Origin of the sequence: Pseudomonas sp. Irchel 3E20 (assembly GCF_900187645.1) — a bacterium.
Classification (GTDB): domain Bacteria; phylum Pseudomonadota; class Gammaproteobacteria; order Pseudomonadales; family Pseudomonadaceae; genus Aquipseudomonas.
Genome location: NZ_FYEE01000006.1, coordinates 112,362 through 168,462, shown reverse-complemented (window position 1 = coordinate 168,462; position 56,101 = coordinate 112,362). Strand labels below are relative to the sequence as shown.

Annotated in this window: 52 protein-coding genes (2 of these 52 only partly in view); 29 read left to right on the top strand and 23 right to left on the bottom strand. The window is 63.9% G+C overall.

Annotation, left to right across the window (positions count from 1 at the left end):
* Positions 1–259: the 5' portion of an autotransporter domain-containing protein gene (locus CKW13_RS13660; protein ID WP_095109153.1), read on the bottom strand. The gene continues 1,694 nt to the left of window position 1, outside the view; the window shows 259 of its 1,953 coding nt (coding positions 1–259); its start codon is at positions 257–259; the stop codon falls past the left edge of the window.
* Positions 260–634: 375 nt separating this feature from the next.
* Complete coding sequence (rpiA, locus tag CKW13_RS13655; RefSeq protein ID WP_095109152.1) at positions 635–1,306, bottom strand: ribose-5-phosphate isomerase RpiA; 672 nt, start codon at positions 1,304–1,306, stop codon at positions 635–637.
* A gap of 183 nt (positions 1,307–1,489) precedes the next feature.
* On the opposite strand from rpiA, the gene ilvA reads away from it, so the two are divergent.
* Together ilvA and CKW13_RS13645 are read left to right on the top strand one after the other, a co-directional pair.
* Positions 1,490–3,004, top strand: a complete 1,515-nt coding sequence (ilvA, locus tag CKW13_RS13650) for a threonine ammonia-lyase, biosynthetic (RefSeq protein WP_095109151.1) — start codon at positions 1,490–1,492, stop codon at positions 3,002–3,004.
* Between the two features lie 40 nt (positions 3,005–3,044).
* Complete coding sequence (locus CKW13_RS13645; protein WP_095109150.1) at positions 3,045–3,473, top strand: DUF2269 family protein; 429 nt, start codon at positions 3,045–3,047, stop codon at positions 3,471–3,473.
* Between the two features lie 110 nt (positions 3,474–3,583).
* Here CKW13_RS13645 and CKW13_RS13640 read toward each other — a convergent pair whose 3' ends face one another.
* Positions 3,584–4,240 carry an HAD family phosphatase gene (locus CKW13_RS13640; RefSeq protein WP_095109149.1) on the bottom strand — a complete coding sequence of 219 codons (657 nt, stop codon included), beginning with the start codon at positions 4,238–4,240 and terminating at the stop codon, positions 3,584–3,586.
* 143 nt (positions 4,241–4,383) lie between these two features.
* Between CKW13_RS13640 and CKW13_RS13635 the strand changes: the two genes are divergently transcribed.
* Together CKW13_RS13635 and ptsP are read left to right on the top strand one after the other, a co-directional pair.
* Complete coding sequence (locus CKW13_RS13635) at positions 4,384–4,863, top strand: RNA pyrophosphohydrolase (RefSeq protein WP_095109148.1); 480 nt, start codon at positions 4,384–4,386, stop codon at positions 4,861–4,863.
* Between the two features lie 22 nt (positions 4,864–4,885).
* A complete protein-coding gene (ptsP, locus tag CKW13_RS13630; protein WP_095109147.1) occupies positions 4,886–7,165 on the top strand; it encodes a phosphoenolpyruvate--protein phosphotransferase in 2,280 nt (759 codons plus the stop codon).
* Between the two features lie 114 nt (positions 7,166–7,279).
* Here the strand turns inward: ptsP and CKW13_RS13625 are convergent, their stop codons facing one another.
* Positions 7,280–8,026 carry an NRDE family protein gene (locus tag CKW13_RS13625; protein ID WP_095109146.1) on the bottom strand — a complete coding sequence of 249 codons (747 nt, stop codon included), beginning with the start codon at positions 8,024–8,026 and terminating at the stop codon, positions 7,280–7,282.
* A 111-nt stretch (positions 8,027–8,137) separates the two neighbouring features.
* Here CKW13_RS13625 and CKW13_RS13620 point away from each other — a divergent pair, with 111 nt between their 5' ends.
* The 3 genes from CKW13_RS13620 (at position 8,138) to CKW13_RS13610 (ending at position 10,828) form a co-directional block, all read left to right on the top strand.
* Complete coding sequence (locus CKW13_RS13620) at positions 8,138–8,920, top strand: sulfite exporter TauE/SafE family protein (protein ID WP_095109145.1); 783 nt, start codon at positions 8,138–8,140, stop codon at positions 8,918–8,920.
* Positions 8,921–8,995: 75 nt separating this feature from the next.
* Positions 8,996–9,808, top strand: coding sequence for a prolipoprotein diacylglyceryl transferase (gene lgt, locus CKW13_RS13615; protein WP_095109144.1), 813 nt, complete (start codon positions 8,996–8,998; stop codon positions 9,806–9,808).
* Positions 9,809–9,856: 48 nt separating this feature from the next.
* Positions 9,857–10,828, top strand: coding sequence for a thymidylate synthase (locus tag CKW13_RS13610; protein WP_095109143.1), 972 nt, complete (start codon positions 9,857–9,859; stop codon positions 10,826–10,828).
* Positions 10,829–10,858: 30 nt separating this feature from the next.
* Here CKW13_RS13610 and cadR read toward each other — a convergent pair whose 3' ends face one another.
* Positions 10,859–11,308 carry a Cd(II)/Pb(II)-responsive transcriptional regulator gene (cadR, locus tag CKW13_RS13605; RefSeq protein ID WP_095109142.1) on the bottom strand — a complete coding sequence of 150 codons (450 nt, stop codon included), beginning with the start codon at positions 11,306–11,308 and terminating at the stop codon, positions 10,859–10,861.
* Positions 11,309–11,393: 85 nt separating this feature from the next.
* Between cadR and CKW13_RS13600 the strand changes: the two genes are divergently transcribed.
* From CKW13_RS13600 to CKW13_RS13580, 5 genes are all read left to right on the top strand, one after another.
* Positions 11,394–13,619 carry a heavy metal translocating P-type ATPase gene (locus CKW13_RS13600; protein ID WP_095109141.1) on the top strand — a complete coding sequence of 742 codons (2,226 nt, stop codon included), beginning with the start codon at positions 11,394–11,396 and terminating at the stop codon, positions 13,617–13,619.
* Positions 13,620–13,634: 15 nt separating this feature from the next.
* Positions 13,635–14,504 (top strand): LysR family transcriptional regulator, encoded by an 870-nt coding sequence (locus CKW13_RS13595; protein ID WP_095109140.1) that lies wholly within the window; start codon positions 13,635–13,637, stop codon positions 14,502–14,504.
* Positions 14,505–14,618: 114 nt separating this feature from the next.
* Positions 14,619–15,695 (top strand): putative 2-aminoethylphosphonate ABC transporter ATP-binding protein, encoded by a 1,077-nt coding sequence (locus CKW13_RS13590; RefSeq protein WP_095109139.1) that lies wholly within the window; start codon positions 14,619–14,621, stop codon positions 15,693–15,695.
* Positions 15,695–17,419, top strand: a complete 1,725-nt coding sequence (locus tag CKW13_RS13585) for a putative 2-aminoethylphosphonate ABC transporter permease subunit (protein ID WP_095109138.1) — start codon at positions 15,695–15,697, stop codon at positions 17,417–17,419. The genes CKW13_RS13590 and CKW13_RS13585 overlap by 1 nt, the downstream gene beginning before the upstream one ends.
* Before the next feature lie 32 nt (positions 17,420–17,451).
* The gene (locus tag CKW13_RS13580; protein ID WP_095109137.1) at positions 17,452–18,477 is read left to right on the top strand and encodes a putative 2-aminoethylphosphonate ABC transporter substrate-binding protein; all 1,026 of its coding nucleotides are present in this window, start codon (positions 17,452–17,454) and stop codon (positions 18,475–18,477) included.
* A gap of 69 nt (positions 18,478–18,546) precedes the next feature.
* On the opposite strand, the gene CKW13_RS13575 is transcribed toward CKW13_RS13580, so the two are convergent.
* Both CKW13_RS13575 and CKW13_RS13570 read right to left on the bottom strand, forming a co-directional pair.
* On the bottom strand, positions 18,547–19,929 hold the full coding sequence (locus CKW13_RS13575) for a GTPase/DUF3482 domain-containing protein (RefSeq protein WP_095109136.1): 1,383 nt from the start codon (positions 19,927–19,929) through the stop codon (positions 18,547–18,549).
* A complete protein-coding gene (locus CKW13_RS13570) occupies positions 19,922–21,301 on the bottom strand; it encodes a DUF2868 domain-containing protein (protein ID WP_095109135.1) in 1,380 nt (459 codons plus the stop codon). The genes CKW13_RS13575 and CKW13_RS13570 overlap by 8 nt, the downstream gene beginning before the upstream one ends.
* Positions 21,302–21,385: 84 nt before the next feature.
* On the opposite strand from CKW13_RS13570, the gene CKW13_RS13565 reads away from it, so the two are divergent.
* Positions 21,386–21,898 carry a dihydrofolate reductase gene (locus CKW13_RS13565; protein ID WP_095109134.1) on the top strand — a complete coding sequence of 171 codons (513 nt, stop codon included), beginning with the start codon at positions 21,386–21,388 and terminating at the stop codon, positions 21,896–21,898.
* A 101-nt stretch (positions 21,899–21,999) separates the two neighbouring features.
* On the opposite strand, the gene CKW13_RS13560 is transcribed toward CKW13_RS13565, so the two are convergent.
* Positions 22,000–23,391: an L-cystine transporter gene (locus CKW13_RS13560; protein ID WP_095109133.1), complete on the bottom strand. Its 1,392-nt coding sequence runs from the start codon at positions 23,389–23,391 to the stop codon at positions 22,000–22,002.
* A gap of 242 nt (positions 23,392–23,633) precedes the next feature.
* Between CKW13_RS13560 and CKW13_RS13555 the strand changes: the two genes are divergently transcribed.
* The 4 genes from CKW13_RS13555 (at position 23,634) to CKW13_RS13540 (ending at position 28,738) form a co-directional block, all read left to right on the top strand.
* Complete coding sequence (locus CKW13_RS13555) at positions 23,634–24,689, top strand: phosphorylcholine phosphatase (protein ID WP_095109132.1); 1,056 nt, start codon at positions 23,634–23,636, stop codon at positions 24,687–24,689.
* 326 nt (positions 24,690–25,015) lie between these two features.
* The gene (locus tag CKW13_RS13550) at positions 25,016–26,401 is read left to right on the top strand and encodes an MBOAT family protein (protein ID WP_095109131.1); all 1,386 of its coding nucleotides are present in this window, start codon (positions 25,016–25,018) and stop codon (positions 26,399–26,401) included.
* Entirely contained in the window at positions 26,388–27,527 is a 1,140-nt protein-coding gene (locus tag CKW13_RS13545) for an SGNH family hydrolase (RefSeq protein ID WP_095109130.1), read from the top strand. Before CKW13_RS13550 ends, CKW13_RS13545 begins: the two co-directional genes overlap by 14 nt.
* Before the next feature lie 2 nt (positions 27,528–27,529).
* Positions 27,530–28,738 carry an SGNH/GDSL hydrolase family protein gene (locus tag CKW13_RS13540; protein WP_095109129.1) on the top strand — a complete coding sequence of 403 codons (1,209 nt, stop codon included), beginning with the start codon at positions 27,530–27,532 and terminating at the stop codon, positions 28,736–28,738.
* Between the two features lie 77 nt (positions 28,739–28,815).
* On the opposite strand, the gene ilvD is transcribed toward CKW13_RS13540, so the two are convergent.
* From ilvD to CKW13_RS13515, 5 genes are all read right to left on the bottom strand, one after another.
* The gene (gene ilvD / locus CKW13_RS13535; protein WP_095109128.1) at positions 28,816–30,657 is read right to left on the bottom strand and encodes a dihydroxy-acid dehydratase; all 1,842 of its coding nucleotides are present in this window, start codon (positions 30,655–30,657) and stop codon (positions 28,816–28,818) included.
* Between the two features lie 220 nt (positions 30,658–30,877).
* Positions 30,878–32,074, bottom strand: coding sequence for an MFS transporter (locus CKW13_RS13530; protein ID WP_095109127.1), 1,197 nt, complete (start codon positions 32,072–32,074; stop codon positions 30,878–30,880).
* Positions 32,067–33,020, bottom strand: a complete 954-nt coding sequence (locus CKW13_RS13525; RefSeq protein WP_095109126.1) for a diiron oxygenase — start codon at positions 33,018–33,020, stop codon at positions 32,067–32,069. Before CKW13_RS13525 ends, CKW13_RS13530 begins: the two co-directional genes overlap by 8 nt.
* Positions 33,017–34,099: a SagB family peptide dehydrogenase gene (locus tag CKW13_RS13520; RefSeq protein WP_095109125.1), complete on the bottom strand. Its 1,083-nt coding sequence runs from the start codon at positions 34,097–34,099 to the stop codon at positions 33,017–33,019. Before CKW13_RS13520 ends, CKW13_RS13525 begins: the two co-directional genes overlap by 4 nt.
* Before the next feature lie 479 nt (positions 34,100–34,578).
* On the bottom strand, positions 34,579–35,775 hold the full coding sequence (locus CKW13_RS13515; protein ID WP_095109124.1) for a class I SAM-dependent rRNA methyltransferase: 1,197 nt from the start codon (positions 35,773–35,775) through the stop codon (positions 34,579–34,581).
* Positions 35,776–35,983: 208 nt separating this feature from the next.
* Between CKW13_RS13515 and CKW13_RS13510 the strand changes: the two genes are divergently transcribed.
* Positions 35,984–36,796 carry an HDOD domain-containing protein gene (locus tag CKW13_RS13510; protein ID WP_176465105.1) on the top strand — a complete coding sequence of 271 codons (813 nt, stop codon included), beginning with the start codon at positions 35,984–35,986 and terminating at the stop codon, positions 36,794–36,796.
* 21 nt (positions 36,797–36,817) lie between these two features.
* Positions 36,818–37,630, top strand: coding sequence for a bifunctional DNA-formamidopyrimidine glycosylase/DNA-(apurinic or apyrimidinic site) lyase (mutM, locus tag CKW13_RS13505; RefSeq protein ID WP_095109122.1), 813 nt, complete (start codon positions 36,818–36,820; stop codon positions 37,628–37,630).
* 121 nt (positions 37,631–37,751) lie between these two features.
* On the opposite strand, the gene CKW13_RS13500 is transcribed toward mutM, so the two are convergent.
* The 5 genes from CKW13_RS13500 to CKW13_RS13480 all read right to left on the bottom strand — a co-directional run bounded on the left by CKW13_RS13500 (position 37,752) and on the right by CKW13_RS13480 (position 42,380).
* Positions 37,752–38,003: a YfhL family 4Fe-4S dicluster ferredoxin gene (locus tag CKW13_RS13500; RefSeq protein WP_048722619.1), complete on the bottom strand. Its 252-nt coding sequence runs from the start codon at positions 38,001–38,003 to the stop codon at positions 37,752–37,754.
* A 102-nt stretch (positions 38,004–38,105) separates the two neighbouring features.
* Positions 38,106–38,585, bottom strand: a complete 480-nt coding sequence (coaD, locus tag CKW13_RS13495) for a pantetheine-phosphate adenylyltransferase (protein WP_095109121.1) — start codon at positions 38,583–38,585, stop codon at positions 38,106–38,108.
* A gap of 115 nt (positions 38,586–38,700) precedes the next feature.
* Positions 38,701–40,296 (bottom strand): GMC family oxidoreductase, encoded by a 1,596-nt coding sequence (locus tag CKW13_RS13490; protein ID WP_095109120.1) that lies wholly within the window; start codon positions 40,294–40,296, stop codon positions 38,701–38,703.
* An 80-nt stretch (positions 40,297–40,376) separates the two neighbouring features.
* Positions 40,377–40,922 (bottom strand): twin-arginine translocation pathway signal protein, encoded by a 546-nt coding sequence (locus tag CKW13_RS13485; protein WP_095109119.1) that lies wholly within the window; start codon positions 40,920–40,922, stop codon positions 40,377–40,379.
* Positions 40,923–40,949: 27 nt separating this feature from the next.
* Positions 40,950–42,380 carry a coniferyl aldehyde dehydrogenase gene (locus CKW13_RS13480; RefSeq protein WP_095109118.1) on the bottom strand — a complete coding sequence of 477 codons (1,431 nt, stop codon included), beginning with the start codon at positions 42,378–42,380 and terminating at the stop codon, positions 40,950–40,952.
* 146 nt (positions 42,381–42,526) lie between these two features.
* On the opposite strand from CKW13_RS13480, the gene CKW13_RS13475 reads away from it, so the two are divergent.
* Positions 42,527–43,195 (top strand): TetR/AcrR family transcriptional regulator, encoded by a 669-nt coding sequence (locus tag CKW13_RS13475; protein WP_095109117.1) that lies wholly within the window; start codon positions 42,527–42,529, stop codon positions 43,193–43,195.
* A gap of 33 nt (positions 43,196–43,228) precedes the next feature.
* A complete protein-coding gene (locus tag CKW13_RS13470; RefSeq protein WP_095109116.1) occupies positions 43,229–44,083 on the top strand; it encodes a sulfurtransferase in 855 nt (284 codons plus the stop codon).
* A gap of 48 nt (positions 44,084–44,131) precedes the next feature.
* On the opposite strand, the gene CKW13_RS13465 is transcribed toward CKW13_RS13470, so the two are convergent.
* The 4 genes from CKW13_RS13465 to CKW13_RS13450 are packed head-to-tail and all read right to left on the bottom strand — an operon-like array spanning position 44,132 to position 48,639.
* The gene (locus CKW13_RS13465) at positions 44,132–45,130 is read right to left on the bottom strand and encodes a hydrolase (RefSeq protein WP_095109115.1); all 999 of its coding nucleotides are present in this window, start codon (positions 45,128–45,130) and stop codon (positions 44,132–44,134) included.
* Between the two features lie 56 nt (positions 45,131–45,186).
* Positions 45,187–45,798 (bottom strand): 16S rRNA (guanine(966)-N(2))-methyltransferase RsmD, encoded by a 612-nt coding sequence (gene rsmD / locus CKW13_RS13460; RefSeq protein WP_095109114.1) that lies wholly within the window; start codon positions 45,796–45,798, stop codon positions 45,187–45,189.
* The gene (locus CKW13_RS13455) at positions 45,798–47,291 is read right to left on the bottom strand and encodes a pitrilysin family protein (RefSeq protein ID WP_095109113.1); all 1,494 of its coding nucleotides are present in this window, start codon (positions 47,289–47,291) and stop codon (positions 45,798–45,800) included. Before CKW13_RS13455 ends, rsmD begins: the two co-directional genes overlap by 1 nt.
* Entirely contained in the window at positions 47,284–48,639 is a 1,356-nt protein-coding gene (locus tag CKW13_RS13450) for a pitrilysin family protein (RefSeq protein WP_095109112.1), read from the bottom strand. Before CKW13_RS13450 ends, CKW13_RS13455 begins: the two co-directional genes overlap by 8 nt.
* 406 nt (positions 48,640–49,045) lie before the next feature.
* On the opposite strand from CKW13_RS13450, the gene ftsY reads away from it, so the two are divergent.
* The 4 genes from ftsY to rpoH all read left to right on the top strand — a co-directional run bounded on the left by ftsY (position 49,046) and on the right by rpoH (position 53,173).
* Entirely contained in the window at positions 49,046–50,518 is a 1,473-nt protein-coding gene (gene ftsY / locus CKW13_RS13445) for a signal recognition particle-docking protein FtsY (protein WP_095109111.1), read from the top strand.
* Positions 50,515–51,186 (top strand): cell division ATP-binding protein FtsE, encoded by a 672-nt coding sequence (ftsE, locus tag CKW13_RS13440; protein ID WP_093418294.1) that lies wholly within the window; start codon positions 50,515–50,517, stop codon positions 51,184–51,186. The genes ftsY and ftsE overlap by 4 nt, the downstream gene beginning before the upstream one ends.
* On the top strand, positions 51,183–52,205 hold the full coding sequence (ftsX, locus tag CKW13_RS13435) for a permease-like cell division protein FtsX (RefSeq protein ID WP_095109110.1): 1,023 nt from the start codon (positions 51,183–51,185) through the stop codon (positions 52,203–52,205). Before ftsE ends, ftsX begins: the two co-directional genes overlap by 4 nt.
* A 113-nt stretch (positions 52,206–52,318) precedes the next feature.
* On the top strand, positions 52,319–53,173 hold the full coding sequence (gene rpoH, locus CKW13_RS13430; protein ID WP_095109109.1) for an RNA polymerase sigma factor RpoH: 855 nt from the start codon (positions 52,319–52,321) through the stop codon (positions 53,171–53,173).
* A 73-nt stretch (positions 53,174–53,246) separates the two neighbouring features.
* Here rpoH and mtgA read toward each other — a convergent pair whose 3' ends face one another.
* Positions 53,247–53,969: a monofunctional biosynthetic peptidoglycan transglycosylase gene (gene mtgA, locus CKW13_RS13425; RefSeq protein ID WP_095109108.1), complete on the bottom strand. Its 723-nt coding sequence runs from the start codon at positions 53,967–53,969 to the stop codon at positions 53,247–53,249.
* A 74-nt stretch (positions 53,970–54,043) separates the two neighbouring features.
* On the opposite strand from mtgA, the gene CKW13_RS13420 reads away from it, so the two are divergent.
* The 4 genes from CKW13_RS13420 to trmB form a co-directional block, all read left to right on the top strand.
* Positions 54,044–54,424, top strand: coding sequence for a DUF423 domain-containing protein (locus CKW13_RS13420; RefSeq protein WP_095109107.1), 381 nt, complete (start codon positions 54,044–54,046; stop codon positions 54,422–54,424).
* Positions 54,425–54,507: 83 nt separating this feature from the next.
* Complete coding sequence (gene thiS, locus CKW13_RS13415; protein WP_095109286.1) at positions 54,508–54,708, top strand: sulfur carrier protein ThiS; 201 nt, start codon at positions 54,508–54,510, stop codon at positions 54,706–54,708.
* A gap of 79 nt (positions 54,709–54,787) precedes the next feature.
* Positions 54,788–55,582: a thiazole synthase gene (locus CKW13_RS13410; RefSeq protein WP_095109106.1), complete on the top strand. Its 795-nt coding sequence runs from the start codon at positions 54,788–54,790 to the stop codon at positions 55,580–55,582.
* Between the two features lie 9 nt (positions 55,583–55,591).
* Positions 55,592–56,101, top strand: the 5' portion of a protein-coding gene (trmB, locus tag CKW13_RS13405) for a tRNA (guanosine(46)-N7)-methyltransferase TrmB (RefSeq protein WP_095109105.1). Its footprint extends 216 nt past the window's final position; 510 of the gene's 726 nt are visible here — the first part of the coding sequence; it begins with the start codon at positions 55,592–55,594; its stop codon lies off the right edge, out of view.

Below are 56,101 nucleotides of genomic sequence, written 5' to 3'. Positions count from 1 at the left end.
CGACGTTCTGCGAACTGCGGGAGCTGCCGCCAGCGGTCCAGGAAAAATCCTGGCGGCTGATGCCGTAGGCATTGCCCATCTGGCTTTGCATCCAGTCGGCGGCCCCGGCGAAATTGGCCGTGCCACGGTAGCGGCCAGGGTAGTCGTTTATCAGCTTATCGAGGGTGGTGGCTGCGTGTTCGCCGTAGTTGTAGGCAAAGCTTGGGGCGCTCAGCAAGGCACTGGCAACACTGATGGCGAGGGCGAGAGGTTTTATCACGGGGTCTTCCTTGAAGCGTTGAAGGATAGGGTTGTCGGCCTGACCCTTTGCACGATGTGCGCCTTATTCCGTGTCCAGGCTCGATTTGGCGCCTGAACTTAACCGTTCGTCGCCTTGTTGTAAGTTGTAACGAATTTAAGACTAAAAGCGAAGGGGGGCGCTGCGACGCGTTGCTCAAATGTGGGCAAACGCGGGGGGAAGTGCTGCGAAAAGTAGCATTTTGGTGGGGGCGCAAGTACAGCGAACAGGGTGGGAGCGGGCCGGGCGGCGCGCCGCTTGCCCGCGATAGCGGTGTATCAGCGGCCTAATCCAGTGGCTGAAAGTTCGCTATCGCGGGCAGGCCCGCTCCCTCAGAGAGAGGCCAAACCCCAGGCATCAAGCCTTGAGGGTTTTCACCCCTTCAGCGGTGCCCAGCAGCAGCAGGTCGGCGGGGCGGGCGGCGAACAGGCCATTGGTGACGACGCCGACGATGGCGTTGATCTGGCGTTCCAGTTCCACCGGGTTGGTGATCTGCATGTTGAACACGTCGAGGATGATGTTGCCGTTGTCCGTCAGCACGCCTTCGCGGTACACCGGGTCGCCGCCCAGTTTCACCAACTCGCGGGCAACGTGGCTGCGGGCCATGGGGATGACTTCCACCGGCAGCGGGAACTCGCCCAGCACCGGCACCAGTTTGCTGGCGTCGGCGATGCAGATGAAGGTCTTGGCCACGGCGGCGACGATCTTCTCGCGGGTCAGGGCCGCGCCGCCGCCCTTGATGAGGTTCAGGTGCGCGTCGCTTTCATCGGCGCCATCGACGTAGAACTCCAGGTCACTGACTGTGTTGAGTTCGTACACCGGGATGCCGTGGCCCTTGAGGCGCGCGGCGGTGGCTTCGGAGCTGGCGACCGCACCGTCGAACGCGCCCTTGTGCAGGGCCAGGGCGTCGATGAAGCAATTGGCGGTGGAGCCGGTGCCGACCCCGACGACGCTTTTGTCGTCGAGTTTGGGAAGGATGAAATCGACGGCGGCCTGGGCCACTGCCTGTTTGAGTTGATCCTGGGTCATGCGGGCTCCGGAAGCGGGCGAGGGGGGTAGCACAAAGGCCGGCATTATAGGCGCCGGCACTGTGCAGGTCATGGGCAATGTGGCCAATGGGGGGCAATTAAACCGTGGGAATCGTGTGGTCGCCCGGCCAAACGCTGGGTTAGACTCCGTGACCCTGCCCAACCCGCCCAGTGATGCTTTCCGATGCTCGAACAGTACGTCAAGAAGATCCTCACCTCGCGCGTTTATGACGTTGCCGTAGAAACCCCGTTGCAGGCTGCCCGCCAGCTCTCCGAGCGCTTGGGTAACCAGGTCTGGCTCAAGCGCGAAGACTTGCAACCGGTGTTCTCGTTCAAGATCCGCGGCGCCTACAACAAACTGACCCAGCTCAGCGAGCAGGAACGCCAGCGCGGCGTGGTCACGGCGTCGGCGGGCAACCATGCCCAGGGCCTGGCCCTGGCGGCCAAGGTGCTGGGGGTCAAGGCGACGATCGTGATGCCCAAGACCACCCCGGAAATCAAGGTTGAAGGCGTTCGCTCGCGCGGCGGCAAAGTGGTGCTGCACGGGGATTCCTTCCCCGAAGCCCTGGCCTACTCGCTCAAATTGGTGGACGAAAAAGGCTACGTCTATATCCACCCCTACGACGACCCGCACACCATTGCCGGGCAGGGCACCGTGGCCATGGAGATCCTGCGCCAGCACCCGGGGCCGTTGGACGCGATTTTCGTCCCGGTGGGCGGCGGCGGTTTGATCGCTGGGATCGCGGCCTACGTGAAGTACCTGCGCCCGGAAATCCGCATCATCGGCGTCGAGCCGGATGACTCCAACTGCCTGCAAGCCGCCCTGGCGGCGGGCGAGCGCGTGGTGCTGCCCACCGTGGGCATCTTCGCCGATGGCGTGGCGGTGGCGCAGATCGGCCAGTACACCTTCGATATCTGCAAGGATTACGTCGATGAAGTGATTACCGTCAGCACCGACGAGATCTGCGCGGCGATCAAGGATATCTACGACGATACCCGCTCAATCACCGAACCTGCCGGCGCCCTGGGCGTGGCGGGGATCAAGAAATACGTGGAGTCGCGCGGCATCAGCGGCCAGACCCTAGTGGCCATCGACTCGGGCGCCAATGTCAACTTCGACCGCTTGCGCCATGTGGCCGAGCGCGCCGAATTGGGCGAGGGCCGTGAAGCCATCATCGCCGTGACCATCCCGGAGCAACCGGGCAGCTTCAAAGCGTTCTGCGAAGCGGTCGGCAAGCGCCAGATCACCGAATTCAACTACCGCTACAACACCGGCAGCGAAGCCCACATCTTCGTGGGCGTGCAGACCCACCCCGACACCGACCCGCGCAGCGCACTGCTGGCCAGCCTCACTGAGCAGGGTTTCCCGGTGCTGGACCTGACCGACAACGAACTGGCCAAGTTGCACATCCGCCATATGGTTGGCGGCCACGCAGCGCGGGTCAGCGATGAGTTGGTGTTCCGCTTCGAGTTCCCCGAGCGGCCGGGGGCGTTGTTCAACTTCCTGCACAAGCTGGGCGGGCGCTGGAACATCTCGATGTTCCACTATCGCAACCACGGCGCAGCCGATGGCCGCGTGGTCGCAGGCCTGCAAGTGCCGGCCGACGAGCGTCACCTGGTGCCGGCGGCGCTGGCCGATATCGGTTACCCGTACTGGGATGAAAGTGACAACCCGGCCTATCAACTGTTCCTCGGTTGAACGGCTACGCTCTGGGGCACGGCCTCAAGGAACTGAATCAATGGAAACCCTGACCACACTCAAAATCGTCCACGTCGCCGCCACCGTGTTGCTGCTGCTCAGCGCGCTGGGCCTGGCGATCTGGGTCTGGCGCACCCGCCGCAATGGCGATGCCCTGGCCCACACTCGCACCTTGCAGCGCCCGCGTGTGTTTGTCTGGTTGCTGATGGGCATTTGCCTGGCCAGCCTGCCGTTCAGCGGCTGGTGGCTGGCGCACCTGATCGGCTGGCCGCTGGGGCAGACCTGGATTCTGGCCTCCAGCGTGCTCTACACCCTCGCCGCACTGAGCTGGTTCTGGCTGGTGGCGCGGCTCAATCGCCTGCGCACGGCGCCGAACGGCAGCAATGGCACGTTCAGCTTGGCGTTGGCGCTGTTTGGTTTTGTCTGCGTGATCGCCATTGCGGGGTTGATGGGGGCCAAGCCGGTTTAGGGGCCGGAACTGAGCCGGCCCCGATCGCAGGCAAGCGGAGCGCCGCCCGGCCAGCTCCCACAGGGGCTAGGTGGCTTTCTGTGGGGGCGAGTTTGCTCGCGATAGCGATCTCAACCGCGCAGCGAAATCACCGGCCAACCGCGTTTCGAGGCTTCGGCCCGCAGGTTCGGGTCCGGGTCCACGGCCACCGGGTTGGCCACTTGCTCCAGCAGCGCAAGGTCGTTCATCGAGTCGCTATAGAAGTAGCTGCCGTCCAGCGAGTGCCCGCTTTCTTCCAGCCAGCGCTTGAGGCGCGTGACCTTGCCTTCGCGAAAACACGCCACGTCTGTGGTGCGCCCGCTGTAGCGGCCGTCGATCATTTCGCACTCGGTGGCGATCAGGTGCTCCACGCCCAGGCGTGCGGCAATTGGCGCGGTGACGAAACGATTGGTGGCGGTAATGATAAGCAGCGTGTCGCCGGCGTCGCGGTGCCGGGCCAGCAGTTGCAGGGCTTTGGGCAGAATGATCGGCTCGATGCAGTCGCGCATGTAGTCGCGATGCCACTCATCCAACTGGGCCATTTCGGTGCGGCCGAGGATTTCCAGGCAGAAGTTCAGGTAAGCGGTGTTGTCCAGCTTGCCGGCCAGGTAATCCTGGTAGAACTCGTCGTTGCGGGTCTTGTAGGTGACGGTATCGAGGATGCCGCGTTCGCACAGGTAATCGCCCCAGGCGTGGTCACTGTCGCCACCCAGGAGAGTGTTGTCCAAGTCGAATAAAGCCAGGCGCATTGCAGTTACTCGCTGAAAAGTCTGTAAAAAGGCGTCAAGAATACGGTCTTTTCACAAGAGTGCACATAAGGTAGGACGTCTCGTTGCTGCTTTAACAACCTTTGTGGAACAATGCGGCGACATGCGTCTGCGAGGTTGTTGCCGTGATCGATCCCGATGGTTTCCGCCCCAATGTGGGGATCATTCTTACGAATGATGCTGGGCAGGTGCTATGGGCTCGTCGTATCAATCAGGATGCCTGGCAGTTTCCACAAGGGGGGATCAACCCCGAAGAGACGCCAGAAGACGCCTTGTACCGCGAGTTGAACGAAGAAGTTGGCCTGGAACGCGAAGATGTGCAAATTCTGGCCTGCACCCGGGGCTGGTTGCGTTATCGTTTGCCGCAGCGTCTGGTACGCACCCACAGCCAACCGCTGTGCATTGGCCAGAAACAGAAGTGGTTTCTCCTGCGCCTGGTCTCCAACGAGCAGCGGGTGCGGATGGATTTGACCGGTAAACCGGAGTTCGATGGCTGGCGCTGGGTCAGTTATTGGTATCCGTTGGGCCAGGTGGTGACATTCAAGCGCGAGGTGTATCGACGCGCTCTCAAAGAGCTTGCCCCGCGCCTGCTAGCGCGCGACTGACGACGGAGTTCGACCCCGAGCCATGCTCAATACGCTGCGCAAGATCGTCCAGGAAGTTAACTCCGCCAAGGATCTCAAGGCGGCGTTGGGGATTATTGTGTTGCGCGTCAAGGAAGCCATGGGCAGCCAGGTCTGCTCGGTGTACCTGCTGGACCCGGAGACCAACCGCTTCGTACTGATGGCCACGGAGGGCTTGAACAAGCGTTCCATCGGCAAGGTCAGCATGGCGCCCAACGAAGGTCTGGTCGGCCTGGTCGGCACGCGCGAAGAACCCCTGAACCTGGAAAACGCCGCTGACCACCCACGCTACCGCTACTTTGCCGAAACCGGCGAAGAGCGCTACGCCTCCTTCCTCGGCGCACCGATCATTCACCACCGCCGCGTTGTCGGCGTGTTGGTCATCCAGCAAAAAGAGCGGCGCCAGTTCGATGAAGGCGAAGAAGCCTTCCTGGTGACCATGAGCGCGCAACTGGCCGGGGTTATCGCCCACGCCGAGGCCACCGGTTCGATCCGCGGCCTGGGGCGCCAGGGCAAGGGCATCCAGGAAGCCAAGTTCGTCGGCGTGCCGGGTTCGCCGGGCGCGGCGGTCGGTACCGCGGTGGTCATGCTGCCGCCGGCCGACCTGGACGTAGTGCCCGACAAGACCATCACCGATATCGACGCCGAACTGGGCTTGTTCAAGACCGCCATCGAAGGCGTGCGCGCCGACATGCGCGCCCTCTCGGCCAAGCTCGCGACCCAGTTGCGCCCCGAAGAGCGCGCGTTGTTCGACGTCTACCTGATGATGCTCGACGACGCCTCCCTGGGCAGCGAGGTGACCACCGTCATCAAGACCGGCCAGTGGGCCCAGGGTGCGCTGCGCCAAGTGGTCACCGACCACGTCAACCGCTTTGAATTGATGGACGACGCCTACCTGCGCGAGCGCGCCTCGGACGTCAAGGACCTGGGCCGGCGCCTGCTGGCCTATTTGCAGGAAGAACGCCAGCAAACCCTGGTCTACCCCGACAACACCATTCTCATCAGCGAAGAACTGACGCCGGCCATGCTCGGCGAGGTGCCGGAAGGCAAGCTGGTGGGGCTGGTTTCGGTGCTTGGCTCGGGCAACTCCCACGTCGCGATCCTGGCCCGCGCCATGGGTATCCCGACCGTGATGGGCCTGGTGGACCTGCCGTATTCCAAGGTCGACGGCATCCAGATGATCGTCGACGGCTACCACGGCGAGGTCTACACCAACCCCAGCGAGGTGCTGCGCAAACAGTTTGCCGATGTGGTGGAAGAAGAGCGGCAATTGGCGCAGGGGCTCGATGCCTTGCGCGATTTGCCGTGCGTGACGGTGGATGGCCACCGCATGCCGTTGTGGGTCAACACCGGCCTGCTGGCCGATGTGGCGCGGGCGCAGAAGCGTGGCGCAGAGGGCGTGGGCCTGTACCGCACCGAAGTGCCGTTCATGATTAACCAGCGCTTCCCCAGCGAAAAGGAGCAGCTTGCGATCTATCGCGAGCAACTCGCCGCCTTCCATCCGCAACCGGTGACGATGCGCAGCCTGGATATCGGCGGCGATAAGTCACTGTCCTACTTCCCGATCAAAGAAGACAACCCGTTCCTTGGCTGGCGCGGGATCCGCGTTACCCTCGACCACCCTGAAATCTTCCTCGTCCAGACCCGCGCCATGCTCAAGGCCAGCGAAGGGTTGAACAACCTGCGCATTCTCCTGCCGATGATCTCCGGCACCCACGAACTGGAAGAAGCCCTGCACTTGATCCACCGTGCCTGGGGCGAAGTGCGTGACGAAGGCACCGACGTGCCGATGCCGCCGATTGGCGTGATGATCGAAATCCCCGCGGCGGTGTACCAGACCCGCGAACTGGCGCGCCAGGTGGACTTCCTCTCGGTCGGCTCCAACGACCTGACCCAATACCTGCTGGCCGTGGACCGTAACAACCCGCGGGTGGCCGACCTCTACGACTACCTGCACCCGGCCGTGCTGCAAGCCCTGCAAAACGTGGTGCGCGACGCCCATGCCGAAGGCAAACCGGTGAGTATCTGCGGTGAAATGGCCGGTGACCCGGCGGCGGCGGTGCTGTTGATGGCCATGGGTTTCGACAGCCTGTCGATGAACGCCACCAACCTGCCGAAAGTGAAATGGATGCTGCGCCAGATCAACCTGAGCATGGCCAAGGACTTGCTGGCCGAGTTGATGACCATCGACAACCCGCAAGTTATCCACAGTTCCCTGCAACTGGCCCTGAAAAACCTCGGGCTGACGCGGATGATAAACCCGGCCTCGGCCAAGAGCCTCTGACACCGGTTGACGGCCCCTCACCGCCAGTGGGAGCGGGCTTGCCCGCGATAGCGGTTTTGAATGTACCGCCGCCATCGCGGGCGGGCCCGCTCCCACGGGTTTGCCTAAGCGTTGTCAGGCCTTTATCTCTACCTCCCCCAGATGCCCGCCATAGGGCCCGAAGCTGCGCTCCACCAAGTGCCGCGTGCCATCGGCGTGGACGATCAGCGCAGTGCTCGCCCGCGTGCCGTAGCTGGGGCTGGCGATAAACACGCTCGAGAGCAGCGTCTCGGTGGCCAGGCCCACGCCGGTGTCCGGCAGGTCGGCGAACGGCGCGACCTGGTTATCCCCCAGCAACGCCAGTAGGGCTTGCGGTTGCGGGTCGTGGAGCACTTCGCCCAGGGCCGCCCGGGCCTTGAGCAGTTTCGGCCACGGTGTATCGAGCCCGGCGTTGGACAGCCCGTAGACGCCTGCCTGCACCTGCACGGGCGCTGTCGTCAGGGCGTTGTAGTACCACAGCTGCTGCGCGGTGCCGATCAGCAGGTTGAACCCCGCGTACTCGATGGAGCGCCCGGCCACATCGGTCAAATAATCATCAATCGGGATCTTTCCATCGAGAAACCGCGCCACCAGCTCGCCCCGCGACTTGCGCGCCGGTGGTTGGTGGGGGTTGCGGATATTGGTCAGCGCGGCGAAGCGCCCGTCGGCGCCAATGCCCAGCCAGGTGCCACCCGCCTCCAGGTCGCGGCCGGCGTAGATCTGCGGGTTTTCCGGCCATTGCGCCAGCGGCAGGCTCGGGCGGGCATAGAATTCATCGCGGTTGGCCGCAACGACCAAAGGCTGCGCGTGGCCGGGGCGCCAGGCAAATACGATCAGGCACATAAGGTTGTCCCTTGTGTTTTTTGCCCACTCTACGCAGACAAACCTGGCTCATCCAGTTCCGCCGCAGGCCATGCATCCGTTACCATGCCGCACTTATTACGGGGTGCGACCATGGAATTTCTCCTCTATCTGCTGCTGGGCGCCTGTGCCGGCGTGCTGGCCGGGCTGTTTGGCGTGGGCGGCGGGATCATCATCGTTCCGGTGCTGGTGTTCAGCTTCACCCTGCAAGGCTTCGACGCCTCGATCCTCACTCACCTGGCGGTGGGCACCTCCCTGGCGACCATCATCTTCACCTCGATCAACGCCGTGCGTGAACACCAGCGCAAAGGCGCGGTGCGCTGGCCGATCTTTGTGTGGATGACCCTGGGTATCCTGATCGGCGCCGGTTTTGGCGCCCTCACCGCTGAAGCGATTTCCGGCCCCAACCTGCAAAAAATCATCGGCGTGTTCGCCCTGGTGATCGCCGTGCAGATGGCCCTGGAGCTCAAGCCCAAGGCCAGCCGAACGGTGCCGGGTAAAGTCGGTCTGACCCTGGCCGGCTCGGTGATTGGCTGGGCCTCGGCGATTTTCGGCATCGGCGGCGGTTCGTTGACCGTACCGTTCCTGACCTGGCGCAGCGTGCCGATGCAACAAGCCGTGGCCACGTCTTCGGCGTGCGGCTTGCCGATTGCCCTGGCCAGCGCCCTGAGTTTCATGGTGCTGGGCTGGAACGACCCGCACCTGCCGGCCCAGAGCCTGGGCTTCGTGTACTTGCCGGCGCTGCTGGGGATCGCTTTGACCAGCATGTTTTTCGCCCGTTATGGCGCACGCCTGGCCCACAAGCTGTCGCCGCGTTTGCTCAAGCGCTTGTTCGCCGCTTTGCTGTTCTGCGTGGGTCTGAGTTTCCTGATCTGACCTGCAACGCAATGCTGGCTTAATCCCGCCCGGGCATGGTCCCGGCGGACTGTTGAAAACTGACGAGGAGTCGCAATGCTGCCTTACCCGCAGATTGACCCGGTGGCCCTGGCCATCGGCCCGCTGAAAATCCACTGGTACGGCCTGATGTATCTGATCGGCATCGGCGGCGCATGGTTGCTGGCCTCCCGCCGGTTGAACCGTTTCGACCCGACCTGGAGCAAGGAAAAACTCTCGGACATGGTGTTCTGGATGTCCATGGGCGTGATCGTCGGCGGGCGCCTGGGCTACGTGCTGTTCTACGACCTGAGCGCCTACCTGGCCAACCCGCTGCTGATTTTCGAAGTGTGGAAGGGCGGCATGTCGTTCCACGGTGGCTTTATCGGCGTGATGCTGGCGGCGCTGTGGTTCGGTAAACGCAACGGCAAGTCGTTCTTCGAGCTGATGGATTTTGTCGCACCCATGGTGCCCATCGGCCTGGGCGCCGGGCGCATCGGCAACTTCATCAACGCCGAGTTGTGGGGCAAGCCCACCGACGTGCCGTGGGCGATGGTGTTCCCGCCCTACAGCGACCCCTCGCAACTGGCGCGCCATCCGTCGCAGCTCTACCAGTTCGCCCTCGAAGGCGTGGCATTGTTCGCCATCCTCTGGCTGTTCTCGCGTAAGCCACGCCCGACCATGGCGGTCTCCGGCATGTTCGCGCTGTTCTACGGCCTCTTCCGGTTCATTGTCGAGTTCGTGCGCGTGCCGGATGCCCAGCTCGGCTACCTTGCATGGGACTGGCTGACCATGGGCCAGGTGCTCTGCCTGCCGATGATCGTCGGCGGCCTGGCCTTGATCTGGCTGGCCTACCACCGCGCACCAGCGGCCAAGAACGCCGCGCTTTAAATTCGCAGCGCAGGGCGCCAGCCCTGCGTTCAAGGACACAGGTAATTCATGAAGCAATATCTCGATCTGGTCGCCCACGTCATCAAGAACGGCACCAAACAGGCCAACCGTACCGGCGTGAACACCATCAGCGTTCCCGGCGCGATGCTGCGCTATGACCTCAAGGAAGGTTTTCCGGCGATCACCACGCGGCGCATGGCGTTCAAGTCCGCCATCGGCGAGATGTGCGGCTTTTTGCGCGGGGTGAACAACGCCGCCGAGTTCCGCGCCCTGGGCTGCAAGGTCTGGGACCAGAACGCCAACGAAAACACCCAGTGGCTGGCCAACCCGTTCCGCCAGGGCGACGACGACCTGGGCGAGATCTACGGCGTGCAATGGCGCAAGTGGCCGGCGTACAAGCAAGTCCCGCGCAGCAACGCCGCCGCTATCGAGCAGGCGCTCCAGCAAGGCTACCGCCAGATCGCCGAAGGCGAGGAAAACGGCCAGGCCTATGTGGTGCTCTACAAGTCCATCGACCAGGTGCGCCAGTGCGTGGACACCATCATCAACGACCCGGGCAGCCGCCGCATTCTGTTCCACGGCTGGAACTGCGCCCAACTCGATGAAATGGCCCTGCCGCCGTGCCACTTGCTGTACCAGTTCCACCCCAACGTCGAAACCCGGGAAATCTCCCTGACCCTCTACATCCGCTCCAACGACCTGGGTCTGGGCACGCCGTTCAACCTCACCGAAGGCGCCGCGCTGCTGAGCCTGATCGGCCGCCTCACCGGCTACACGCCGCGCTGGTTCACCTATTTCATTGGCGATGCCCACGTCTACGAAAACCACCTGGACATGCTCAACGAACAGCTCACCCGCGAGCCGTTCCCGATGCCGCGCCTGGTGATCGCCGACCGCGTACCGGAGTTCGCCAAGACCGGCGTCTACCAGCCCGAGTGGCTGGAGCAGGTCGAACCCGGCGACTTCTCGCTGGAGGGCTACCAGCACCACGCGCCGATGACCGCACCGATGGCGGTCTGACCCCCTCCCTCAAAAACTGTGGGTGAGCCGTCAATGCCCGTGGCTTCTGCCCACATGTGAAGGCTCACCCTCACTGGTCACCACCGAGCCACTGACTTCCAGGCGCTGCAAGATCCCGCATTGCTCGATGCCGGGCGCTTCGTGGCAGCGTTGGCGCAGGTCGATCAATTGCACCTGCAAGGCCAGCAGGCCATCGATGCGGGCCTTGACGTGGAGGATGTGCTCGTCCACCAGGGCATTGACGTTCTCGCACTGGTCCTGCGGGCTGTCGCGCAGTACCAGCAGGCTGCGGATTTCTTCCAGGGTCATGTCCAGCGTGCGGCAGTTGCGGATAAACGTCAGGCGCTCGCTGTGGGCCTGGGTGTACAGCCGATAGTTGCCTTCGCTGCGCGCGGGTGGTGGCAACAAGCCTTCGCGCTCGTAATAGCGGATGGTTTCCACCGGGCAGTCAGTCAGTTTGGCCAGTTCGCCGATCTTCATCGCAAGGTCTCCAAAAAGGGTGCTTGACCCTATAGTGGCTATAGGGTCTTTACTTGGCAACAGGCACATTCTTGGAAGCACCGCGATGAGCGATTCCCTGCATATCCACAAACACAAAACTGAAGAAAAACACGACCACGGCCATTCCTGCTGTTCAAGCAAAGCCGCGCCCGCCGTGGTGAAAATCACCGCTGCGGTCAGCGCCAATGGGCGCCTGAGCACGTTCCGCATCGAAGCCATGGACTGCCCCACCGAGCAGACGCTGATCCAGAACAAGCTCGGCAAAATGGCCGGCGTGCAGCAACTGGAATTCAACCTGATTAACCGGGTGTTGAGCGTGACCCACGATCTGCCGTCCACGACGCCGATCATCGACGCCATCGCGTCCCTGGGCATGCAGGCCGACCCGTTCGAGGCAGGCGTCGAGGCTGAACACCCGCCGGCCGCCCCGGCGAAAAAACCTTGGTGGCCGTTGGCCCTGTCCGGGGTCATGGCCCTGGCTGCCGAGGTTATCCACTTCACCGACGCAGCGCCTACGGTCGTCGTTGCGCTGGTGGCTCTGGTGTCGATCCTCAGTGGTGGCCTTGGCACCTATAAAAAGGGCTGGATCGCCATCAAGAACTTCAACCTCAACATCAACGCGCTGATGAGTATCGCCGTGACCGGCGCGGTGCTGATCGGCCAGTGGCCGGAAGCGGCGATGGTGATGTTCCTGTTCACCGTGGCCGAGCTGATCGAAGCCAAGTCCCTGGACCGCGCGCGCAACGCCATCAGTGGCCTGATGCAAATGGCCCCGGAGACCGCGACCGTGCGCCAGGCCGACGGAACCTGGGCCGAACGGGAAGTGAAAAGCGTTGAACTGGACGCCATCGTGCGGGTTCGCCCCGGCGAACGCGTGGGCCTGGACGGCGAAGTAACCGCCGGCAACTCCACCATCGACCAGGCACCGATTACCGGCGAAAGCCTGCCTGTGGAGAAAACCCTCGGCGACAAAGTCTTCGCGGGCACCATCAACCAGTCAGGCTCGCTGGAATACCGTGTCACCGCCGCCGCCAACCACTCCACCCTGGCGCGCATCATTCACGCCGTGGAACAGGCCCAGGGCGCGCGGGCGCCGACCCAGCGTTTCGTCGACAGCTTCGCGAAAATCTACACCCCGGTGGTGTTCCTCTTCGCCCTGGGCGTGGCCCTGATCCCGCCGCTGTTCATGGGCGCGGCGTGGTTCGACTGGATCTACCGCGCGTTGGTCCTGCTGGTGGTGGCGTGCCCGTGTGCACTGGTGATTTCCACCCCCGTGACCATCGTCAGCGGCCTCGCGGCGGCGGCGCGCAAAGGCATTCTGGTCAAGGGCGGCGTGTACCTGGAGGGCGGCTACAAACTCGACTACCTGGCCCTGGACAAGACCGGCACCATCACCCACGGCAAACCGGTACAGACCGATTTCGTGGCGCTCGACCCTTTGGCCGAAGGCACAGCCGTGGCCCTGGCCGCCAGCCTCGCGGCGCGCTCCGACCACCCGGTGTCGATGGCCATCGCCAACGCGGCTGTGGATAACCACACCGCGCTGCACACGGTGGATAACTTTGCGGCCCTGGCCGGGCGCGGCGTGAGCGGCGAAATCGGCGGCCAGCTCTACCACTTGGGCAACCACCGGTTGGTGGAGGAGTTGGGCCTGTGCTCCCCCGCGTTGGAAGAGCGCTTGTTCGCCCTGGAAAAACAAGGCAAATCCGTGGTGCTGCTGCTCAACTCGGGCGGCCCGTTGGCCCTGTTCGCGGTGGCCGATACCGTCAAGGCGTCGAGCCGCGAAGCCATCGCGCAACTGCATGAGCTGGGCATCAAGACCCTCATGCTGACCGGCGACAACCCCCACACCGCCCAAGCCATTGCCGCACAAGTGGGCATCGACCGCGCCGAGGGCAACCTGCTGCCGGCCGACAAACTCAGCGCCATCGAAGCCTTGTACGCCCAGGGCCATCGGGTGGGTATGGTGGGCGACGGCATCAACGACGCCCCGGCCCTGGCCCGTTCCGAAATCGGTTTCGCCATGGCTGCGGCCGGCACCGACACCGCCATCGAAACCGCCGATGTCGCCCTAATGGACGACGATCTGCGCAAGATCCCCGCATTTATTCGCCTGTCGCGCCAGACGTCCACGGTGCTCAAGCAAAACATCGCCCTGGCGCTGGTCATCAAGGCGATCTTTCTTGCGGTAACCTTCTTCGGGATGGCCACCATGTGGATGGCTGTGTTTGCCGACATGGGCGTTGCCCTGTTGGTGGTGTTCAATGGCTTGCGCCTGGTGCGCAAATAAAGAAGCGAGCGTGCAGTGCTGAGTGCCGAGCTAAAGGCGTTTTACATGGTTGCCCGCCTGGGTAGCATCACCCAGGCGGCGAAAAAACTGGCCCTGAGCCAGCCCACGGTGACGACCCAGATTCGGCACCTGGAAAGCCAATACGGCGTGGAGTTGTTCTACCGCGGCGGCCGGCGCCTGAGCCTGAGCGACGACGGCGCGCGGTTGCTGCCGATGGTCAAGATGCTGTTGCAGCAGGAGGCTGACATTGAGTTCTTCCTGCGCAACACCGGGCAGGTGCAGGGCTCCCTGCGCATTGCCGCGACGGCGCCGTATTACATCCTCGACCTGGTGAAAACCTTTCGCGAACGCCTGCCCCAGGTCGAGGTGTCGGTGGAAATCGGCAATTCCCAGCAGGTGCTTGAAGCCCTGGAGGAATACCGTGTCGACGTCGCTGCCTCGTCCCAACTGCTGGAAGACCCGCGCCTGATCCGCCGGGTGTTGGGCATGGACCCTCTCGTGCTGGCGGTGCACCGCAACCACCCGTTGGCGGCGTTCGACCACATCCCCCTCAGTGCGCTGAACGGGCACACGCTGCTGATGCGCGAAACGGGCTCCACCACCCGGCAGTTGACCGAACACATGCTCAAGAGCGCGGGCGTGTCCTTCGGGCCCTTGCTGGAAATCGGCAGCCGCGAATCGATCCGCGAAGCGGTGCTGCGCAACATCGGCATCAGCATCATCGCCCGCCAGGAAGTGCCCCACGACCCGCAGCTAAAGGTGCTGACCCTGGAAAACGCACCGCTGTTGCCCGAGTACCTGTACTGCCTCAAAGAGCGCAAAAACGCGCGGCTGCCGGCGGCATTTTTGGGCGTGGCGCAGGAAATGGCGCCGATTGAAGGCTAAGCCCGCTCCTACCCAAATCCCCCAATACCACTATCGGCAGTTTTTGCCTCGCTGCCACAAGACCTACGCATTGCTTCCCTAGGATGGCCTGCATCTGCTTGATGAGGCCCATCCATGAACCACGCGATCGCAATACCCCTGAGCAACCCCGGTGCGCCGATGAAGGTACGCGGTGTCGAGAAACGCTTCGGCGCCTTTACCGCCCTGGACAACGTGTCGCTGGACGTCGCCGCCGGCGAGTTGGTGTGCCTGCTCGGGCCATCCGGGTGTGGCAAGACCACCTTGCTACGCTGCATCGCAGGCCTGGAGCGCCAGGACCGTGGCGAGTTGTACCTGGGTGATCGCGATGTTTCCCGACTGGCACCGCAGGCGCGGGACTACGGGATTTTGTTCCAGTCCTACGCCCTGTTTCCCAACCTCAGCGTCGAAGCCAACATCGCCTATGGCCTGGCCGGCAGCGGCCGCGAGGAGGTGCGCAAGCGCGTGGCACAGATGCTGGAACTGGTGGGCCTGACCGGCAGCGAAAAGAAGTACCCCGGCCAATTGTCCGGCGGCCAGCAACAGCGCGTGGCCCTGGCCCGCGCCTTGGCGCCAGCACCCTCGTTGCTGCTGCTCGACGAGCCGATGTCGGCCCTCGACGCCCGCGTGCGCGAGCATTTGTGCACCGAATTGCGCCAATTGCAGCGCAGCCTGGGCATCACCACGTTGATGGTCACCCACAACCAGGACGAAGCCATGTTGATGGCCGACCGCATCGCCGTGATGAACCACGGCAAGGTCGAGCAATACGCCACCCCGCAGGAAATCTACGACCACCCGGCCACGCCTTTCGTCGCCGAATTCGTCGGTCAGGGTAACTGGCTACCGTTCCAGCGCCACAGCCAGAGCCACGCCCAGGTGGGCGGCATGAGCCTGCGCCTGGCTGCCAATGCCGGCAGCGCAGCGTCGGGGCGGTTGTTCTGCCGCCCCGAGGCGATCAGCGTCAACCCGTTGGTGCACGAAGAAAACCTGTTCCCGGCCAAGGTGCGCGAGATCACCTTTTTGGGTAACCGCTGCCGCATGAGTTTTGAACTCAACCACTTGCCCGGCCACGCCTTGCTCGCCGAAGTGGCGCCCGAGGCCATGCCACGCCTGGGCGCACAGGACATCATGGTCGCCCTGCCGCCGCGCAGCCTGCAGGTGTTTGCCTGATGAGCACACCCATGACCCTGGCGCTGGCGCACAAGCAGGTGCGCAAGGCTTCGCGCGCCGAACTCGGTGACCGGGTCTTCGTGATTGGCGGCAAACTGCTGCTGTTGTGCCTGCTGAGCGTGGCGGTGCTGATGCCGCTGCTGGCGATCTTCTGGCGCGGTTTCAGCGCCGAAGACGGCCAGGGCGGAGGCTTGGTGGCCGCGCGGGAGCTGCTGACCAGCGACAACTTCCACTGGTTGCTGGGCAATAGCCTGAAAGTTTCGCTGAGTGTCGCGGCCATCGTCGTACCTTTGGCCTACCTGTTTGCCTACGCCTTGCAGCGCACCCTGATCCCGGCAAAAGGCCTGTGGCGCGGCCTATCGCTGCTGCCGCTAATGGCGCCCTCGATGCTGCCGGGCATTGCCCTGGTCTACCTGTTCGGCAACCAGGGCCTGTTGCGTGGGTTGCTGTCGGACAACATCTACGGTTTCTGGGGCATCGTCCTCGGCGAGGCGATCTACACCTTTCCCCATGCGCTGATGATTCTGTTGTCGGCGCTGTCCTTGGCCGATGCGCGCCTGTTCGACGCCGCCTCCAGCATGGGCGCCAGCCCGGCCAAGGCGTTTCGTAGCATCACCTGGCCGGCCACCCGGCAAGCCGTGTTCGCTGCGTTCTGCCTGGTGTTCACCCTGACCATCACTGACTTTGGCGTGCCGGTGGTGGTCGGCGGCGACTACCAGGTGCTGGCCCTGGAAGCCTATAAGGCGGTAGTGGGCCAGCAGCAATTTGGCCGCGGTGCGTTGATCGGCATGGTGCTGTTGCTGCCGGCGCTGTTCAGTTTCGCCGTGGACGCCTGGCTGCGGCGCCAGCACGGCGATGCCATGAGCGGCCGCGCCCAGGTGTTCACCCCGGCGCCGTCGCGGCTGCGCGATGGCTGCTACCTGGCCATCGTGCTGTTGATCTGCGCGGTGTTGTTGCTGGTGTTCGGCATGGCGGTGTATTCGTCGCTGGTCAAGTTCTGGCCGTACAACCTGTCGCTGTCGCTCAACCACTACCAGTTCAACGACACGGCGGGCGGCGGCTGGCTGGCCTACGGCAACAGCGTGAAGATGGCCCTGTGCACGGCGCTGATCGGCAGCGTGCTGATCTTCACCGGTGCCTACCTGATGGAAAAAACCCACAGCCAGCGCGGCCTCAACCTGACGCTGCGCATGCTGAGTTTCGTACCGATGGCGGTGCCGGGTTTGGTCTTGGGCCTGGGCTACGTGTTTTTCTTCAACCTCAGCGGCAACCCACTGCATGTGTTCTACGGGACGATGACCCTGCTAGTGGTCTGCACCATTGCTCACTATTTGACCACCGCGCAAATGACCGCCACCACCGCCCTGCGCCAACTCGACGCGGAGTTCGAGGCCGCCGCCCTGTCGCTGAAGGCGCCGCTGTATCGCCACTACGTGAGGGTCACGGTGCCGATTTGCCTGCCGGCCCTGCTGGACATCGTGCGCTACCTGTTCGTCTCGGCCATGACCACCGTGTCGGCGGCGATTTTCCTCTACAGCCCCGACACCATCCTCGCCGCCGTGGCGGTGCTGAACATGGACGACGCCGGCAACGTCGGCGGCGCGGCGGCCATGTCCACCTTGATTCTGTTCACTTCGGCGAGCGTTTCCCTGCTCCTGGCCTGGGCGTCGCGCGGCTTGCTGCGCCGCTCCCAGGCCTGGCGCCAGAGCGCTCCCGGCCAATGATTCAGCCCCTTAACTCACACAGGAAAACGCTCATGTTCAAGCCCCTGGCCCTGGCCGCTGCTGCTCTCACCGCTTTCAGCCTGAACGCCTTCGCGGCGAAAACCGAGTTGACGGTGTACACCGCCCTAGAAGCCGAACAACTCAAGACCTACAAACAGGCCTTCGAGCAGGCCAACCCGGACGTGGAAATCAAATGGGTGCGTGATTCCACCGGGATCATCACCGCCAAGCTGCTGGCCGAAAAGGCCCGCCCCCAGGCTGACGCGGTGTGGGGCCTGGCGGCGTCGAGCCTGGCCATCCTCGATGCCCAGGGCATGCTGCAAAACTACGCCCCGCACGACTTGGACAAAATCGGCAGCAACTACCGCGACGCCGCCAACCCGCCGGCCTGGGTGGGCATGGACGTGTGGGCCGCGACCATTTGCTTTAACACCGTCGAAGCCGAAAAACAGGGCCTGAGCAAACCAGTGAGCTGGCAGGACCTGACCAAGCCTGAGTACAAGGGCAAGATCGTTATGCCGAACCCGGCGTCGTCCGGCACCGGTTTCCTCGATGTCAGCGCCTGGTTGCAAACCTTCGGTGAGAAGCAGGGCTGGCAGTACATGGACGACCTGCACCAGAACATCGGCCAATACGTGCACTCCGGCTCCAAGCCGTGCAAGTTGGCGGCGGCGGGGGAGTTCCCTATCGGCATTTCCTTCGAGTACCCCGCCGTGCAGCTCAAGCGCCAGGGCGCGCCGCTGGATATCGTGCTGCCCAAGGAAGGCCTGGGCTGGGAAATCGAAGCCACCGCCGTCATCAAGGGCACGCCCCATGAGGCCGCAGCGAAAAAACTCGCCGACTTCTCCGCCAGCCCTGCGGCCATGGAGTTGTACAAGGAGAACTTCGCTGTCCTCGCCCAGCCCGGCATCGCCAAGCCGCAGACCGAGTTGCCTGCCGACTATGAGCAGCGCCTTATCAAGAATGACTTTGCCTGGGCCTCGAAGAATCGCGACGCGATCCTTGCCGAGTGGCGCAAGCGTTATGACGGCAAGTCCGAGAAAGTCGTAGCCAAGTAAATGATGGGTTAACCGCGCTCCCGGGGCCATCCGTCGCCCCGGGAGCGTTTTCGTTTGTATGGCCTGCGGCTAGAGGTCGTTGAGGACGTGGCTCAAGGCCTCCACCTCTTCCTGGCGTTGGGCCTGGCTCAGGCGGGCGCCGGGGTTGAGGGACGACCATTGCGGGTGCGCGCGGGCGCGGGTCAGGGCCGCGGGCAGTTTGCCTTCACGCCAGGTTTTGTCCTGGGGCGCGGCGACCTTGATGCTGTCCATCGCCGCGTGCCCGCGCAAGTTGAGGGCCTGCAGCAACTGGCGTTGGCGCAGGGCCAGCAGGCGCAGCACGCTGTCGTCGATGGTCAATTCCCGTTGGCCCTTGAGCTTACCCAGCAAGCGGCTGCCGTAGCCGCGCGCGGTTTGCAGGGCGCCGCCGGCGATAGCGCCGGCCAGGGCGGCGGCACCGAGGGTCAGGCCGCCCACCAGTAAATCCACCCCGGCGCCGGCCGCAGCGCCTGCGGCGATCCCACCGCCGACCCGCACCCCCAGTTGCTTGAGGGTTTCGGGGTTGAACAAGTCGTCGCCCCAGCGCCCATCCAGCAGCGGCAGGTCGCCCGCATCGGCGTCCTGGGGGCGAAAACCATAGAGCTTGAGCAGGGCCTCGACGCAGCGTTGTTCGCGCTGGCGGATGGCCGTGTGCAGTTGGCTGACGGCTTGCTGTTCTTCGCCGGCCTCGGTGCTGACGCTGCGCCGGCATGCCGCGCAGTCGATCAGCAGTTCGGCGATCAATCGCGCCGCGCTCTGTTGCCGGGCGTGGCGCTGGGCTTGTTGGTCGGCGATCAGGCGTTCGAGTTGGCCGCGGGCGCTTTCCAGCAGCAGCGCCAGGCTTTCATACAGGCGCCTTTCGCCATCCTCGGGCGGGGCGACGCTGTCAAAGCGCACCAGGGCGTGCAGCCCCAGGCGTGCGAGGGCTTCGCGCCAATCCGGCTCGCGGTGGTTGGCGCTGCTGACGAAGTTGAGTACTGGCAGCAGCGGTTTGCCGCAACTGGCCAGCACTTGCAACTCATCGCGGTACTTGGCCAGCACCGGCTCGCGGGCGTCGATCACGTACAAACCGGCGTCCGAGGCCAGCAGTTGGCGCAGCACCTTGGCTTCCTGTTCAAAGCGCTGGCGCGCTTCGCTGGCGTCGAGAAAACGCGCCAGCCGCGCTGGGCCGTCGAGGCGCTCGCCCGGTTGCTCCAGGCGTTCGAGGTAGTCGAGCAGGGCGATGGCGTCTTCCAGGCCAGGGGTGTCGTAGAGCTCCAGCAGCGGCTCGCCGTCCACCGACAGCCGCGCCCCTTCGACGTGGCGCGTGGTGCTGGGGCGGTGGGACACCTCGCCAAAGCCCACGTCCCGGGTCAGGGTGCGCAGCAGGGAGGTCTTGCCTACGTTGGTGTGGCCGACCACGGCCAGTTTCAGCGGCTTGGCGGATTCAGTCATGGCCTGTCTCCAGCCAGTTCATGGGGGCGCAATCGGCGAACGGCAGTTCCAGTTGGCGCAGGGCGCTGTGCCAGTCGCCCAGGCGCTCGGCGTCCAGGGCCTGGCCGGGTGGCGCTTGGAGCAACCACACGCGGGTAGCGGTTGCACTGCGCGCCAGTTCAGCGATCAGTGCCAGGCTGCCGCGATCCGGCGAGCGCCGTGGGTCGCAGGTAATCAGCAGGCGCGCCGCCGGGAAGCGGCTCAGTTGTTCCAGCAGCTTGTTGCGCGATTCGCGGCTGTCGAGGATGCCAGCGTCTTTCACGCCCTTGGGCAGGGCCGGGGGCCAGGGGTGTTGGTCGTCCAGTTCGATGGCCACCAGCAGGGCGCCGTCGCTGTGCTGCACACCCGCACCGCTTTCGACGCGGTGCAACTGCGCTGGCGCGGCGTCATTGACTCCCAGGCGTTCGCTGCTGGGCATCAGGCGTTCACGCAATTGGGCGTAGCCGGGCAGGTTGAGGTCCAGGCCCAGGGCCGCTTGCCCGCGCCGCCAGCGCCAACGGCAAAACAGCATCAGCAGCAGGCGCGGCAGCACGCCGTAAATCAGCATCGCGCCCACCAGCCAGGTGGCCCACATCTGCCGCACCAGTTCGGTGTTGTACACATCGCGAGTGCTGGCCTCGATCATGGCCACGGTCGGCACGCCAAAACCGATGGCCCGTGGCGCGGCGGCGAGGGCGTTGGTCATGGCGACAAAGGCATCGGCGCCCAGCAGGGTGCTTTCCCAGAAGAAGCTGTAGCGGTGGGTGGTCAGCAGCACCAGCAGGATCGCCACCGCACTGAGCATCGCCAGCAGCCACAGGCCATTGACCAGGGTGCCCACGGCCCAGCGGTTGAGTTTGCGCCGTTGCAGCATCAGCAGCAGGGCGGGGGCCAGTTGCGCGGCCTTGGCGTCGCGGGCCAGTTTTTCGCTGAGCCACAACCACAGCCGCCCCAGGCTGGCGCTGTGTTCACCGGCAAACGCCAGGCCTAAGGCCCAGCCCAGCAGCAGGATCAGGTTCAACCCCAGCAGGCTGCCTAGAGCCCAAAACACATTGACCGGGCGCTGGCCGTCGCCCAGTGCGGCGAAGGCCAGGCCCGCGCCGCTGATGATGGCCAGCACGGCCAGCAGCCATACCGCCAGGCGTGCGCCTTGCAGCCAGTGGCCCAAGGCTTCGCGCAGGCCATCGCGGGTGGCCAGGGTCAGGGCGCGGTGCTGGATGCGGCTCGCCAGGTCGCCGCCGGCGGCGCGGGCGAGGCGGTTGGCTTCCTGGTCGTCCAGGGCGCCGGCGTGTTCTTCGCGCAAGCGCACGGTTTCCGTCAGCCAGAGGTGGTGCAGGGGAGTCAGTTCAGTCACGCACGATACCGTCGCTCAAATGAGCGCTGAGCATAACCGCTGCGGCGCTTATCGGGGTAAGACGGCTCTGCTATCCTCGCCGCCATGAAAAAAACTCTCCCCTTAAGCCTGATCGCGGCCCTCGCCGAGAACCGCGTGATCGGCGTCGATAACCGCATGCCCTGGCACTTGCCGGGGGATTTCAAATACTTCAAGGCCACTACGCTGGGCAAACCCATCGTCATGGGCCGCAAGACCTGGGATTCCCTCGGCCGGCCCTTGCCCGGGCGCCTGAACATCGTGGTCAGCCGCCAGCCGGGTTTGCAGCTAGAAGGCGCGCAGGTCTACCCCTCGTTGGACGCCGCCCTGGCCCGCGCGCAAGCCTGGGCCCAGGAGCAGGGCGTGGATGAAGTGATGTTGATTGGCGGCGCGCAGCTCTATAGCCAGGCCCTGGCCGATGCCGACCGCTTGTACCTGACCCGCGTGGCGCTCAGCCCCGAGGGCGATGCGTGGTTCCCCGAATTCGACCCGGGCCAGTGGACCCTGGTCAGTAACACCCCGGTGGCCGCCGAGGGCGACAAACCGGCGTACAGCTTTGAGGTGTGGCACCGCCACTGAGGGCTAACAGCATCGCGGGCGGGCGCGCTCTCACAGTGGAACTCGGTTACCTGTGGGAGCGGGCCCGCCCGCGATGCTGTTAATAGGGGTAACAGGCGCCGCTAAGCGTGCGCCAATTCCTCATGCTCATCGGCATTGAGCAGTTCTTTATCGGTCTGCTGCATGATCTGGCTGGTGATCGCCCCGGCGGTCATCGAACCGCTGACGTTCAGGGCTGTGCGGCCCATGTCGATCAACGGCTCTACGGAAATCAGCAGCGCCACCAGCGCCACCGGCAAGCCCATGGCCGGTAGCACGATCAGCGCGGCGAAGGTTGCACCGCCGCCCACGCCCGCCACGCCCGCCGAACTCAACGTGACAATCGCCACCAGCGTCGCGATCCACAGTGGGTCCAGGGGGTTGATGCCCACGGTCGGGGCCACCATCACCGCCAGCATGGCCGGGTACAACCCGGCGCAACCGTTCTGGCCGATGGTTGCACCAAAGGACGCGGCGAAACTGGCGATCGACTGCGGAATACCCAGGCGCCGGGTTTGCGCCTCGATGCTCAACGGAATGCTCGCGGCGCTGGAGCGGCTGGTGAAGGCGAAGGTCAGCACTGGCCAGACCTTGCGGAAAAAACGCAGTGGGTTGATCCCGGCCAGCGCCACCAGCAGGCCATGGACCACGAACATCAGGCCCAGGCCGATGTAGGACACCACGACAAAACTGCCGAGCTTGATGATGTCTTGCAGGTTGGAACCGGCCACCACCTTGGTCATCAGGGCCAGCACGCCGTAGGGCGTCAGCTTCATCACCAGGCGCACCAGGCGCATCACCCAGGCTTGCAGGGTGTCGATGGCGTTGATGACTTTCTGGCCTTTTTCCACATCGTCCTTGAGCAGTTGCAGCGCCGCCACACCCAGGAACGCGGCGAAAATCACCACGCTGATGATGGAGGTAGGCTTGGCGCGGGCCAGGTCGGCGAAGGGGTTCTGCGGGATAAACGACAACAGCAACTGCGGCACATTCAGGTCGGCAACCTTACCGGCGTAGTCGCTCTGGATGGTTTGCAGGCGCGCCAGTTCCTGGGTGCCGGCCACCAGCCCTTGGGCGGTGAGGCCGAACAGGTTGGTCAGGGCGATGCCGATCAACGCCGCGATGGCGGTGGTGAACAGCAGGGTGCCGATGGTCAGGAAGCTGATCTTGCCCAGGGACGAGGCGTTGTGCAGGCGGGCCACGGCGCTGAGGATCGAAGCAAATACCAGCGGAATCACGATCATTTGCAGCAATTGCACGTAACCGTTGCCCACCAGGTCAAACCAGCCGAGGGAGGCCTTGAGCACCGGGCTATCGGCGCCGTAAATCGTGTGCAGGGCCACGCCGAACGCCACGCCCAGCACCAGGGCCAGTAGGACTTTCTTGGCCAGGCTCCACGTGGTGTGGCGGGTTTGGGCCAGGCCCAGCAACAGGGCGAGGAATACCAGCAGATTGAGGATCAGCGGCAGATTCATTGAGACTCCGGACATAAACGAGTGCCAATCGCGTAGCGCTGCGATTGCGAACCGGCAAGCCTAACAGCTTGAAAAATAATGAATTAATACCGAGATGGAATGGTGACCGTCGTTTTTGGAATAAGGCTGTGGCGCAGATGCGCATGCCGGTGGCGCAATTACGACGCAAGCGGTCGTGGGCAGAGCGGCGCGGTGATGGGGATTTGCTAGCGTCCAACGCTTCCATTCAGGGAGAACCCGCCATGAAACTCGCTTCGAGATTGATCGCTGCCGCGCTGTGCCTGGGCCTCGCCGGCCAGGTGCTGGCCACCGAGTTGCAGCACTGGCCCGCAGAGCAGGCCAAGCAGTTGAACGCCATGATCGCGGCCAATGCCAACAAAGGTAACTACGCGGTGTTCGACATGGACAACACCAGCTACCGCTATGACCTGGAAGAATCCTTGCTGCCGTTCATGGAGAACAAGGGCCTGATTACCCGCGAAAGCCTGGACCCGTCCCTGAAACTGATGCCCTTCAAAGACACCGCTGAGCACAAGGAAAGCCTGTTCAGCTACTACTACCGCCTCTGCGAAGTGGACGACATGGTGTGCTACCCCTGGGTGGCGCAGGTGTTTTCCGGCTTCACCCTCAAGGAACTCAAGGGTTATGTCGATGAGTTGATGGCCGCCGGTAAACCGGTGCCGGTCAGCTATTACGAGGGCGACGTGGTGAAGACGATGGAGGTCAAGCCGCCGCAGATCTTCCCCGGCCAGGTCGAGTTGTATAACCGTTTGATGGAGAACGGCATCGAGGTCTACGTAATGACCGCGGCTTCCGAAGAGCTGGTGCGCATGGTCGCCTCCGACCCCAAGTACGGCTACAACGTCAAACCGCAGAACGTGATCGGTGTGAGTTTGCTGCTAAAAGATCGCAAAAGCGGCGAACTGACCACTGCGCGCAAGCAGATCAGTGCCGGTAAGTACGACGAAAAAGCCAACCTCGGCCTGGAACTCACGCCTTACCTGTGGACCCCGGCGACCTGGATGGCGGGCAAGCACGCGGCGATCCTGACTTACATCGACGAATGGAAAAAACCGGTGCTGGTGGGCGGCGACACCCCGACCAGTGATGGCTACATGCTGTTTCACGGCGTTGACGTGGCCAAGGGCGGCATCCACCTGTGGATCGACCGCAAAGACAAATACCGTGCGCAGATCAACGCCATGATGACCAAGCACGCCGCCGCCCAAGCCCAGGAAGGGCTGCCGGTCACGGCGGACAAGAACTGGGTGATCGTCAAACCTGAAGACATTTTGTAAGCGCGGGGCTTGCTGGCTAATCATGCGCTGCCGGTTCTGGCCTCATCGCGGGCAGGGGCCGCTCCCACAGTGTGGGTGGGATTTGCTTTTCCTTTGTGGGAGCGCGCCTGCTCGCGATGGCGGGGGCAAGACAGTTGCGCCCACAGTGGGGGCGTTTGTGGGCTTGGCCTACATCCCCGGTCGTTTACTCCGACGGCTCTAGCTCGGCCTTTTACCTTGTGAGCAGTGCAGGCCTTCTGCCATAATCGCGCGCCCTTTTTACGCCACCCCGCGGCCTGTCGCGGCCGGTGGCGTTGTTGTTTTGCCTTTACGTAACGGACTACGTTGTGAGCTATCTTTCGATCGAATTCGGCCTGTGTTTCATCCTGTTTTTCGCCTTCTACTGGAGCCTGTGCTGGAGCCCGCGCCTGCAAAACGCGCTGTTGCTGGCCGCTAGCTACGCGATCCTCGCCAGTTTCAGCCTCGACTTCCTTTACGTGCTGCTGGGCTACACCGTGCTGGTGTATGCCCTGGGCCTGTTCAGCCAGCGTTTTCCTGCCCAGCGCATTACCTGGGCGTTGCTGCTGTTGCTGGTGCTGGGCTGTTTTTACCTGTTCAAGTACCAGGATTTTTTCACCAGTTCCGTGCAGGGTGTGTTGCTGAGCCTGGGGCTGGATGTGGCCCTGCCGCTGCTGCAAGTGCTGCTGCCCATTGGGCTGTCGTTCTATACCTTTCACTCGGTCAGTTACCTGGTGTCGATCAACCGGGGGGAACTCAAGCCCGGCTCGCCGTTCGACCTGGCGCTGTACCTGGCGTTTTTCCCCAGCCTGATCGCCGGCCCGGTCAACCGCGCCAGCCATTTATTGCCGCAAATCCGCCCCGAGGGCATCCGCCAGGTATTGGAGCCGCAACGGGCCTTGGGCCTGATCGCCATGGCGGTGGTCAAGCTGTTCTTCTTGAGTTCGTGGCTGGCCAACGAATGGGTGGACCCGGTGTTCGAGACGCCGGTGGGCTATTCGGGCGAGCAGATTTTGCGCAGCGTGTACGGCTATTCGTTCCTGATCTATTTCAATTTCAGCGGCTACACCAACCTGGTGACTGGCATCGCGCTGCTGTTGGGTTTTCGCCTACCCGAGAACTTCAACTTCCCCTACGCGGCGCGCAACCTCAAAGAATTCTGGGGGCGCTGGCACATCAGCCTCTCCACCTTTATCCGCGACTACGTGTACATCCCCTTGGGCGGCAACCGCCGTGGGGTGTGGCGCGGCAACCTGAACATGCTGCTGGCGATGCTGATTTCCGGTTTGTGGCACGGTGCCAGCGCCAATTTCCTGATCTGGGGTGCGCTCCACGGTGTGGGGCTGGCGCTGTACAAGCTGTGCAGCCCGCGTTTGCCGCGCTGCCCGGACCTGCTGGCGCGCCTGTTGACCTTCCACTACGTGGCCTTTGCCTGGATTTTCTTCCGCTGCGCCACCTTCGATGATGCCCTGGACATGCTCGCGGGCCTGGGCACGATGTCGGCGGCGGGGCTGGCCAATACCGGCGCGAGCCTGCTGGCGTGCCTGTTGGGCGTGGCGTTCTACCCGCGCCTCGTCGCGGGGTTGCAACGCCTGTTCGATGCTGGCACGCGCCTGCCGTGGCTGGTGTATCCCGTGCCCTTGGCACTGTTTATCTGCTTGGTGATTTTTGCTTCGCCGTCGGGCGTGCCGGGGTTTATCTATGCCAGTTTCTGAACCGTCGCCATTGTTGCGCCACCAGGCCGGTGCCGCACGGGTGCTGTACGCCATGCTGCTGAGCAGTGCGCTGTTGTTGTGGTTGAACCAGGATTCGGTGCGCCAGTATTGCCAGCAGAAGTACCACGACGGCTGCGAACTTCCCGGCTTGGGCCAAAGCACGGCATGGCGCACCGGGGCTTATCTGAGCGAGGCGCTGGGCGCGGCGCGGGTGGCGTTTGTCGAGAGCTTGAGCGGCCACGGCCAATTCCAGGCAGTGGCCGAGGCAGAAGCGGCGCCGCAAAACGATGTGGCCCCCGCGATCGCGGTAGCGCCCGTGGTTGCACCGCCCGTGGCCAAAACCCTGGGGGCCACCCCCGCCGTGGTGAAACCCGCCCCGGTTGCACCTGCCCCGCGGCGAGTGCCGGTGGCTGCGCCGCCCACGGTTGCCGCAGCGGCCATGCCTCGGGTCACCAGCACGCCGCTGATGGCGTCTCTCAACAGCGGAGACGAGGTGTTTTTTGTCGGCGACTCGCTGATGCAAGGCGTGGCGCCGCACATGGCCAACACCCTGCGCAAACGCTACAACCTCAAGAGCGTCAACCTCAGCCGCCAGAGTACGGGGCTGGCGTACCCGAGTTTTTTCAACTGGCCGAAAACGGTGCAAAGCACCCTGCAAGCCAACCCGCGCATTCGCCTGATGGTGGTTTTCCTCGGCCCCAACGACCCGTGGGACATGCCCCAGGGCAAGGGCAAGCCGTTCCTGCGCTTCAAAACGCCGGATTGGGAAAACCTTTACCGCCAGCGCATCGATGCCATCCTCGACGTGGCCCAGGCGCAGAATGTGCAAGTGATTTGGGTCGGCCCGCCGAACATGCAAAAAACCAAGCTGTCGGATGCCATGGCGTACCTCAGCGACCTGTATAAGAACCGCGTCGAACACTACGGCCAGCATTACGTCTCGGCCAACGAAGTGCTGGGTTATACCAGTGCGCAGTTTTCCTACTACCTGACGGACAAGGGCGGCAAGCAACTCAAGACCCGTGTCGACGATGGCATTCACTTCACCATCACTGGCCAAAAACTGATCTCTGCGCAGGTGCTGTCGCGGATCAACTTCCCCAGTGAACAATTGACGGAACACTAGACATGCGGCACCTGCCGGGCGTGATCGCGCTACTGATGAGCTTTGCCTTGCTGAGCAGTTGCGCCCCCGTGGACGCGGTGCAGGCCACCCCGGCGCCCGTCGTCAAAAAAGCCGTCACCTATAACGCCGCCGTGCCGAACCTGGCGGCGCTGACGGCACGCTTCAAGAGCGCCAACCGCAGCCCCATCAGCGTCGTGCAACTGGGCGACTCGCACACCGCCGCCGACCTGTTCAGCGGCGAGATGCGCCGTTTGCTCCAGGCCCAGTACGGCGATGGCGGTATCGGCTTCGTTGCCGCCACCCCCGTGCCCGGCACCCGCTACGAGCGGGTCATCCTGACCACGGCCAAGCGCCAATGGGCGCTGGTGTCGGCGCGCAACCAGCAAAGCGCGCAGTTCCCGCTGGGCGGCTACCTGGCGTTGCCTCAGGTGGCGGGCGCGCAGGTGCGGATTGCCGAGCGCCAGCCTAGCGGGCAGCGTTATCGGGTGTCGGCGCTGTACCAGGCGCAGGCCAATAACAGCCTCAAGGCCCGCGACGGCGCGACCCAGGCCAGCCGCATGCTGGCGGCCACGGGCGGGCAGTGGCGGTTCAGCCCGGTGTTCAACAACATCGCCTTGCCGGTGGAACTGAGCATCGCCCAGCCCCAGGGCCTGGCGTTGGGCGGCTGGAATATTCAGGGGCAGAAAAACGCCGGCGTGACCTATTCGGCCCTGGGTATCAACGGCGCGCGCCTGGACGTGCTGGACAAGTGGCAGGCCGGTTGGCTCGACACCCTCAAGGCCCTGCGCCCAGACCTGGTGGTATTGGCCTACGGCACCAACGAAGCCTTCGACGATGAGCTGGACTTTGGGCTGTACGAGCGCCAATTGCAGGGCAAAATCGCCGAACTGCGGCGAACCTTGCCCAAAGCCGTGATCTTGTTGGTGGGCGCCCCGGATTCGATCAAGCACCGCCGCGCCCAGGCCTGCGCCGCCGCCCAGCCCCACAGCCTGCGCCAAGTCATCCAGATCCAGAAAACCGTCGCCCGGCAAAGCGGCGCGTTGTACTGGGACTGGCAGGCGTTCATGGGCGGCGATTGCTCGATCCGCAACTGGCAGGCCCGGGAAATGGCCCGTGGCGACCTGGTGCACCTCACCGCCGACGGTTACCGGCAAAGCGCCGAAGGGCTGTACCGCTTCCTGCGCGGGCAACTGGGCGAACGCCTGCCCTGAGGTTGATTGGCGCGCGTACGGTTAGTCGCAGGCATAAAAATGCCCCGCACTGGGCGGGGCATTTTTATGGGCGTGGATCAGAGGCCGTCGAGCATGGCCTTGTTGCGCACGGCGCCTTTGTCGGCGCTGGTGGCCAGCAGGGCGTAGGCCTTGAGGGCGGTGGTGACTTTGCGCGGGCGCACTTCCACCGGTTTCCAGCCTTTGTTGTCCTGTTCAACGCGGCGCGCCGCCAGCTCTTGATCGCTGACGAGCAGGTTGATCGAGCGGTTGGGGATGTCGATCAGCACTTTATCGCCGTCCCGCACCAGGCCGATGGCGCCGCCCGCGGCGGCTTCCGGCGAGGCGTGGCCGATGGACAGGCCCGAGGTGCCGCCGGAGAAGCGCCCGTCGGTGAGCAGCGCACAGGCTTTACCCAGGCCCTTGGACTTGAGGTACGAGGTTGGGTAGAGCATTTCTTGCATGCCCGGGCCGCCCTTGGGCCCTTCGTAGCGGATGATGACGATGTCACCGGCCTGCACTTCGTCGGCGAGGATGCCGCGCACGGCGCTGTCCTGGCTTTCAAAGATTTTCGCGTTGCCCTCGAACACATGGATCGACTCGTCCACGCCCGCGGTTTTCACCACGCAGCCGTCCAGGGCGATGTTGCCGTAGAGCACGGCGAGGCCACCTTCCTGGGAGTAGGCGTGCTCGACGCTGCGGATGCAGCCGTTTTCACGGTCGTCGTCCAGGCTCGGCCAACGGGTGGACTGGCTGAACGCGGTCTGGGTCGGGATGCCCGCCGGGCCGGCCTTGAAGAAGTGGTGCACGGCTTCATCGCTGGTCTGGGTGATGTCCCATTTGGCGATGGCGTCGGCCATGGTCTTGCTGTGCACGGTCGGCAGGTCGGTGTGCAGCAGGCCGCCACGGGCCAGGGAGCCGAGGATGGAGAAGATGCCGCCGGCGCGGTGCACGTCTTCCATGTGGTACTTCTGGATGTTCGGCGCGACCTTGCACAGCTGCGGCACGTGGCGCGAGAGGCGGTCGATGTCCTTGAGGTTGAAGTCGATCTCGGCCTCCTGGGCGGCGGCCAGCAGGTGCAGGATGGTGTTGGTCGAACCGCCCATGGCGATGTCGAGGGTCATGGCGTTCTCGAACGCCTTGAAGTTGGCGATGTTGCGCGGCAGCACCGACTCGTCTTCTTCGATGTAGTACTGGCGGCACAGGTCGACGATGGTGCGCCCGGCCTGCAGGAACAGCTGTTCGCGGTCGCTGTGGGTGGCCAGGGTCGAGCCGTTGCCCGGCAGGGCCAGGCCCAGGGCTTCGGTGAGGCAGTTCATGGAGTTGGCGGTGAACATGCCGGAGCACGAACCGCAGGTCGGGCAGGCGCTGCGCTCGTACTCGGCGACCTTCTCGTCAGAGGCCGTGTCGTCGGCGGCGATCACCATGGCATCGACCAGGTCCAGGCCATGGCTGGCCAGTTTGGTCTTGCCCGCTTCCATTGGGCCGCCGGAGACGAAGATCACCGGGATGTTCAGGCGCAGGGCGGCCATCAGCATGCCAGGGGTGATCTTGTCGCAGTTGGAGATGCACACGATGGCGTCGGCGCAGTGGGCGTTGACCATGTATTCGACGGAGTCGGCGATGATCTCGCGGCTGGGCAGCGAATAGAGCATGCCGTCGTGGCCCATGGCGATGCCGTCATCGACGGCGATGGTGTTGAATTCCTTGGCCACGCCGCCGGCGCGTTCGATTTCGCGGGCGACCAGTTGGCCCATGTCCTTGAGGTGGACGTGGCCGGGAACGAACTGGGTGAAGGAGTTGGCGACGGCGATGATCGGCTTCTTGAAGTCGTCATCTTTCATCCCCGTGGCGCGCCACAGTGCGCGGGCGCCGGCCATGTTGCGGCCGTGGGTGGATGTTTTCGAGCGGTAAGCAGGCATGGAACACTCCGGGCGGTTAATCAGGTATCAAAAGGGAAGTGAGCTTCTATTGACGTCTGGAACACACAGAAATGGCCGTGTGCCCGGATGCTGCCGCCAGCGTTACGGGATCGCCGTGTGCCTGGGCCTTGAGCTCATAAACCCGCCGGGGATGACTGGCGATGAATGCGCCGATTCTACACCGCTGGCGCCAGGAAGGAATGGCGCGCCGCGCCGAGTGTCAGGCGCCCGCTTGGCCGGTGCGGGCCAGGCCCCGCCGCAGCTGCGCATTGAGCGCCAGGCCCAGGGCGCCCGACAGCATCAGGCACGCGGCCAGTGTCCAGGCCAGGTGGCTGCCGCTGGCCAGGTTAATCAGGGCGCTGAGCAGCCCGCCGATAATGAAAATCAGCACACTGCCCGCCGAGGCCGAGGCGCCGGCCTGCTCGGGGAACACGTCCATGGCCCGGGACGTGGCGGCGGGCCGGGTGAGGGTGGTGCCGGCGGTGCACACCAGCATCGGCAGCAGGATGGTCAGGGTGCTTACGCCCCACCACCCGGTGAGGGCCAGCATCAGCAGCCCCGCAAGCAGGATCAGGCTCAGCCCGCCGACAATCTGCCCGTGGGCGCTGACCCGCGCACTCAGCGCCCCGGCGACCACGCCGCCGACCAGGTAAGCGGCGCCGTACAGCAGCAGGGTCAGGGCAAATTGGTAAGCCGACAGGCCCAACTGCTCCATGAAAATCAGCGGCGAGATGACGATGAAGGAAAAGTGGCAGGCAAACGCGATGGCGCTTATCAGCCAGTACGCGAAGAAGTCGAAGCGCCCGCCCAGGCGGCGGTAGGCCTGGAGGATGTTCTGCCGTGGCCCCTCGGCGCGGCGCGGCGCGGCGGGCAGGAACACCCAGGCCTTGAGCCACACCAGCGCCGCGAGGCCGATAAACAGATAAAAGCTGCCGCGCCAGCCCACCGCGCCCTGCAGCAGCGTGCCGGCCAGGGGAGACAGCGAGATGAACACCCCGGTGGCGGTGGTCATCAGGATGCGCAAACGCTCCCGTTCGCGGCCCTGGAACAAGTCTTGGACCAGCGCCTGGGACAGTACGAAGCAGCCGCAGCCCAGGGCTTGGAGCAGGCGAAAGGCAAGAAACCAGCGGTAGTCGCTGGCCAGCGCGCACCCCGCCGCGCCCAGCATCGCCACGGCCATGCCCGCCAGCAACAAGCCCTTGCGCCCGATCACGTCGGACAACGGCCCGAGCAGCAGTTGGGACAGGGCGATGCCGATGGCGAACAGGCTGATGGAAAACGCGACATCCGCCGCGGGGGTGGCGAAATGGGCGGACAGCGCCGGGAAGGACGGCAGCAGCACGTCGATGGGGAAAACCCCGAGCAACACCATGGCCAGCAACAGCGCCACCGCTGCACCCTTGCTCGCCCTAGCCATCGATCAGCCCTGCGTCGACGAACAACTGGCGGTTGTAGGCAGGCTCGAAGAAACCGTACTTCTTCATCGTCGCCAGGGTGGTGGTGGCATTGGCCCGCGCCCGCTGTGCCCAGGCCTGGGGCTGGAGCAGCGGCTCGATCACCTGCGTGCGGGTGGCCGGGTCGATGCCGGCGCTGGCGAAGCTTTCGTGCAGCCACTGGCCATCGATCTGCGCGAACACCTGAATGATCGCCAGCAGCAGGTCCGCCGCCGCCGGTTGCCGCGCCGCCGCCAGCGCCTCCCAGGTGTAGCCGAACACCTCGCAGAAGTAGCGGCTGTGCCGCGCCTCGTCTTCCAGGTGTTCGCGCAGCATGTGGTAGACGCACGGGATCAGGCTGTCGCGGGTGATGGCCAGCAGCTCCTTGGCGATGATGGTTTCGGAGACGAAACCGATGAAAAACCAGGCCAGCGGCACCTGTTGCGGCGCGGTGCGCTGCACCAGCGCCAGCAGGTGGCGGATGCGCTGGGGCACGCGGTGGCGGTTGTCGATGCCGTACCAGTGGGCGATCTGCGCGGCCAGGGTGTCGGAAAACAGCGCGTGGTAGCCCTCGTCGGTGTACAGCTGCAGGGCCGCGGTGCGCATCGGCCGGGGCACGGCCATGGCCAGGTCGCCGTGGACCAGGGTTTCGACGGCGCGGTTGACGATTTTGTGTTCCAGCAGGGTGGTGTAGTCGAGGAAATACACCAGGTGATTGGCCGCCAAACGCTGCTGGGTGGCGCGGCCCAGGCCCTGGATCAGCGGGTGCGCCAGGTACGGCAGGAACGCGGGCGGAAACCAGTCCTGGGTGAGCAGTTGCCGGTCGAGGTCGGCGGGTAGCTCGAAGCAGTCGGGTTTGCTGCGCACCGAGGCCTTGCGGTCCCAGTCGGCCAGGGTGAAACGGTGTTGGGCGGCGCTGGAGGCGGTCATGGGGCGTCCTGGGCGGCGATCAACGCACGCAGTTCCTGGCATTGGGCCTGGCCGTCACCGTGGCCGCAGCCGACGAAAAACAGCGCCTGTTCGGCCGAGGTTTCTTGCAGGCCAAGCTGGGCTTCGACCTGGGCGTCGCTCAGGGCGCCGGTGAGCCAGGTGTTCAGGCCCAGGGCGGTGGCGAGCAACTGGAAGGTCTGGGACAGGTGCCCGGCCTCGACGTAGGCCATGCGATAGGCGCGCGAGTGTTCGTACTTCCACCACAGCTTGTCGAAGCGGCAGGTAATGAACAGGCCCACCGGCAGCGGGTTGATGAAATGCTGGCCGGCCAGCAACTGGCCCAGCGGTGCGTCAAGCAACGGCGCGACCAGTTGCAGGGCATGGCGGTCGGGGTGGTAGAAGTACACCCCCGGGGCGAGGCCGCTGACATTGCGCACATACAGGTAGCCGTCGCAGGCGTTCAAGCCGCCACCGGAGGGGCTGCTGCGCCGTGCCGCGAAGCCCTCGGCAATGGCCGGGTCATCGTCGTCGGCGCGTTCGTGCAAATAGCCGAGCGTCAGGTACAGCAGGGTGCCCACGTCCACCAGGCTGACCGCGCGCGGGGTGAAGGAGCGGCAGGTTTTGCGCTGAATCAGGGTGGTGGCCAGCCCGGCGGCCCGGGCCACCGACAGCGCAGGGTCGGGCAGGGGGATCAGCTCGGGCCCGTCAAAGGTGCAGCGCGGCGGGGGCGGCGCAGCGGCCATGACTTCTTTGCAATGCGCCAGATAATGCTGCGACCACTCATTGATATCCTGTGGCATATATTCGCAGGGAATATTCTTTGTGCCGATATGGAATATCTTGGAAAGTTCATCCCAGCCCCAGGGTGTGGGAACTTGTTGAATGGGTGTGAAGAGGCCGGCGGCGAGAAATTGCGCATCCATGCTGTTGCACGGATCAAGTTGTTCAGGCGTGGCTATAAGTTGGATAAGGCGGGCGGAATAGTCGGGGTCTAGTTCAAATTGTGTATGACGCTTGTAGTCCCATATAACCAGGCAGGGAGGTCGGGCAAGAACAAAGAAACTCGGATTTATATACATGGCGATGTTGGCCCTGCAAGCGTGGGCGATGAGGCTGGGGCGCCGGCATTCCCCAGCCTCATCTAGCGGTTAACAGCAGGGTTTAGCGGGCTTTCGCCGGAACCATGGCAGACAGGTTGGCGAGTTTGGTTGCTTCCATAATGATGGTTTTCATGGGTGTAACTCCTTTGATGTATGTTGTTTGAGTGTTGTGTTTTTTATGTTGTCACTTCCGAGTGACGAACAAATAGTAACGGTTAATTATTTAAAGATGAAGTAGTTGGCGGGTAGGGTTGTTCCATGAATGGCGTAGGATCCGTCTTGTGGAACTTCTAGAGTGCTGAGTTTGTTTAATTTTTACTTTGAATTGTGGGTCGCGATAGGGTGCGCACAAGAGCGAGAGTGGGCTGTGGAGCGGAGTTGGTTAGTTTATTTTTTAGTTGGCGGGAAATGCGTTGAAAGTCATGAAGGGCCGTGCGGCCCTTCATGATGGCCGGGACTCAGCTGTTAGGCAGCAGTCGGCAGGTGATGCTCTTGATGTAGCGGGTTTCGGCGATGGCCGGGTGAACGGGGTGATCCGGCCCTTGGCCGCCGCGTTCGAGCATCTGGATGTTGCGGTCCAGGTGGCGGGCGCTGGTCAGCAGGATATTTTGCAGGTCGTCTTCGGGCAGGTGCATGGAGCACGAGGCGCTGACCAGGATGCCGTCCTTGCTGAGCAGGCGCATGGCTTGCTCGTTGAGGCGGCGGTAGGCGCCCTCGCCGTTCTTCATGTCTTTCTTGCGTTTGATGAAGGCGGGCGGGTCGGCGACGATCACGTCGAAACGCTCTTCGCTGGCCTTGAGTTCTTTCAGGGCTTCAAAGACGTCGCCTTCGATGCAGGTCATTTTTTCCGCAAAGCCATTCAGGGCGGCGTTGCGCTCCACGCCGTCGAGGGCAAAGGCCGAGGCATCGACGCAGAACACTTCGCTGGCGCCGAACGCGGCGGCTTGCACGCCCCAGCCGCCGATGTAGCTGTACAGGTCCAGCACGCGTTTGCCCTTGGCATACGGCGCCAGGCGTGCGCGGTTCATGCGGTGGTCGTAGAACCAGCCGGTTTTCTGGCCCTGGATCACCGGGGCTTCGAATTTCACGCCGTTTTCTTCCAGAGCGACCCATTCCGGCACGAGGCCGAACACGGTTTCGACGTAGCGGTTCAGGCCTTCGGCGTCGCGGGCGGCGGAGTCGTTCTTGAACAGGATGCCGCTGGGCTTGAGCACTTGGGTCAGGGCGGCGATCACGTCGTCTTTATGGGCTTCCATGGTGGCGGAGGCGATCTGCACCACCAGAATGTCGCCGAAGCGATCGACCACCAGGCCTGGCAGCAGGTCGGAGTCGCCATAGACGAGGCGGTAGAACGGCTTGTCGAACAGGCGCTCGCGCAGCGACAGCGCGACGTTGAGGCGGTGCACCAGCAGGGATTTGTCCAGGGGCAACTTGATGTCGCGCGACAGCAGGCGCGCGCAGATCAAGTTGTTCGGGCTCATGGCCACGATGCCCAGGGCCTTGCCGCCGGCCGCTTCGAGGATGGCCTGATCGCCGGCCTTGAAGCCGTGCAGTGGGGTGGCGGCCACATCGATTTCGTTGCTGTAGACCCACAAGTGGCCGTTGCGCAGGCGACGGTCGGCATTGGCTTTAAGGCGCAGGCTGGGCAGGGACATGACGTCGCTCCGGAAAAAAGAGCGGGAGTATAGCCTGTTGCGCTGGCAATGGCGGCGCCAGTGCGCCCTTGAATCTGGATCCGTGTTGGGTTTTGCGGTGTCGGCCGACTCTTTATAAGGGGTAGAATCGCCGCCTAGACCGGAGTGAGTACTTATGTCCCAAGAGCTATCAGCCGAACAGATCCAGCAGGCCCTGCAAGGCATCAGTGTGCCGCCCCAGCCGCAAATCATGGTGGATTTGCAGATGGAGCAATACATGCCCGACCCGGACCTGGAAGTGATCGCGCGGCTGATCTCCCAGGACCCGGGCCTGTCCGGGGCGTTGCTCAAGATCGTCAATTCGCCCTATTACGGGCTGAGCAACAAGATTGCCTCGATCCAGCGGGCGGTGAACCTGCTGGGCAGCCGTTCGATCATCAACCTGATTAACGCGCAGTCGATCAAGGGCGAGATGAACGACGACACCATCGTCACCCTCAACCGCTTCTGGGACACCGCCCAGGACGTGGCCATGACCTCGCTGACCCTGGCCAAGCGCATCGGCTCCCAAGCGGTGGACGAAGCCTACGCCCTGGGCCTGTTTCACGATTGCGGCGTGCCGTTGATGCTCAAGCGCTTCCCCCACTACATGAACGTGCTGGAACAGGCCTACGCCGCTGCCGGCGCCGATTGCCGGGTGGTGGACACCGAGAACCGCGCGTTCAACACCAACCATGCGGTGGTCGGTTACTACACGGCAAAATCCTGGCGCCTGCCAGACCACGTCAGCAACGCCATCGCCAACCACCACAATGCCCTGGCCATTTTCAGCGACGAGTCTTCGCGCAACAGCCAACTGAAGAACCTGCTGTCGATCCTGAAAATGGCCGAGCACATCTGCGCCTCGTACCGGGTGCTGGGTAATCAGGTCGATGACCATGAGTGGAACAGCATCGGCCCGTTGGTGCTGGACTACGTGGGGCTTTCGGATTACGACTTCGAGAACCTCAAGCAGACCATCCGCGAGTTGGGCGCACACTGATTTCTCAACCCTGGGGCGAGCATGCCGGAACTACCTGAAGTCGAAACCACCCGGCGCGGGATTGCGCCGCACCTGGAGGGCCAGCGCGTCAGCCGTGTGATCGTGCGCGAGCGGCGCTTGCGCTGGCCGATCCCTGAAGACCTCGATGTGCGCCTGTCCGGGCAGCGCATCGTGCTGGTGGAGCGGCGCGCCAAGTACCTGCTGATAAATGCCGAAGTGGGCACGCTGATTAGCCATTTGGGCATGTCCGGCAACCTGCGGCTGGTGGAGGCCGGGTCGTTGGCGGCCAAGCACGAGCATGTGGACATCGAACTCGAATCCGGCCTGGCGCTGCGGTACACCGACCCGCGGCGGTTCGGCGCGATGCTGTGGAGCCTCGACCCGCTGAACCACGAATTGCTGGCGCGCCTGGGGCCGGAACCCTTGACTGAGCTGTTCGACGGCGATCGGCTGTTCAAGCTGTCCCGGGGCCGCTCGATGGCGGTCAAGCCGTTCATCATGGACAACGCGGTGGTGGTGGGCGTGGGCAATATCTACGCGACCGAAGCGCTGTTCGCCGCCGGCATCGACCCACGGCGTGCGGCCGGGGGCATTTCCCGGGCGCGCTATTTGCGCTTGGCGGTGGAGATCAAACGCATCCTCGCCGCCGCCATCGAGCGCGGTGGCACCACCTTGCGCGACTTCATCGGCGGCGACGGCCAACCCGGTTACTTCCAGCAGGAACTGTTCGTGTACGGCCGCGCCTATGAGGCGTGCAAGGTGTGCGGGAGTGAGTTGCGCGAGGTCAAGCTGGGGCAGCGGGCGAGTGTGTTTTGCTTGAAGTGCCAGCGCTGAGCCTGGGCTAAGGGCCTCATCGCGAGCAGGCTCGCTCCCACGGGGCACCTTTTAACCTTGTGGGAACGGGCCTGGCCTGGGCGGCGATCCGACGAAAGCGCCCTGCCAGCCCCCACACCTCTCAAGCCTTACCGGTAATCACCCGGTATTTGGCCATCAGCTGTTCTTCGGTTTCCGGGTGGGCTTCATCCAGCGGGATGCAATCGACCGGGCAGACTTGCTGGCACTGCGGTTCGTCGTAGTGGCCGACGCATTGGGTGCACAGGTTGGGGTCGATCACGTAGATCTCTTCGCCTTGGGAAATGGCGGCGTTGGGGCACTCGGGCTCGCAGACGTCGCAGTTGATGCAATCGTCGGTGATGATAAGGGACATGGGGCACTCCAGCCTGGGCGGACAGCCCAGGCAGCTAAAAACGAATGCGCGCAATTGTGCCGTATTGATGGGCGCAGTGCACGCGGGCGCGATGGAGGGCGGTTATTTCTTGAAGCGTTCGGTCAGGGCCTCGGCCACCGCCGGGTGGACGAACTTGGTGATATCGCCGCCCAGGGCCGCGATTTCCCGCACCAGGGTCGAGGAAATGAACGAATAGCGCTCCGACGGCGTGAGGAACAGGCTTTCCACGTCCGGCGCCAATTGGCGGTTCATGTTGGCCAGTTGGAACTCGTACTCGAAATCCGACACGGCGCGCAGGCCACGCAAGAACACATTGGCGTTCTGCTCCTTGGCAAAGTGCGCCAACAGGGTGGAGAAGCCGACGACTTCGACATTGGGTAGATGCTTGGTGACCTCGCGGGCCAGCTCCACGCGTTGTTCCAGGGGGAACAGCGGGTTTTTCTTGGGGCTGGCAGCCACGGCGATAATCACGTGGTCGAACAGGCGCGAGGCGCGTTCGACCAGATCGCCATGGCCCTTGGTAATAGGGTCGAAGGTACCTGGGTACAACACTCGGTTCATCGCGTCGTCCTGGCGGGAGTCCGTTGGGGAGTCGGATGGTAGCGCAGCAATCCCGGTGGGCCAAGCCGACTTTTTGCGAACAAAGCACTATAGACGCGGCGAATAATCCTGGTTTTCACGGGTTTTTCAGCCGCTCGGCCAGGGCGCTGGCCAGTTGTGCGGTCAGGCCATAGACCGACAATTGCGGGTTGGCGCCGATGCTGGTGGGGAACAGCGAGCCGTCGTGGATCGACAGGTTAGCCAACTGATGATGGCGCCCCAGGCTGTCGCACACCGCGCTTTGCACCGCTTCGCCCATGGCACAACCGCCCATCACGTGGGCGCTGCCCAGGCGCGTGCGGTACAGCGCCAGGTCCAGGCCGTCGATCATGGCGCGGGCCTCGCCCAGGGTTTTCACGTAGCGGGCATCGTTGTGCAGCGGCATCACCGCTTTGGCGCCGCCGGCGAACTGGATCTCGGCCATGCTGTGGAAGGCCCGGCGCAGGCCATCCCAGGCGTAGGCCGAGACGGGGTAGTCGAGCACCGGCGTGCCATCGCCGCGCAGCTCCACGTGGCCGCCGGGGCTGTCGGGGTGAAAGCCGTCGCGCATCAGCGCCAGCATGGCGTGGGTGTTGGGCAGTTGGGCCATGCGCAGGGCGTTGTCGCTGCCAAAACCGCCGAACAGGGTGGCGGCCAGCGCCGGGTGCAGGGGTGGCACTTCGAGCTTGTAGGACATGGGCCCGGTGGTGCCGTTTTGCCATTGGAAGTGGTCGGAGTAGATCGACTGCGGCGCGCCATAGAACGGGTTGATGACCTCGTCGAAATGCCCGGCGGACATGTTCACCAAGTGCAGAAAGGTGCGCTTGCCCAGGCGTGCGTGAGGGTCTGGCGCGCCTGAGCGCAACAGCAGCGCCGGGCTGTTGATGCCGCCGCCGGCCAGTACGTAGTGACGCGCCTTGACGCGGATGCGCCGCCCGGTGGGCGCCACGCAGCGCTCGTCCATGGCCACGCATTCCAGGCCGGTCACGCGCTCGCCGTCGATCAACAGCTTTTCGGCGCGGGCCAGGTACAGCAACTCGCCGCCGCTTTCCAGCGTGGCAGGGATGGTGGTGACCAGCATCGATTGCTTGGCGTTGGTCGGGCAGCCCATGCCGCAATAGCCCAGGTTCCAGCAACCGCGCACATTGCGCGGGATCACCTGCCAGCTGTAGCCCAGTTGTTCGCAGCCTTTTTTGATGACTTCGTTGTTGGCATTGGCTGGCACCCGCCACGGGGCGACCCCCAGGCGCTGTTCCATTTTCTCGAACCAGGGCGCCATCTCGGCCACGCCATGGCCTTTGACGTTGTGTTCGCGGGCCCAGTGTTCCAGGGTCGGCGCCGGGGTGCGGAAACTGGAGGTCCAGTTAATCAGCGTGGTGCCGCCCACGGCACGGCCCTGGAGGATGGTGATGGCGCCGTCCTTGCTCAAACGGCCGATGCCTTCCTGATAAAGGCTGGCGTAGGCGGCGTCTTCGAGCATTTTGAAATCGCTGCTGGTCTTGAGCGGGCCTTCTTCGATCAACAGCACTTTATAGCCGGCGGCGCTGAGGATTTCGGCCGTGGTGCCACCGCCCGCGCCGCTGCCGATGATGGCCACGTCGGCTTCAAGCGTCAGGTCTTGGGTGAGGGTGGAGCCGTCATGGGTTTTCCAGCCGCGGGCCATGCCATCGCGAAACGGATCGGGTACGGGCATCAGGGGTCTCTTTCTTATTGTTGAGGTTGGGGCAGGTTCGCTCCCACGGGGGCATCCCTTGGGTTGTCAGTCACAGCGCCTCACACCCGCGGCGGCCCCGGGTAGCCGCAGTGGGCCCAGGCCTCGGCGCGGCTGTACCAGGCCATCATCACCAGTTGCAGCAGGGAGCTGTGGCCCATGCGCAGCAGGCTCAGGCTGCTGTTTTCCCAGCGCTGGAGGAAGTGGCGGATGTCGTCGCCGCTGGCGTTTTCCCACGCGCCCCAGATGCCGGTCAGGGGGCCGCGGGTGACCGCCATGGCGAGCACGTCAAACAGTTGCCGGGTCAGCTTGAGCATTTCTGGCGAGAGGTAGGCCAGGTTGCGGTCCAGGCTTTGCAGGGCGCCCTCCAGCGCAGCGGGGAGGGCGTCGGCGGCCACGGCGCCGTCGAGCATCACCGGCATCACCGCCCGCACAAAGGGCAGGTCGGCGCTGCGCAAGGCGAGAAAACCGCTGGCCGGTTGGCTGGCCGAACAACCGCTCAGGCTGGCGCCCAGGCCAGCGGTGGCGAGGAAGGCGCTGGCGCCCAGGCTGAACTTCAAAAGGCCGCGCCGCGACAGTGCGGCGGGCTCGGGCAGGCATGGATTCATTATTGTTTTAACCGGCAGTGGGGCGCGTTAGCGGATGAACAGTTTGTGGATCAGCTTCTGGATGGCCGTGCCATAGGGCGGGTAGATCAGCCGCGCCGCGTTCAGGCGTTGCTTGACCAGCACGCCCTTGGCCTTGCTGAAGGTCAGGAAGCCTTCATGGCCGTGGTACTGGCCCATGCCCGAGGGGCCGATGCCGCCGAAGGGCAGGTCGTCTTGGGCCACGTGCAGCAGGGTGTCGTTCAGGCACACGCCGCCGGAGTGGGTTTCCTGCAGCACGCGTTGCTGCTCGGCCTTGTCGTAGCCGAAGTAGTACAGCGCCAGAGGGCGCGGCCGCTGGTTGATGTAGGCAAACGCCTGGTCGAGGCCGCTGTAGGGCACGATCGGCAGCAGCGGGCCGAAGATTTCGTCCTGCATCACCGTCATTTCGTCGCTGACATTGAGCAGCACACTGTGGCCCAGGCGCCGGCCCTGGTTCTGCTCGAACAGCGGAACCAACAGTGCGCCCTTGCTCGTGGCGTCGCTGATGTAGCCGTTAAGCCGGTTGAGCTGGCGATCGTTGATGATTGCCGTGTAGTCCGGGTTATCCACAAGCGTGGGGTAAAACCCGCGCACAGCCTGGCGGTAGGCCTCGACGAAGGAACCGACGCGCTCTTGCGGCACCAGCACGTAGTCCGGGGCGACGCAGGTTTGCCCGGCATTGAGGGTTTTGCCGAAGGCGATGCGCTCGGCGGCGTCCTTGAGCGGCACGTCGCTGGAGACGATGGCCGGCGACTTGCCGCCCAGCTCCAGGGTCACCGGGGTGAGGTTCTCGGCGGCGGCGCGCATTACGTGCTTGCCGATGCTGGTGGCGCCGGTGAACAGCAAGTGGTCAAACGGCAGCCGCGAGAAGGCCATGCCCACCTCGGCCTCGCCCAATACCACGCACACCAGGTCTTGGGGGAACACCCGCGCCAGCAGGGTTTTGAGCAGTTGCCCGGTGGCCGGGGTGGCCTCGCTGAGCTTGAGCATCACCCGGTTACCGGCGGCGAGGGCGCCAACCAGCGGGCCAATAGCCAGGTACAACGGGTAGTTCCACGGCACGATCACGCCCACCACCCCCAGGGGCTGATAGACCACTTTGGCCGACGCGGGCTGAAAGGCCAGGCCGACCTTGCGCCGCGACGGTTTCATCCAGGCCTTGAGGTGGCGGCTGGCGTAGTGGATGCCGTGCAGGCTGGGCATCAGCTCGGCGAGCAGGGTTTCGTCGGCGCTGCGGTTGCTGAAATCCTCGCTGATGGCGGCGATCAAAGCCTGGCGTTCGCTGTTCAGTACATCGCCCAGGGCTTTAAGCCACTGCTGACGCTGCGCCGCAGGGGGCATGGGATGGGCAGCGTAGGCCTGGCGCTGGGCGTGGAAAAGCTTGAGCAGTTCGTCGCGCTGGGCTTGGGCGTCTTGCAGGTAGGCGATTTCAGCAGGCATGGCGGCGTCCGTTTTATTCGAGTTGTGCATTTTCTAGAGCTTATACTCTAAAAGGTCAAGGCCGAACTGTGCGTCACTTTGATTTATCCACAAGCGGTTAGGCCGTAAGATGCTCGCCAACGCACTCTGAATTAAAGCCCTTGCCCATGGCCCCACGCATAAAAACCAGCGAGCGCATCGTCCAGAATAGCCTGGAGCTGTTCAACCAGCAGGGCGAGCGCAGCGTCAGCACCAACCACATCGCCGCCCACATGGAAATTTCCCCGGGCAACCTCTATTACCACTTCCCCAACAAGCAGGCGATTATCGCCGTGCTGTTCAGCGAGTACGAAAGCCTGGTGGACAGCTTCCTGCGCCCGCCCCAGGGCCGCGCGGCGACGGTCGAAGACAAGCGCTTCTACTTGCAGGCTCTGTTGGCGGCGATGTGGCGCTACCGCTTCCTGCACCGCGACCTGGAGCATTTGCTCGACAGCGACGCGGACCTGGCCATGCGCTACCGGCGTTTCTCCCAGCGTTGCCTGATCCAGGGTCGCGCCATCTACGAAGGCTTTGTCGCCGCCGGCATCCTGGCGATGGACAAGGTGCAGATCGAGTCCCTGACCCTCAACGCCTGGATCATCCTCACGTCCTGGGTGCGGTTTTTGTGCACCACCCGGGAAAACTCCACGCACCTGAGCGAAGAAGCGATCAAGCGCGGGGTTTATCAGGTGCTGGTGCTGGAGGCCGGTTTCGTCACCGAGCAGGCACGGGACGCGGTGGACGCGCTTTTTGAGGAGTACTACGTGCCGCTGGGGCAGGCGCTGGAAGAACTGTAGGATGGCCTGAGCCTTAACTCACGGGAGCCTGTTATGCCGATTGCGCAACTCATCAGCCCGCAAGACCTGGACGGCAAGAAAGACCAGCCGAACCTGGTGCTTCTCGATTGCCGCTTTGCCCTGGATGACCTCGACTACGGCCAGCGCAGCTATGCCCAAGGGCATATCGCCGGGGCCTCGTTCGCGGACCTGGAGCGCGACCTCAGTGGCCGGGTGAGCAAAGGCGTGACCGGGCGCCACCCGTTGCCCGAGCCGCAGGCCCTGGTGGAGCGCCTGCAAGCCTGGGGCGTGAATGACGACAGCGACATCGTGCTGTACGACGACGGCCCCGGTGCCTTCGCCGCCCGCGCCTGGTGGCTGTTGGCCTGGCTGGGCAAGCGCGACGGGGTGTTTATCCTCGATGGCGGCCTCAAGGCTTGGCACGCGGCCGGCCTGCCCTTGAGCCTCGACGCGCCGCGCCAGGGTGTTGGCAACTTTGCCGGCACACCGGACAACAGCCTGCTGCTCAGCGCCGAGCAACTGCAACAACGCCTCGGCGACCCGGCCTTGACCTTGCTCGATGCCCGCGCCGAGGCGCGTTTTCGCGGTGAAGTGGAGCCCATCGACCCGGTGGCCGGGCACATTCCCGGTGCCCACTGCGCGGTGTTCACCGACAACCTGGGCAGCGATGGCCGCTTCCTCAGTGCGCAGGCCCTCCAGCAGCGCTTCGCCGCCCACCTGGGCGAGCGGCCAGTGAGCGAACTGGTGGCCTATTGCGGTTCCGGCGTGACGGCGTGCCACAACCTCTTCGCCCTGTGCCTGGCGGGCTATCCGCTGGCGCAGTTGTATGCCGGCTCGTGGAGTGAGTGGATCACCGACCCTGCACGGGAAGTCGCCAAGGGCGCTTGACGGCCGTACACCACCGGCCCCTGTGGGAGCCGGCCGGGCCTTCCTCGTTTATTGCCCCGCCCCCTGCGCCAGCCATTGCGGTATGCGCCGCTCCAGGTAGTAGCCGGGGCGGCGCAGGGTGCCGTCAACGAACCCCACATGGCCACCGTGCGCGTGTAGCTCCCATTGCGTGCCGGGTGCCAGCTCGCTGGCGTCGGGCAGGCTGTGGGGGAACACGAACGGGTCGTCGGCGGCCTGGATCATCAGGGTCGGCGTGGTGATGGTAGCGAGGAAGTAGCGGCTGGAGGCGCGCCGATAGTAGTCGTCGGCATCGCGGTAGCCGTGCAGCGGCGCGGTGACGCGGCCATCGAAGTCCCAAAAGGTACGCAGGTTGCTCAGCGAGCCGAGCCCTTGCAGGGTGGCCAGGCCTTCGTGGCGGCCGTCGTGCTGGAACTGGCGCTGCTTGTTTTTGATGTAGGCGAGCATTTCGCGCATGAAATGGGCCTGGTAGACCCGCGAAAATCCCTGGCCGATGCGGTCGGCGCATTGGTCGAGGCGAAACGGCACCGACACCGCCACCGCGCTCTGCAAGCCGCTGTCCTCGCCGGTTTCCCCCAAGTGTTTGAGCAGCACATTGCCGCCCAGGGAGTAACCGACTCCGTGCAGCGGCGCGCTGGGGCGCTTGGCCCGTAAGTGGCGGATCACCGCGGCGAGGTCTTCGCTGGCGCCGGAATGGTAGCTGCGCGCTAGCAGGTTGGGCTCCCCCGAACACCCACGCCAGTTCAGCGCCACGCTGGCCCAGCCCTGGGCGGCAAGGGCCTGTTGCAGGCCGGCGACATAAGGCGAGTTCGACGACCCGGTGAGGCCGTGCAGCACCAGTACCAGTGGGGTTTCCAGTTCGTGGGGGCCGTGCCAGTCGAGGTCGAGGAAGTCGCCATCCTCAAGCCATAGGCGTTCGCGCTGGCGTTCTAAATGGACGGTTTTGCGCCACAGCGGCCCCCACAGGGTTTGCAGGTGCGGGTTGCGCAGGCCTGGGGCGGGCGTGAAGTGGTTCGGCGGTGTCGGCACGGAGGGTCTCGTAGCAGCGGTGCGCAGTGTGGCTGCGCACCTTGTTACACGGTCGGTCAGCCGACCGCCTGCGCCATACGTTGCCACAAGGCGTAGTAGACGCGCCCGGACTTCTGTTCGCGATGCAGGCGCCAGTTGCCCGGCAGGCCCAGGCTCGACGGTGGCGCTTCGCTTTCGGTGTAGACCCAGGCTTCGTCCGCCAGCCACTGGCGCTCTTCGAGCAGGGCGCAGGTGGCGGGCAGCAGGTTCTGGTTGAACGGCGGGTCGAGGAACACCAGGTCGAAGGCGATGGCGGGCTGGGTTTCCAGGTAGCGCAGAGCGTCGGCGGTCTGCACCTGGCCGACGCTGCAACGCAGGGTGCCCAGGTGCTCGCGCAGGCTGGAGACGGCGATGTTGCTGCTATCCAGCGCCTGGCCCATGGCCGCGCCACGGGACAGGGCTTCTAGGAACAGCGCGCCGCTGCCGGCGAACGGGTCCAACACCTTGGCCCCGGCCACGTAAGGGGCGAGCCAGTTGAACAGCGTTTCGCGCACGCGGTCCGGCGTTGGGCGCAGGCCCGGGGCGTCGGGAAAGCTCAAGCGACGGCTGCGCCATTCGCCGCCGATGATGCGCAGTTGGTTCACGCCGTTATGGACGTTGTGGACGGGTTTCTTGGTGGGACGGGCCATTAATGCTCCGGAACCCCGAGCGGCTGCTCGGCAGGTTTATCAGTAGGGGCCGGTAACGGCTTCTGTGCAACGGTCGGGCCGGCGGTGACGATCACCATTTTGTCGGCGCTCAGGTGTTTGTTGAGCGCCGTTTTGACCTGCTCGACGGTCAGGGCCTGGGATTGTTGCATGAAGTCTTCCAGATAGCTCAACGGCAAGTTGTAGAACCCCATGGCGCCCAACTGGCTGACGATGTCGGCGTTGCTGGCGGTGGACAGCGGGAAGCTGCCCGCCAGCTCACGCTTGGCGTCGTCGAGTTCTTTCTGGGTGGGGCCGGTTTTCAGGTAGTCGGCCAGTACGTCCTGCACCAGTTTGAGGGTGCCTTCGCTCATTTCGGCGCGGGTCTGCAGGTTGATGTTGAACGGGCCGCGGGCCTGCATCGGGCTGAAACCGGAGTAGACGCCGTAGGTCAGGCCGCGTTTTTCCCGCACTTCGGTCATCAGGCGCGTGCCGAACCCGCCGCCGCCCAGGATCTGGTTGCCCAGGGACAGGGCCGCGTAATCCGGGTCGGCGCGGTCGATGCCCAGTTGGGCGAGCAGCAGGTGAGTCTGTTTGGACGGGTATTCGATATGGCCAATGCTGGCCTTGGGCTGCACCGGTTCCGGGATTTTCGCCAGGGCCGGACCTTTAGGCAGGGCAGCGGACACCTGGGCGGCGATGGCTTCGGCGTCGCTGCGGGACAAGTCGCCCACCAGGGCAATCACCACGTTGCCGGCCGCGTAGGCTTTTTCGTGGAACGCTTGCAACTGCGCCAGGCTGATGGGCGGGATGCTTTGCTCCGTGCCTTCGCTGGGGTGGGCGTAAGGGTGGTCGCCGTAGAGGCGGCTCATCAGTTCCAGGCTCGCCAGTTTGCCGGGGTTCTGCTTCTGGTACTCGAAGCCGGCCAGCACCTGGTTCTTGATGCGTGCCAGGGCATCGGCGGGGAAGGTCGGCTTGCCGACGACTTCGGCGAACAGCGCCAGGGCCGGTTCGCGTTTGTCGCTGGCACTCAGGCTGCGCAGGGAGGCGACGGCCATGTCCTTATAGGAACCGTTGCCGAAATCCGCGCCCAGGCCCTCGAAGCCTTCGGCAATCGCACCGACGTCCTTGCCCGCCACACCTTCGTTGAGCATGGCGTTGGTCAGCATGGCCACGCCGGGTGTCGCGCCGTCCTGGCTGCTGCCGGCGGCGAAGATCAAGCGCAGGTCGAACATCGGCAACTCACGGGCCTCGACGAACAGCACCCGGGCGCCTTCGGTGGTGTTCCAGGCTTGCACGTTCAAGCTGCGCCGGCTTGGCGCCTTGCCATCCAGTTCGGCCAGCGATTGCAGGGTCTTGGTGGTTTGGGCCTTGTCCAGCGCGGGGCTGGCGACGGTGTCGCCCGCGCGGTTGAGGTAATAGAAGCCGGCCGCGCCGAGCAGCACCACGGCCACCAGTACGATCAGAGCCTTGGCAGGGGATTTACGCTCACTCATGGGTAGTCTCCTCGGGCAGTACATGCGCAACGCTGAGACGTTCGCGAGTGAAGTAGGTGCGGGCGGCTTTCTGGATGTCGTCCGGGGTTACGCTTTGCAGCTCGGCCAATTCGGTGTCCATCAGCCTCCACGACAGGCCGACGGTTTCCAGTTGGCCGATGGCGGTGGCCTGGCTGGTGATCGAGTCGCGCTCGTAGACCAGCCCGGCGATAACCTGGGCGCGCACACGCTCCAGTTCTTCGGCGGTGGGTGGGGTGGTTTTCAGTTGTTCAAGCAGGCGCCACAGGCCCGCGTCGGCCTGGGCCAGGGTTTTTTGCTTCTGGGTATTGGGCGTGGCGGTGAGCATGAACAGGCTGTCGCCGCGGGTGTAGGCGTCGTAGTTCGATGAGCCACCGGACACCACTTCTTCGCCGCGTTCGAGCTGGCTCGGGATGCGTGCGCTGTAACCGCCGTCGAGCAGCGCCGAGATCAGGCGCAGGGCGTGAACCGAGCGCTTGTCGTCGGTGGTGGCCAGGCTGGGTACGTTGAAACCCAGCATCAGGCTCGGCAGCTGGGTCTGCACATGCAGGGTGATCTGGCGCTCGCCGGGTTCGGCCAGTTCCAGGGGGATTTTCGCCGATGGCAGGTCACGCTTGGGGATCGGGCCGAAATAGCGCTGGGCCAGGGTCTTGACCTCGTCCGGGGTGACATCGCCGACCACCACCAGGGTGGCGTTGTTGGGCGTGTACCAGGTTTCGTACCAGTGACGCAGCTCCTGCACGCTCATGCGGTCCAGGTCGGCCATCCAGCCAATGGTGGGCGTGTGGTAGCCGCTGGCCGGGTAAGCCAGGGCCTTGAAGCGCTCGTAGGCCTTGGACATCGGCTTGTCATCGGTGCGCAGGCGGCGCTCTTCCTTGATGACTTCGATCTCCTTGCTGAACTCCTCCGGTGGCAGGCGCAGGCTGGCCATGCGGTCGGCTTCAAGCTCGAAGGCCACGGGCAGGCGATCGCGCGCCAGTACCTGGTAGTACGCGGTGTAATCGTCGCTGGTGAAGGCGTTTTCCTCGGCGCCGAGGTCGCGCAGGATCAACGAGGCTTCGCCGGGGCCGACCTTGTTGCTGCCCTTGAACATCATGTGTTCCAGGGCATGGGACAGGCCGGTCTGGCCCGGGGTTTCGTAGCTGGAGCCAACCTTGTACCAGACCTGGGACACCACCACCGGCGCGCGATGGTCTTCGCGCACGACCACTTTGAGGCCGTTATCGAGGGTGAATTCGTGGGTCGGTTGCGGGTCGGCAGCCAGGGCTGCAAAGGGCAGGCAAACTGTGCTGAGCAGCAGGCCTGCGGCGCGGCGGGCTAGAGCATTCATTCGTTTTTTAACCTGTTGGGCTGCCCGCGTGATGGTCGGGGCAGCGGACGAGGAGGTTGGGCATGCCATCATTCTTGAGCGGTACTGGTAATGACGCATGACACGCCCTAGGATACTGATCCGTTTTACTGGCGGCCACGCCTATCAGGCCTCTGATGAATCAGAGTGTGCTTGAGAAGGTTGCATGGGTTAGCGGCAAAAAGCCTGGTTTTATCAGCTAAACTGCGTTTTTTCGCCGATTTTGCCGTTCCAGTTCAGTGTAGAAGCGCTCTTTCGGATGCCTTGGGCGTTTTGACAACATTTTGCGCGTGAACAAGCTCGGTTAATCGTAGTCTGTTTCGCATCCAATAGTTATTTGCCGGGGCGCCACCAATGGCGCGTCGCCACCTTGAGATAGCCGTCCTCCATGTTTGGTTCCAACGACGACAAAAAGACCCCAGCCGCGGCTGGCGAGAAGAAAGGCTTGTTCGGATGGCTGCGCAAAAAGCCGCAGGAAGCCGTCAGCGAGCAACCGCAACCCGCTCCTGAACCGATTGCCGAGCCTACGCCAGCCGTCGAGGCCCCGGCGCCGGTGGTGTTGCCGCTGGCCGAACCGGTGCTGCAACCGGTAGCCGAGCCCGTGCCACTGGCTGAGGCCGCCCCCGTTGCCGAACACAAGCCCTGGTTGACCCTGCCAGTGGCTGAAGAGCCGGTGGCGCTGGTTCCGGACGACTGCGCCCCGCACATCACGCCGCCGATTCCCGCCCCGACCGCCACCCAGCAAGCGGTGGAGCAACTGCCGGTGGCCGAGCACGTGCCTGCGCCAGAGCCCGTCGTCGAGATCCCGCACGAGCCGGAGCCGGTCATCGCTGCGTTGGCCGTTGCGCCCGCGCCAACCCCGGTGGAACCTATCGTTGAATCGCTGCCCGTTGTCAGCGAGCCTGCACCGGTTGCGGTGCAAGAGAACAAGGTCGGCTTCTTCGCCCGCCTCAAGCAAGGCCTGTCGAAAACCAGCGCCAGCATCGGCGAAGGCATGGCGAGCCTGTTCCTAGGCAAGAAGCTGATCGACGACGAACTGCTCGACGACATCGAAACCCGCCTGCTGACCGCAGACGTGGGTGTCGAAGCCACTTCGGTGATTATCCAGAGCCTGACCCAGAAGGTCGCCCGCAAGCAGTTGGCCGATGCCGACGCGCTGTACAAGTCGCTGCAAGGCGAGTTGGCGAACATGCTCAAACCGGTCGAGCAACCGCTGGTCATCAGCGCGCAGACCAAGCCCTTCGTGATTCTGGTGGTGGGCGTCAACGGCGCCGGCAAAACCACCACCATCGGCAAGTTGGCGAAGAAACTGCAACTTGAAGGCAAGAAAGTCATGCTGGCCGCCGGCGATACCTTCCGCGCGGCGGCGGTGGAGCAATTGCAGGTGTGGGGGGAGCGCAACAAGATCCCGGTGATCGCCCAGCACACGGGCGCCGATTCGGCCTCGGTGATCTTCGACGCCGTGCAGGCCGCCAAGGCCCGCGGCATCGACGTGCTGATCGCCGACACCGCCGGGCGCCTGCACACCAAAGACAACCTGATGGAAGAGCTGAAGAAAGTGCGCCGGGTGATGGGCAAGCTGGACGCCGACGCGCCCCACGAAGTGCTGCTGGTGCTGGACGCCGGCACTGGCCAGAACGCCATCAGCCAGGCCAAGCAATTCCACCAGACCGTGCAACTGACCGGCCTGGCACTGACCAAGCTCGACGGCACCGCCAAGGGCGGGGTGATTTTCGCCCTGGCCAAGCAGTTCGGCCTGCCGATCCGCTACATAGGCGTGGGCGAAGGCATCGACGATTTGCGCACCTTTGAAGCCGAACCCTTTGTCCAGGCACTGTTTGCCGAGCGGGAGCGCTCATGATTCGATTCGAACAGGTCGGTAAACGCTATCCGAACGGCCACGTCGGCTTGCATGAGCTGAGCTTTCGAGTACGTCGGGGCGAATTCTTGTTTGTCACCGGCCATTCCGGCGCGGGCAAAAGCACGCTGCTGCGCCTGCTACTGGCGATGGAGCGCCCCACCACCGGCAAGCTGCTGCTGGCCGGCCAGGACCTGGCGACCATCAGCAATGCGCAAATTCCTTACCTGCGTCGGCAGATAGGCGTGGTGTTCCAAAACCATCAACTGCTGTTCGACCGCACGGTGTTCAACAACATTGCCCTGCCGTTGCAGATCCTGGGCCTGTCCAAGGCGGAAATCACCAAGCGCGTGGATTCGGCCCTGGAGCGCGTGGCGCTGTCGGACAAGACCGACCTCTACCCCGGCGACCTGTCCACCGGCCAGCAACAGCGCGTCGGCATCGCCCGCGCCATCGTCCACCGCCCGGCCCTGCTGCTGGCGGACGAACCCACCGGTAACCTCGACCCGCGCCTGGCGGCGGAGATCATGGGGGTGTTCGAGGACATCAACCGTTTGGGCACCAGCGTGCTGATCGCCAGCCACGACCTGGCCCTGATCGCCCGCATGCGCCACCGCATGCTCACCTTGCAACGCGGCCGACTGATCGGCGACGGGGAGGCCGGGGTATGAGTGCCACACGCAGTCCCAAGGTTTCCGAGCGGGTGGCGCCCAAGGCGGCGGATCCGAAACCTGCCAAGAAAAAACGCGACGATGACGACGGCCCGGACTTTCGCACCCTGCTGCACGCCTGGATCGAAAGCCACCGCGCCAGCCTGCTCGACAGCCTGCGGCGCCTGGGTAAGCAGCCCATCGGCAGTTTCTTCACCTGCATGGTGATGGCCGTGGCTTTGAGCCTGCCCATGGGCCTGTCGCTGCTGCTGGGCAACGTCGAACGCCTCGGCGGTTCGTGGCAGCGGGCGGCGCAGATTTCCCTCTACCTGCAACTGGACGCCAGCGCCGCCGAGGGCGAGCAATTGGGCGAGCAGATCGCGGCCATGCCGGGCGTCGCGGATGCCCAATACATCAGCCGCGAACAGGCGCTGGAGGAATTCCAGCAGCAGTCCGGGATCGGCGAAGCGCTCAAGGAATTGCCGCAGAACCCCCTGCCGGGTGTGGTGCTGGTGACGCCCAAGGAAGTCGACAAGGCAGCCCTGGAAACCCTGCGTCAGCGCCTGGCCGAGATGCCCAATGTGCAACAGGCGCAACTTGATCTAGTCTGGGTGGAACGCCTTGCGGCAATCCTCAAGCTGGGTGACCGGTTTGTCTTCGGTCTGACCGTGCTTTTGGTGTCTGCATTACTTTTGGTGATAGGCAATACCATTCGTCTTCATATTGAAAACCGCCGCACCGAGATAGAAGTGATTAAACTCGTCGGCGGCACCGACAGCTATGTGCGTAGGCCCTTTCTATATATGGGCGCGCTTTATGGCTTGGGTGCAGGGATTCTTTCGTGGGGGTTGCTGGCGTTCGGCCTGGATTGGCTGAACGACGCAGTGGTGGGGTTAGCCGGGTTGTATGGCAGTGATTTTGCCCTGGCTGGCGTGCCTCCTGCTGACGGCCTGTCACTCTTGCTTGGCGCGGTGCTGTTAGGGTATATCGGTGCATGGATCGCCGTCGCAAGGCACCTCAGGGAGCTTGCGCCGAAGTAGTGTCTTTTTGCTTGTATTGACCTTTCAGCTTTCTAGGGAACTTGTCCTACGGTTCCCGGTCAATTTTCGCAGTGCTGAACTGCACGAGTTATGTGAGTCGGAGGTTTTTTCGTATGACCACTTCTTTGCAACCTGCCTATGCCCTAGTCCCAGGCGCAAACCTGGAAGCCTATGTGCACACGGTCAACAGCATTCCATTGCTGACGCCCGAGCAGGAGCGCGAACTGGCCGAGAGTCTCTATTATGAGCAGGATCTTGGGGCGGCTCGGCAGATGGTGCTCGCCCACCTGCGTTTTGTCGTACATATCGCCCGCAGCTATTCCGGCTACGGGTTGGCCCAGGCCGACCTGATCCAGGAAGGTAACGTGGGCCTGATGAAAGCGGTCAAGCGTTTCAACCCGGAAATGGGCGTGCGCCTGGTGTCCTTTGCGGTGCACTGGATCAAGGCGGAAATCCACGAATTCATCCTGCGCAACTGGCGCATCGTGAAAGTCGCGACCACCAAGGCCCAGCGCAAGCTGTTCTTCAACCTGCGCAGCCAGAAAAAACGCCTGGCGTGGCTGAACAACGAAGAAGTGCACCGCGTGGCCGAAAGCCTGGGCGTTGAGCCCCGTGAAGTGCGCGAGATGGAAAGCCGCCTGACTGGCCATGACATGGCCTTCGACCCGGCCGCCGAGGCGGACGACGACAGTGCCTTCCAGTCGCCGGCCAATTACCTCGAAGACCACCGCTACGACCCGGCGCGGCAACTGGAAGATGCTGACTGGAGCGATAACTCCACCAGCAACCTGCACGAAGCCCTGCAAGTGCTGGACGATCGCAGCCGCGACATTCTCTACCAACGCTGGTTGGCAGAAGAAAAAGCCACGCTGCATGACCTGGCGCAGAAGTACAACGTATCGGCTGAGCGTATCCGCCAGTTGGAAAAAAGCGCGATGAACAAGCTGAAGCTGTCTATCGCCGCTTGATCTCAAACTGCTAGTGGATGTAGGTGTGGATGTGGGAGCGGGCAAGTCCGCTCCCACACTTTTTTCTGCTGTGTCAGTCTGCCCACGGCAAGCGCCGCGAATCATTGATCCCCAACAGATAACTCTCTCCCCCCAACTGGTTCATCTGCTGCCGAATCCAGCTGGCACGCCGTGCCACGTAAGGGCTTGGGCGGCTGGCGCTCCAGGCGCGGGGGTTGGGCAGCACCGCGGCCAGCAGGCTGGCCTGTTGCCGCGACAGTGAGCGGGCGCTCACGCCAAAGTGATGGCGCGCCGCCGCCTCGGCGCCAAACACGCCGTCGTCCCACTCCACGCTGTTGAGGTACACCTCGAGGATGCGTTGCTTGGGCCAGAGGATTTCGATCAGCCCCGTGAACCAGGCCTCCAGGCCCTTGCGCAGCCAACTGCGGCCCGACCACAGAAACAGGTTCTTCGCCACTTGCTGGCTCAAGGTGCTGGCGCCGCGCAGCGAACCACCGCGCTCGTTATGGGCCAGGGCGGCCTTGATCGCGCCGACGTCAAAACCCCAGTGTTCGGGGAATTTCTGGTCTTCGCCGGCAATCACCGCAACTTTCAGGTCGTTGGCGATTTCATCCCACGCTTGCCAGTCGCGCTGCAGGTCGATGGGCTTGCCATTGAACCAGGACTGCACCTTGCGCTCGACCATCAATGCCGTTCCCGGCGGCGGTACGACGCGGAACACAAGCACCAGCAGCACGCTGCCAGCCGCGAACCAGAGCAGGCCTTGGGTGATACGACGAAAGATTAAACGCAACATAGAGATGGCTTGGCCGGAGCGGTCGAGCGGGCCATTATACAGACCCTGTCCTACGAGTCTGACTGGAGTTCCTCATGCTGCGTGGCTTTGTGATGCTGGCTGCCTTCTTCGGCTTTACTGGCGTTGCCCTTGGCGCGTTCGCCGCCCATGGCTTGAAAAACCGCCTCAGCGCTGAATACCTGGCGATTTTCCACACCGGCGTCAGCTATCAGTTGGTCCACACCCTGGCCCTGGTGGGCGTGGCGCTGCTAGCTGCGCACCTGCCCGGACGCTTGGTGACTTGGGCCGGCGCGTCATTCACCCTCGGCATCCTGCTGTTTTCCGGGAGCCTGTACCTGTTGACCCTGACCGGCATCAGCAAACTGGGGATCATCACCCCGTTGGGTGGCGTCGCGTTCCTGGTGGGCTGGCTCTGCCTGGGCCTGGCCGCGTGGCGCCTGCAACCGACGCCCTGAAACCACCGCTGACCAGAGGGCTTGGGTCGGCCTGACGGATCGGGCTAGAATGCTGGCCCTTAAAAACGATGGCGGCCTTTGGCATGCGTATTCAGCTGAACGGTGATTCCTTAGAACTGCCCGACGGTGCAACCGTTGCGGCCCTGCTCGCGCACCTGGAGTTGACCGGGCGTCGCGTCGCAGTCGAGCTCAACCTGGATATCGTCCCCCGCAGCCAGCACGCCGACACCACGCTGAACGACGGCGATAGCGTCGAAGTGGTGCACGCCATCGGTGGCGGCTAGAAGCTAGCGCGTTCGCTACGTTTTCCCTGAATTTGCCGACAAGATTTCTGCAGAACCTCTCCCCAACCGAGGATTCCCGATGAGCAATGTTCGCAGCGACAAGCCTTTCGTCCTGGCCGGTCGTACCTACCAGTCGCGCTTGCTGGTAGGCACCGGCAAGTACCGCGACATGGAAGAAACCCGCCTGGCCATCGAAGCCTCGGGGGCCGAGATCGTCACCGTTGCCGTGCGCCGCACCAACATCGGCCAGAACCCGGGCGAACCGAACCTGCTGGATATCCTGCCGCCAGACCGCTACACCATCCTGCCGAACACCGCCGGTTGCTACGACGCCATCGAGGCCGTGCGCACCTGCCGCCTGGCCCGTGAGCTTCTGGACGGCCATAACTTGGTGAAGCTGGAAGTGCTGGCCGACCAGAAAACCCTGTTCCCCAACGTGATCGAAACCCTCAAAGCCGCCGAAGTGCTGGTCAAGGAAGGTTTCGACGTGATGGTCTACACCAGCGACGACCCGATCATCGCCCGCCAACTGGCCGAAATCGGTTGCATCGCAGTCATGCCGCTGGCGGGCTTGATCGGCACCGGGCTGGGCATCTGCAACCCCTACAACCTGCAGATCATCCTTGAAGAAGCGAAGATCCCGGTGTTGGTGGATGCCGGTGTCGGCACCGCGTCCGACGCCACCATCGCCATGGAACTGGGCTGCGAGGCGGTGCTGATGAACTCGGCCATCGCCAATGCGCAGCAGCCGATCATGATGGCCGAAGCCATGAAGCACGCAATCGTTGCCGGTCGTCTGGCGTACCTCGCCGGGCGCATGCCGAAAAAACTCTATGCCAGCGCCTCTTCGCCGCTGGATGGTCTGATTAAGTAAGAGCCATTGATGACTGAATCAAACGAAACGCCGAACACTGTGCAAGAAGGCGACGAGTCCAAGCACCGCCGTATCAAGAGTTTCGTGATGCGCGCCGGGCGCATGACCGAAGGCCAGCAAAAAGGCCTGGAGCAAGGCACGCCGTTGTTCGTCCTGCCGCTGGCGGATGCGCCGGTGGATTTTGACCAAGTGTTTGGCCGTTCGGCCCCGCGCTCCCTGGAAATCGGCTTTGGCATGGGCCACTCCCTGCTGGAAATGGCCGCGGCGTCGCCCGAGCAGGATTTCATCGGTGTGGAAGTGCACCGCCCAGGTGTCGGCGCGTTGCTCAACGGCGTGCTGACCCAGGGTCTGACTAACCTGCGGGTGTACGACTGCGATGCGATTGAAGTGCTCAACCGCTGTATCGCCGACAACAGCCTGGATCGCCTGATGCTGTTTTTCCCCGACCCTTGGCACAAGAGCCGCCACCACAAGCGCCGTATTGTCCAAGCGTCTTTCGCAGAGTTGGTGCGCAGCAAG

Bases quoted from the DNA above. Each gene is read 5' to 3' on its own strand.
- CKW13_RS13620 (WP_095109145.1), top strand. From the start codon at position 8,138: ATGGAATTTCTCCTCTATCTGCTGCTGGGCGCCTGTGCCGGCGTGCTG.
- rpoH (WP_095109109.1), top strand. From the start codon at position 52,319: ATGACCACTTCTTTGCAACCTGCCTATGCCCTAGTCCCAGGCGCAAAC.
- CKW13_RS13485 (WP_095109119.1), bottom strand. From the start codon at position 40,922: ATGAATCCATGCCTGCCCGAGCCCGCCGCACTGTCGCGGCGCGGCCTT.
- CKW13_RS13600 (WP_095109141.1), top strand. From the start codon at position 11,394: ATGAGCGATTCCCTGCATATCCACAAACACAAAACTGAAGAAAAACAC.
- CKW13_RS13410 (WP_095109106.1), top strand. From the start codon at position 54,788: ATGAGCAATGTTCGCAGCGACAAGCCTTTCGTCCTGGCCGGTCGTACC.
- CKW13_RS13450 (WP_095109112.1), bottom strand. From the start codon at position 48,639: ATGAATGCTCTAGCCCGCCGCGCCGCAGGCCTGCTGCTCAGCACAGTT.
- lgt (WP_095109144.1), top strand. From the start codon at position 8,996: ATGCTGCCTTACCCGCAGATTGACCCGGTGGCCCTGGCCATCGGCCCG.
- CKW13_RS13480 (WP_095109118.1), bottom strand. From the start codon at position 42,380: ATGCCTGCTGAAATCGCCTACCTGCAAGACGCCCAAGCCCAGCGCGAC.
- CKW13_RS13500 (WP_048722619.1), bottom strand. From the start codon at position 38,003: ATGTCCCTTATCATCACCGACGATTGCATCAACTGCGACGTCTGCGAG.
- cadR (WP_095109142.1), bottom strand. From the start codon at position 11,308: ATGAAGATCGGCGAACTGGCCAAACTGACTGACTGCCCGGTGGAAACC.
- CKW13_RS13490 (WP_095109120.1), bottom strand. From the start codon at position 40,296: ATGCCCGTACCCGATCCGTTTCGCGATGGCATGGCCCGCGGCTGGAAA.
- mtgA (WP_095109108.1), bottom strand. From the start codon at position 53,969: ATGTTGCGTTTAATCTTTCGTCGTATCACCCAAGGCCTGCTCTGGTTC.
- CKW13_RS13565 (WP_095109134.1), top strand. From the start codon at position 21,386: ATGAAAAAAACTCTCCCCTTAAGCCTGATCGCGGCCCTCGCCGAGAAC.
- CKW13_RS13540 (WP_095109129.1), top strand. From the start codon at position 27,530: ATGCGGCACCTGCCGGGCGTGATCGCGCTACTGATGAGCTTTGCCTTG.
- CKW13_RS13590 (WP_095109139.1), top strand. From the start codon at position 14,619: ATGAACCACGCGATCGCAATACCCCTGAGCAACCCCGGTGCGCCGATG.
- rpiA (WP_095109152.1), bottom strand. From the start codon at position 1,306: ATGACCCAGGATCAACTCAAACAGGCAGTGGCCCAGGCCGCCGTCGAT.
- coaD (WP_095109121.1), bottom strand. From the start codon at position 38,585: ATGAACCGAGTGTTGTACCCAGGTACCTTCGACCCTATTACCAAGGGC.
- CKW13_RS13640 (WP_095109149.1), bottom strand. From the start codon at position 4,240: ATGCGCCTGGCTTTATTCGACTTGGACAACACTCTCCTGGGTGGCGAC.
- CKW13_RS13530 (WP_095109127.1), bottom strand. From the start codon at position 32,074: ATGGCTAGGGCGAGCAAGGGTGCAGCGGTGGCGCTGTTGCTGGCCATG.
- rsmD (WP_095109114.1), bottom strand. From the start codon at position 45,798: ATGGCCCGTCCCACCAAGAAACCCGTCCACAACGTCCATAACGGCGTG.
- CKW13_RS13545 (WP_095109130.1), top strand. From the start codon at position 26,388: ATGCCAGTTTCTGAACCGTCGCCATTGTTGCGCCACCAGGCCGGTGCC.
- mutM (WP_095109122.1), top strand. From the start codon at position 36,818: ATGCCGGAACTACCTGAAGTCGAAACCACCCGGCGCGGGATTGCGCCG.
- CKW13_RS13455 (WP_095109113.1), bottom strand. From the start codon at position 47,291: ATGAGTGAGCGTAAATCCCCTGCCAAGGCTCTGATCGTACTGGTGGCC.
- CKW13_RS13525 (WP_095109126.1), bottom strand. From the start codon at position 33,020: ATGACCGCCTCCAGCGCCGCCCAACACCGTTTCACCCTGGCCGACTGG.
- CKW13_RS13560 (WP_095109133.1), bottom strand. From the start codon at position 23,391: ATGAATCTGCCGCTGATCCTCAATCTGCTGGTATTCCTCGCCCTGTTG.
- CKW13_RS13475 (WP_095109117.1), top strand. From the start codon at position 42,527: ATGGCCCCACGCATAAAAACCAGCGAGCGCATCGTCCAGAATAGCCTG.
- CKW13_RS13575 (WP_095109136.1), bottom strand. From the start codon at position 19,929: ATGACTGAATCCGCCAAGCCGCTGAAACTGGCCGTGGTCGGCCACACC.
- CKW13_RS13520 (WP_095109125.1), bottom strand. From the start codon at position 34,099: ATGTATATAAATCCGAGTTTCTTTGTTCTTGCCCGACCTCCCTGCCTG.
- ptsP (WP_095109147.1), top strand. From the start codon at position 4,886: ATGCTCAATACGCTGCGCAAGATCGTCCAGGAAGTTAACTCCGCCAAG.
- CKW13_RS13645 (WP_095109150.1), top strand. From the start codon at position 3,045: ATGGAAACCCTGACCACACTCAAAATCGTCCACGTCGCCGCCACCGTG.
- ftsY (WP_095109111.1), top strand. From the start codon at position 49,046: ATGTTTGGTTCCAACGACGACAAAAAGACCCCAGCCGCGGCTGGCGAG.
- ftsE (WP_093418294.1), top strand. From the start codon at position 50,515: ATGATTCGATTCGAACAGGTCGGTAAACGCTATCCGAACGGCCACGTC.
- CKW13_RS13470 (WP_095109116.1), top strand. From the start codon at position 43,229: ATGCCGATTGCGCAACTCATCAGCCCGCAAGACCTGGACGGCAAGAAA.
- CKW13_RS13515 (WP_095109124.1), bottom strand. From the start codon at position 35,775: ATGTCCCTGCCCAGCCTGCGCCTTAAAGCCAATGCCGACCGTCGCCTG.
- CKW13_RS13420 (WP_095109107.1), top strand. From the start codon at position 54,044: ATGCTGCGTGGCTTTGTGATGCTGGCTGCCTTCTTCGGCTTTACTGGC.
- CKW13_RS13625 (WP_095109146.1), bottom strand. From the start codon at position 8,026: ATGTGCCTGATCGTATTTGCCTGGCGCCCCGGCCACGCGCAGCCTTTG.
- ilvA (WP_095109151.1), top strand. From the start codon at position 1,490: ATGCTCGAACAGTACGTCAAGAAGATCCTCACCTCGCGCGTTTATGAC.
- CKW13_RS13610 (WP_095109143.1), top strand. From the start codon at position 9,857: ATGAAGCAATATCTCGATCTGGTCGCCCACGTCATCAAGAACGGCACC.
- CKW13_RS13580 (WP_095109137.1), top strand. From the start codon at position 17,452: ATGTTCAAGCCCCTGGCCCTGGCCGCTGCTGCTCTCACCGCTTTCAGC.
- CKW13_RS13585 (WP_095109138.1), top strand. From the start codon at position 15,695: ATGAGCACACCCATGACCCTGGCGCTGGCGCACAAGCAGGTGCGCAAG.
- ftsX (WP_095109110.1), top strand. From the start codon at position 51,183: ATGAGTGCCACACGCAGTCCCAAGGTTTCCGAGCGGGTGGCGCCCAAG.
- CKW13_RS13555 (WP_095109132.1), top strand. From the start codon at position 23,634: ATGAAACTCGCTTCGAGATTGATCGCTGCCGCGCTGTGCCTGGGCCTC.
- ilvD (WP_095109128.1), bottom strand. From the start codon at position 30,657: ATGCCTGCTTACCGCTCGAAAACATCCACCCACGGCCGCAACATGGCC.
- thiS (WP_095109286.1), top strand. From the start codon at position 54,508: ATGCGTATTCAGCTGAACGGTGATTCCTTAGAACTGCCCGACGGTGCA.